Genomic DNA, 55,876 nt, shown 5'->3' on the forward strand with positions numbered 1-55,876 from the left:
CGGCATTCGGACGAACGAGAATCGACAGAAAGGACGACGGCCTTGCACTCACCCCCTTGACGGTCGAGCGATTAGACGACCCGCTCGCGCGAGAGGGCGCGGGTTTCGAGGGTCACGCTTCATCAGCAGCGGCGATGAGACTTTGATCAATCAGGGGTGACGGACGGCCATCGGCCTCCGAGCATGAAGTGTCAACCTTCAGCTTGAGAGGAGCATCCGATGACCGTCCCTACGCATCCATCCGGCAGCGCACTTCGCGAGCGCATGATCGAAGACATGTCCATGCGCGGCTTCACCGAGGATACGCGCCGTGACTATATTCGTTGCGTGAAGGCGTTTGCAGCCTTCATCGGGCGCTCGCCTGATACCGCGACGGCTGAGGATCTGCGGCGTTTCCAATTGCACCAGACCGAGAGCGGCATGCGGCCGCCGGGGATCAACAGCGCGGTCTCGGCGCTGCGCTTCTTCTTCACCGTGACGCTCGACCGGCCCGATCTGTCGCGCCGTCTCACCGTCATCCGCCAGCCGCGCAAGCTGCCGCTGGTGCTGAGCGTCGAGGAGGTGGCGCGGCTGCTCGAAGCCGCACCAGGTCCGAAGTACAAGGCCGCGCTCGGCACGGGCTACGGGGCGGGGTTGCGGGTGTCGGAGATCGTGGCGCTCAAGGTGAGCGACATCGATTCGACGCGCATGCTGATCCGCGTCGAGCAGGGCAAGGGGCGGAAGGACCGCCACGCCATGCTGTCGCCGCAACTGCTCGAACTCCTGCGCGCCTGGTGGCGCGAGGGCAAACGCGGCGGCGTGATGCTGCCGCGGGGCTGGCTGTTTCCGGGCCGCAACCCGATCACGCCGCTCTCCACGCGGCAGATGAACCGCGCCGTTCATGCGGCGGCGGAGGCCGCCGAGATCAAGAAGCGGGTAACGCCGCACACCCTGAGGCATTCCTTCGCCACACATCTCCTGGAGCAGGACGTCGACATTCGCGTCATCCAGGTCCTGCTCGGCCATGCCCGGCTCAATACGACCGCGCTCTATGCCCATGTCGCCACCAAGACGATCCACACCGTAATGAGTCCGCTCGACCGGATCAGCCAGCTCACAGAGGACGAGACACGACCGGACAGATGACGCGGCGGCGGTGCCCCGCCCGTCGCTGGAGGTCGCCGACATCTTCCATCGCCATGGCGCCGCCTGGCGCGCGGCGCATGCCGGCCATCTGACCCTCGGCCAGCTGAAGGTGATGGCGGCGATCGAGACCTGCCGCACCGCGGCGCTTGGCGGTCACGTCGAGGCGTGCGAGGACTGCGGCCACAGTCGCATTGCGTATAACAGCTGCAGGAATAGACACTGTCCAAGGTGCCAAGGCGCGACGGCAAGGGAATGGCTTGCCGCGCGCCAGGCCGATCTCTTGCCGGTCGGCTACTTCCACGTCGTCTTCACGCTGCCGGCCGAGATCGCCGGTATCGCCTATCCCAACAAGGCGGTGATCTACGACCTGTTGTTCCGCGCCGCCTCGGAAGCGATGCTTACCATCGCGGCCGATCCAAAACATCTCGGCGCCCGCATCGGCATCACCGCCGTGCTGCATAGCTGGGGCTCGACGATGACCCATCATCCGCATGTCCACATGATCGTGCCCGGTGGCGGCATCTCGCTCGATGGTGAGCGTTGGGTGTCCTGCCGGCCCGGCTTCCTCCCGCCCGTGCGCGTGCTCTCAAAACTGTTCCGGCGGCTCTTGCTGGCGAAGCTTACTGATGCCCATGCCGCCGGCCGGCTGAGGTTCTTCGGCGACAATGCTGGCCTCGGCGACAAGCGCGCCTTTGCTGCCTTCCTGGCACCGCTCAAGAAGAAGAACTGGTTCGTCTACGCCAAGCCGCCCTTCGCCGGACCCGAGGCCGTGCTGGCCTACCTGTCGCGCTATACCCATCGCGTCGCCATCTCCAACAGCCGCCTGATCGCGCTCGACGAGACCGGCGTGACGTTCCGCGTCAAGGACTACCGTCGCAACGGGAAGGAGCGCTACCGGACCATGACGCTGGAAGCGGGCGAGTTCATCCGCCGCTTCCTGCTCCATGTCCTGCCCAAGGGCTTCCACCGCATCCGCCACTACGGACTGCTTGCCAGCGCCAACCGCAAGGCCAACATCGCGCGCGCTCGCGAACTTCTCGCCGCGCCGCAGCCCAAGGCCGAATGCAACGGAACGGGCGCCGATGCCGCCACGCCATCGGATTGGCGGCCGCCATGTCCATGCTGCGGCGGCAGGATGATCGTCATCGAGACCTTCGAACGCGGCGGCGACCGCGCCCGCGCGCCGCCATGGACGAGGGCGCCATGACCACAAACCGCTCTTCATCGCTCCGCATACCCGCCGAGGGCTCTGGTCGTCGGCGGCCCGAGGCGATCGTGCGTCTCCGGCCGATCGCATGTCCCGCACCATCTGCAGCGCCGAAACCGCCCGCTCTTCAAGGGCCGCTTCGCAATGCGCACAGCCATCGCCAGCCCGTCGAGCTACGCCTGCCCACCCACCAAGCCCATCGGTGCGGTCACAACGGACCAAGCCGAACCGTCAAATCCCCATAGACTCGAAACCGAGATCTACACCCCGCGGGTTCCTTCCCTGGAGGCTTCCGGACGCCGGCCTCGGAGCCACGCCATCTCAGTAGAGGGCCGGCATCCGAAACCCATCACAGGTCACGACGATGTTCGCGACGACCTGAATGTCTGCTCTCTTGTATCCCAGCCTCGAGGCCGCCAGTCCGATTGCGGCCCCAAATGCGACACTTGGAGGTTGGCTCGGCGAGAACAGATCTTGGCGCAAAACCTCAAATCGCCACCTAAAGCGAGTTTCGGTATCGGTGGTTGCATGTCCGCGATTTGAACCTGCGGTATTTGCCATCAAGGCTGAACGGAGCGCAACCGATCAGGCTCGCGGATTTCCGAAACGCACGCCTTGCTATCCCTTTCTGCGACCGATCGATTTGATGGCTTCTCTCATCTCCCGCAATTGCACATCTTGGGAGACATGGACCAAGATCATGATCTCGGCAGGATTGAAGGAGGCCACGCATCCTGCGGACTGCTATTTTCCGCAGGGGCACAGCCGAGCCGTAGCGAGCGCTACCCGCAATGGTTGTGAAATCTCAAAAACCGGCCTTGCTCCGAGCGCCCGATCGGGCGATTCTGCGCCTTGCAAAAGCACTCGCGCGCCAAGCCGCCCGCGAAGACCACCAGCGTGAACAGGCCGAGAAAACTCATCATGAATCGAACCGCGATCTATGCACGCTTCTCAACCGACCTCCAGAATGAGCGATCCATAGACGATCAACTCGCTTTATGCCGGGCGTATGCAGCACGTGAGCGGTTGAACGTTGTCGCAACCTTTGATGATCGAGCGCGCTCCGGCGGCTCCGTCATGGGCCGTGACGGTTTGCTTCATCTCATGGACAGAGCTCGTGAGCACGAATTTGATGTTCTCGTTGTGGAGGCCCTTGATCGGCTCTCCCGCGACATGGAAGACCTTGCTGGCATTCACAAGCGCCTTTCATTTCTCGGTATCGAAATTCGTGCCGTCCACGAGGGCGTGGTGAACACGGTCTTGGTCGGACTTCGCGGTCTTGTTGGGCAACTCTATCGAGAGGACATCGCTCATAAAGTCCGTCGGGGCCAGGCCGGCCGAGTTAATAAGGGGCTCCATGCCGGTGGATTAACCTATGGCTACTCGTATGTGCTCGGCGACCCTGGAAAGCGGCTAATCGCCCAGGACGAAGCGGAGATCGTGCGTCGCATCTTCAGGGAGTATGTCGATGGACAGACCCCACGCGACATCGCCCACAATCTAAATAGAGACGGCATACCGCCGCCCCGTGGTCGAGCCTGGAATGCCTCTACCATCAATGGAAATGCGCAGAGAGGAACGGGGCTCCTTCATAATAAGCTTTATGCTGGCCGCTTGGTCTGGAACAGGGTCAGAATGATCAAGGATCCTGATACGGGGAAACGTGTCTCGCGTCCGAATCCCAAGGGGGAATGGCGAATAGTCGAAGTACCCGACCTCGCCATTGTTTCGTCGGACCTATTCGACGCAGCGAACGCGCGGAAGAAGGCGCGTGCAACCACTCATCCAAGCCACCAGCGCCGACCACGGCACATGTTGACGGGGCTCCTGAGGTGCGGTGCCTGTGGTGCGGGAATGTCGTCAAAAGGCATGGACAAGTCCAAGCGCATTCGCATCCGCTGTTCCGCCGCGACAGAAAGCGGAACATGCGCCGATCCCAAGACCTTTTATTTGGATACGGTCGAAACTGCAGTTCTGAACGGGCTTACCGCCGAATTGCGCCATCCTGAAGTGATTGCCCAGTACGTCCAGACGTACCACGAAGAACGGAAGCGCTTGGCAGCCGACACCGATGCCAGGCGCACTCGTTTGGGACGACGGCTTGGAGAATTATCTCGGGAGATCGATCGGCTGGTCAACGCCATTGCCAAGGGCCATGGCGACCCAGCCGTGCTGGGACCGCAATCAACAACGCTGAATGAAGAGCGTAAGTGCATCTTGGCCGAGTTGGATCGGGTGCCCGCCGCGACCGGAGTGATCGCGCTGCATCCTTCGGTGCTCGCACGCTACGAGGAACAACTGAACCAGCTTCAGACAGGGCTTGCGAAGGGCATTGCTACTGGCGATTCCGAATCTGCAGAGGCGATGCGGGACTTGATCGAAACCGTCACGGTGTTTCGAGATCCATCGAGGATTGGCGGGATCGAAGTCGAAATCGCTGGGCGGCTAACAGCACTCCTGGGCGAGGAGGCATTCCCCCACGGCGTCAGAGGAGTGGGGGGAATGGTGGTAGCGGGAGAGGGACTTGAACCCCCGACCCCAGGATTATGATTCCCGTGCTCTAACCAACTGAGCTACCCCGCCAGGGCGGCGAAGGCCCGAAATCCAGCTTAAATCGGCAGGCATATCGGCGCGTTCGCCAAGGTCGCGCGGATATAAGGTTGCGAGGCCAAGCCTGTCAAGCATCGAAGTGGCTGCCGCGCCGGCATATTGCTGGCGCCTAAAGCTTTGCCGGGCAGACATTTGGGCGCACAGGCCGGGGTTGAGTTCAGCGAGGCACGTCGCTATGTCTCGGCCACGAAAGCCATGGTCATGAATTGATGAAACCGCGCATTGCAGTCCTCGGTTGCGGATACTGGGGCAGCAACCACATCCGCACCCTAAAGGCGCTCGGCGCGCTGCATGCGGTTTCGGACGTCAACCCCGCGCGTGCGGAGGGTTTTGCCAGCGAGCAGGATTGCCTGGCGATAGAGCCGGAGGCGCTGTTTGCCCGCGACGATGTCGACGCCATCGTCATGGCGCTGCCGCCGCAGTTCCATGCCGACATGGCGGTGCGCGCCGTGCTCGGCGGCAAGGACGTGCTGGTGGAGAAGCCGATCGCGCTGACGGTGGCCGATGCCGAACGCTCGGTGCAGGCGGCCGCCGATAATGGCCGTGTCTTCATGGTCGGCCACGTGCTGCGCTTTCATCCCGCCTTCGAGACGCTGAAGGCGCTGATCGACAATGGCGAACTCGGCGAAGTCCGCTACATCCATTCGCATCGGCTCGGCCTCGGCAAGTTCCACACCGAAAACGACGCGCTATGGGATCTGGCGCCGCACGATCTGTCGATGATCCTGGCCATCACCGGCACCGAACCGGTCGAAGTGCGCGGCGAAGGCGCTGCTCTTCTCGACAATCTCAGCGACTTTGCGCATCTGCACATGCGCTTTCCCAACGGCCTGCGCGGCCATCTGTTCGCCTCGCGGCTCAACCCTTACCGCGAACGGCGGCTGACCGTTGTCGGCACCAAGGCAATGGCGGTGTTCGACGATGTCGAGTCGTGGGAGCGCAAGCTTGCCGTCTATCGCCACGCGGTGTGGCAGGACAGCGGCCAATGGGCGTTCACCGCCAACGAGCCGTCCTATGTCGCGGTCGGTGAGGGCATGCCGCTGACGCGCGAGCTGGAGCATTTCATCCATTGCATCGAGACGCGGGCCGAACCGCGCACCAGCGGCGAGGAGGCCATCCGCGTGCTGCGCATCCTGACCGCCGGCACCGTCGCCCATACAAGGCCCGCCCATACAAGGCCCTAAGAGAAAACGCCGTCTATTCGGCGGGAACGCGCGCCGGCTGGACGGCAAGCCGCGTCAGCATCGCCTCGGCCTCGGCGCCGCGCTCGGAGCGCTCGATGAAGCCGCCGCCGAACACGCGCGCCTCGTTGCCATCGTCGGAATAGAGCACGCAAGCCTGACCGGGCGCGATGCCGGATTCGCCGTCGACCAGTTCCACTGAAGTGACACCGGCGCGGTGATGCAGCACGGCCGGGCGCGGCGGCCGCGTCGAGCGCACCTTGGCGAAAAGCTCAAGCCCGGCCGCCGGGATAGCGGTCAGCGGGCCATCGCCCAGCCAGTTCATGTTGCGCAAGAAGATCTTGTGGGTCTCCAGCGCCTCGCGCGGGCCGACGACGACGCGGGCCCGGTCGGCGTCGAGATGAACGACGTAGAGCGGCTCGCCCGAGGCGATGCCGATGCCGCGGCGCTGACCGACGGTGTAGCGCAAAATGCCCTCGTGGCGGCCAAGCACGCGCCCGTCTATATGGACGATGTCGCCCGGATTGGCGGCAGCCGGCTTCAGCTTGGCGATGATGTCGGAATACTTGCCCTGCGGCACGAAGCAGATGTCCTGGCTGTCCTGCTTGGCCGCAACCGTCAGTCCCATCTCCTCGGCGATGGCGCGAACCTCAGGCTTCGACAGGCCGCCGAGCGGAAAACGCAGATAGTCGATCTGCGCCTGGGTGGTAGCGAACAGGAAGTAGCTCTGGTCGCGGTCGGCGTCGACCGGCCGGTAAAGCGCGCGGTGGGCGCCATTGGCGCCGGAACGGATGTAGTGGCCGGTCGCCAGCGCGTCGGCGCCGAGTTCCTTGGCGGTCGCAAGAAGGTCGGCGAATTTCACCGTCTGATTGCAGGAAACGCAAGGGATCGGAGTTTCGCCGGCGACATAGCTCTCGGCGAACGGGTCGATCACCGCCTTGCGGAAGCGCTCCTCGTAATCGAGGACGTAATGCGGGATGCCGAGCGTCTCGGAGACGCGGCGGGCATCGTCGATGTCCTGGCCGGCGCAGCATGAGCCGGCCCGGTGCGTTGCCGCGCCGTGGTCATAAAGCTGCAGCGTGACGCCGACGACGTCGTAGCCCTCGCGCTTCAGGAGGCCGGCAACGACCGACGAATCGACACCGCCCGACATGGCGACGACGACGCGGGTGTTTTCGGGGCGTCCGGGAAGATCGAGGCTGTTCATGGTTCTTTCGTTGTGCGCGGCGCTTCAATGCCAATGGCCGGAATATAGGTCAAGCGTCTCGGCTGCGCCAGCTTTGCCGGGCCGGCTCATTTTTCCTGCCGGGTTCAATGCGCTTGCCGGCAGATGTTTCAAATGCCGATGAAAAGGCTAACGCCGCGTTCATGATCCTTACCTAACCATTAGGGTCTGCTTAGGCAAATTTTAAAGCTGTGGTGGTAATGTGGTGGGGATTGGGTCTTTGAGTTTTTTGTAGAGAGTACGATGACCGATCTAATTAGACCGCGAGTCAAATATGTTATCGGGCCAGACGGCAGCCCACTTACCATCGCCGATCTGCCGCCGACAAACACACGTCGCTGGGTTATCCGGCGCAAGGCGGAAGTGGTGGCGGCGGTGCGTGGCGGGCTTTTGAGCCTCGAAGAGGCATGCCAGCGCTACAAGCTCACCACCGAGGAATTCCTGTCCTGGCAAGCGTCGATCGACGAATACGGCCTTGCCGGCCTGCGCACCACGCGCATCCAGCAATACCGGCATTAGGCCGATAAGGGCGCTGATCAGCGCCCTTACGTTTGCGAGGGGCGACGATCTGCAATTTCAGACCGTCAGCACCACCTTGCCGATCGGCCTGGTGGCGAGAAAGGCATGGGCGGCACCGGCCTGTTCGAGCGGAAACGCCTTTGCCACGTGGACGGCCAGCTTTTTCGCGTCGATCAATTTGCCGAGCTCCACCAGAGCGGCACGGTCGGGCACTACGGACATGCGCTCGACGCGGATGCCTCGCGTCCTGGCCTTTGCCTTGGTGGCATCGCTGACATCGAGCAGCGACACCAGAACGCCGCCGGCCGTGAGCACTTTCAGTGATTGCTCCGCATGCACGCCGCCGAACGGGTCCAGAACCAGATCGATGTCGCGGGCCTTCCCGGTGAAATCATCCCTTGTGTAGTCGATCACCTCGTCGGCGCCGAGCGAGCGGACGAAATCGAGCTTTTCCGGGCTGGCGGTCGCGACGACGTAAGCGCCGTGCGCCTTGGCGATCTGCACCGCCAGATGGCCGACGCCGCCGGCTCCGGCGTGGATCAGCACGCGCTTGCCAGAATCGAGCCGGCCATGGCGGACAAGGCCTTGCCAGGCCGTCAGGCCGGCCAGCGGCAGCGCGGCGGCTTGCGCGTGATCTATGCCTTCAGGTTTCGGCGCAAGCTCATCAGCCGGGACAGCGGCGAGTTCGGCGTAGGCTGCCGCCTGTTTGGGAAAGCGCGTCATGCCGAACACGGCATCGCCGACCTTGAGGCCGGAGACGCCGGAGCCCAGCGCCTCGACAACTCCCGAAACGTCCCAGCCAAGGACAAAAGGCGGCTCGCCGAGCAGCGGATAGTGGCCGCCGCGCACCGCACCATCGACCGGATTGATGCCGGCCGCCTCGATGCGGACGAGCACTTCGCCGGCCTCGGGTGATGGCGCGGGGCGATCGGCAATGACGAGGACGTCGGGTCCGCCGAAGGAATTCTGGATAATGGCACGCATGGAAGGCTCTCCTGCTGGTTTTGATGTACCACTATCATTTGGATAGTCACATTCTCTTGTCTAGTATGTACCTTTTTGATATATACGCACCTCATGGATAGTGAAGATGTTTCCCCTTTCGGCTATGACGCCTTTCGGCGGTCGTGCCCGTCACACGCCGTGCTCGAGACGCTCGCCAGCAAATGGGTCCACCTTGTGATCTGTGCGCTGCGCCGCGGCCGGCTTCGCAACGGCGAACTGGCGCGCAAGCTCGAAGGCGTCACGCCGAAAATGCTGACGCAGACCCTGCGCATCCTCGAACGCGACGGCCTTGTGCGGCGCGAAATCTTCCCGGTCATTCCACCGCGAGTCGAATACGAGCTGACCGAACTCGGCCAGAACCTGGCAGGACTGCTCGATCAGATCAGAGCCTGGTCGGAGCAGCATGTGCCCGACATCAAGGATGCCCGCGCGCGGGCGGCGGAACACCAAGAATATCTGGGTGCCTGAGGCCGGCACCGTTCGGTGCGCAGCAATGGCGCTCAAGCGCGGCGCGCGTTAAAGCCTTGTTTTAGCCGATCATGGCGCTGCGGCTGCCGGCTTCCGTGTCGCGCGTCTTGGTGTCCCGCGATTCCAGCATCTCGGCCTTGGAAAGCTCGGCTTCGGCCTCGCTCAGCAATGATTCGGCGACATTTCGCTGCTGGGCGAGGTCGCTTTGCGAATTCCTGAGGTTGTCGCGGCGCAGGCGTGCCGCCTTGGCGAAGGTCGGATAAGCAAAATGATTGATGTCGGTGATGCCGGCCTTCTTCTCTTCGGCGGCGATCTGAAGTTCCAGCTCGACGGCCATGCGCTCGAATTCGGCGATCATCATGTCGAGCTGCAGCAGCTGCCGCCGCTTCTCGCTCACCTGAAATTGCTTCAGCCGAACGAGGTTTTCACGTGACTTCATGATTCGGTACTCCCGGAAACGCACACCTGCACATATCGTCCAATTCACCCGGCAAGGCCCAGGCCTGACCCCGTTTCCACCGGCTTTCCCCGAACTATGGGAAACAAACTCCTAAAGTTTTTTGCCGGCGGTAACCATTCGTTTACGGGCATTGTTAATCATACGGCTCAGGACTTAAGGGCGGGTAAAAATTCTGCTTCTCGTCGCGAAACCTGGCCAACGAGTCCGAAGAGTCACTTAGTCTGGCTTATTAATGTGCCGCATTAACGGTTTGGGTCTGTGATTCGTTATTGGATTCAACAAGGTGTAGAAAGGGGTTAAAAAATCTGATACCGTCACGGACGGGGAATTAGGTTTTATTAACCATTCGATGGCAGCCTCTGCTCAGGGCAATCACTGCTCCGGTCCTGGACGGGTCGTGAAATGGTCCGGCAGCAGAAAAGGGGAATGAAATGCGCGTTCTGCTGATAGAAGACGACAGTGCAACCGCACAAAGCATCGAGCTGATGCTGAAATCAGAAAGTTTCAATGTCTATACGACCGACCTTGGCGAAGAGGGTGTCGATCTAGGCAAGCTTTATGATTACGACATCATTCTCCTCGACCTCAACCTCCCCGACATGTCGGGCTACGAAGTGTTGAGAACACTCCGCCTTTCCAAGGTGAAGACGCCGATCCTCATCCTCTCCGGCATGGCCGGCATCGAGGACAAGGTGCGCGGCCTCGGCTTCGGCGCCGACGATTACATGACCAAGCCCTTCCACAAGGACGAACTGGTCGCCCGCATCCATGCCATCGTGCGGCGTTCCAAGGGCCATGCCCAGTCGGTCATCACCACCGGCGACCTGGTGGTCAATCTCGATGCCAAGACCGTTGAAGTCGGTGGCCAGCGCGTCCATCTGACCGGCAAGGAATATCAGATGCTGGAACTGCTCTCGCTGCGCAAGGGCACCACGCTGACCAAGGAAATGTTCCTCAACCATCTCTATGGCGGCATGGATGAGCCGGAGCTGAAGATCATCGACGTCTTCATCTGCAAGCTGCGCAAGAAGCTCGACGCCGCGTCTGGCGGGCAGAATTACATCGAGACCGTCTGGGGCCGCGGCTATGTGCTGCGTGAGCCTGAAGATATCCGGGTCAGCGCCTGAAGCAAGGGCATGATCCCAAAATGGGCGCCGGCTTTCGGAAAAGAACCTGGTAAAACAACGAGATAGAGCTCATCCCGATTTCATCGAGATGGAACAGGCTCTGATCAGGCGGCAATCTTCAAGGCGCGGAAGCACTCGAGCAGTTGCGGCCGGTTGAACGGCTTCAGCAGGTAGCCCTGGGCGCCGGCGCGCTTTGCCCGCATGATCGCCCCGACGTCGACCTCGACCAGCGAAATCAAAACTTGCGGCACTACCGGGCTTTCCATGGCGCGCACGCGGCGGATGAGGTCCTGCGCCTGCATGTCCGGCAAGGCGCCGTCGACGACGATGATATCAGGCATGTCGACCGCGCACATCTCGATCGCCTCATGGCCGCTGGCGGCTTCGATCACCATCATGCCGGAACCGCCCAGGATACGCCTTGCAACCTTCCTGATGACGCTCGAATTGTCGACGAACATGCAGCGTTTCATTCCCGGACCCTCTTTGCCATGCGGCAAACCGACAGCGTCGTGGCATCTGCCGGGGAACATAGGCCGATCTGGTAAAGAAGCCGAAAAGCCGTTAGGTAAAATTTTCCTGAAGGTGTTTTAAGCGAAATCTTCTTTCGCAATGCTTCACGCAATTAATCTGCAAGCCGGTCTCACAGATGTTAAGACGACGCCGCAAATATGATTTGGAGAAAATACTTTTCCGGCTCTTAGCAGAACTTCAGACTGCAGAAAGGACGATCTCGTCGGCGGTCGCATGGATTGAAATCGTCATGTTGGCTTCGCGGGCCAGGAGCAGCGTGTAATAGGGCTGCACCGAATGCGCGTCGATCGGCTCTTCCGGCCTGTGGCCGGAATGCAATTCCAGGAATTTGGGCGGCACGCGGAGCATCGGGCCGCTCGCCGCGAGCGCAAAGCGCGGCTCGGTCTCCAGGTTCTCCAGCGTGACCACCAGCCTGCCGCCGCGCGGAATGGCGGCGTTAGCGACGAGGATGAGATTGAGCAGCAGCTTGACCTTGTTCTTGGGCAACAGTGCGCGGGTTCCGTTCCAGATCAGTTCCGGCTTCTCGTTCTTCAGGAAGGCGATGGCCACGGCCTCGGCGTCCCCGGTGTCGATCAGCATGCCGGCGGAACCGGCAGCGCCGAAGGCGATGCGGGCGAATTGCAGGCGGGCGGAGGCGTTTTTGGCGCTTTGGCGGATCAGCTTCATGGCGTCTTCGTCGGCGCCGCCTTCGTCGAGCAGCTCAAGCCCGTTGTTTATGGCGCCGACCGGCGAAATGATGTCGTGGCAGACCCGGCTGCACAGCAGCGCGGCCAGATCGGGTGCGGAAAGGGTGAAAAGCTCGGCCATCGGCAAAAATCCCTGCAAATTTCACAACACAATGACCGGGCGATCATGATCACGCCTGTCCACACGAATCACGCTCTCTCCCAAGCATTCTGAATACACAGCGCTTGTGCGTGCAGCAACAAATCCGAAATCATGATTGTCGAAAATGGCGTGTTCACGCAGCAGGGTGCTGCGCGGGCGATGTGAAACAGCCTTCGAACCGCCATCTTCATGTGGGAGTTTAATGGTTGAAAAAGGATTACGGCATAGTTTGCCCCTAACAGTCATCCTTAACGGCCGCCAAAGAGCCGTACGGGTGCGAGGCGTCGGCGAAAGTGCTCCCTGACGGAGATTGGAAGCATGGTTTCCCGATTCTACGACCGGACTTTTTTCCGTGTCATCTCAATGACGATCGCCCTCATCGGCCTTGTCGCCTTTTCGGCATCGGCCGCGCGGGCGCAGGAATACACCGCGCAGGAGATCGTCGATTCCGGTCATAAATTCTTCGGCGCTACATCGGGCGGGCTCGCCACCGTCGTCGAGAAGATTTTCGCCACCTATGGCCTGCCGAACGGCTATCTGCTCGGCGAAGAGGGGTCCGGGGCGCTGATCGGTGGCCTGACCTATGGCGAAGGCACGCTCTACACCAAGAATGCCGGCGACCACAAAGTGTTCTGGCAAGGCCCGTCGCTCGGCTGGGATTTCGGCGGCGAGGGCTCGCGCGTCATGATGCTGGTCTACAATCTCGACGATGTGAGCAGCCTCTATAATCGTTTTGGCGGCGTCGCCGGCTCCGCCTATGTCGTCGCCGGCGTCGGCTTCAACGTGCTGAAGAACAACAATGTGCTGCTCGTGCCGATCCGTACCGGCGTCGGCGCTCGTCTCGGCGTCAATCTCGGCTACCTCAAGCTCACCCAGCGCGCGACCTGGAATCCGTTCTGACCTGCATGATGGCGCCACTGCGATTGGCCCTGTGATCCCACGGTCTAAGCTTTGCCGCGGCATACTCTTGCCGTGGCGCCGGATTTCCGTCATGCGAAGATGGCAAAGTCGACCTTTGGCGGTTGCCATGCACAACGGATAGTCATCTTGGTCCAGTCGATCCTGTTCTTTGTCCTCGGCTTTCTCTGCGCGGGCTTTCTGGCGCTGATGATTGCTCCGGCCGTGTGGCGGCGGGCGGTGGCGCTGACGCGCAAGCGCGTCGAGGGCTCGATGCCGTTGACGCTGGCCGAGATCCAGGCGGACAAGGATCGCATTCGCGCCGAGTTCGCCGTTTCGGTGCGCCGGCTTGAAATGACCGTCAAATCATTGCGCGAGAAAGCCGCCGAACAGCTGGTCGAGATCGGCCGCGACCGCGAAGCCCTGAAGGAATTGGCGGCCGAGCGACAGGACAAGAACCGGGTCGTCGCCGATCTTACAGCCAGCGGCGAGGAGCTTCGCAAGCGCGATGAGCAGCTGCAGCAGCTGTCGGAACGGCTTGCGGAGACCGAGCGCGCCCTCGAAAAGCGCGGGCTCGAACTGCGGAAACTGGAGCACATGTATGACGACGCCAGTTTTTCATCCAGCAGCAGGCAGATCGAGCTGGTGGCGCGCGAATCCGAGCTGCAGAAGCTGGCAAGCGACATTTCGCTGCTGCGCGGCCAGCGCAAGGAGGCGGACAGGCGCAGCCAGGAATTGGCAGCCGAAAGCAAGGTTTTGCGGGACGCGCTGAAGGCCGAGAAGAAAAGAACCGGCGACCTGGAAAAGAAGGTCGAACGCCTGCTCGCCTCGCTGGCCGATCGCGAGGACAGGCTGGAGCGCCGCGAGAAGGAACTGGTGCGCCTTCGCGAAAAGCCGAAAGGCGCTGAAAGGGCGCCTGCGGTGGGTCTTGCCGGCGTGCCAGGCAGTCAGGTCAATGTGGCCGTCAACGGCGACGTCGAACAGACAACCGCCAAGCTCGACGCCGACCGCGAGCGGCTGGAGGCCAGGCTGACGTCGCTGGCACGCGAGAACAGGCGGCTGAAGACAGATCTTGCTGCCGTCGAAACGTCGAAATCACAGGCCGGAGACGATACCGGCAGCGCCAGCGCGGCGTTGCGCGAAGAGATGAACGATCTGGCGGCGCAAGTCGTGGCCTTGACGGCAAAGCTCGACGGGCCGGATTCACCGATCGCCCGGGCGCTTGCAGCGCCTGAGGATACGCGGCCGGGGAGCGGCGGACGCAGCCTTGCCGATCGGGTGCGGGCGCTGCAGAAGGCCGCTTCGACCGACTGAGATTCCGCAAGCGCGAGCGGGACGCCCCGGCTCTAAATTAGGCTCCGGAAAAATGATGCAGCGCGATAGCTGACGCGGCGGCGACGTTCAGGCTGTCGAAACCTTGCGCCATACCGATCCGCAGCGTCTGCAGGCGGGCAAGCAGGCTTTCCGGCAGGCCTTCGCCCTCAGTGCCGAGATAGAGCGCCAGCCGTTCGTTTGTCTTGGCATCGCGAATGTCGGTCTGCCCGCGCGGCGACAAGGCGAATTGGCTGAAGCCTTGCCGGTCGAGCATGGCGGTGCAGGCGGCGGCGTCGGCAAAGGAGGCGAAGGGAATTTTCAAGGCGGCGCCGACCGAGACGCGGATTGCCTTGCGGTACAGCGGATCGCAGCAGGTCGGATCGAGAAGCACGGCATCCGCGCCAAAGGCGGCGGCATTGCGGAAGATTGAGCCGATATTGTCATGATTGGCGATGCCGACCAGCACCACGATCAGCGCGCGGGCGGGCAGTGCGCCGAGCAAAGCTTCAGCGGAGACGGCCGCGCCCTTGCGGCCGATCGCCAATATGCCGCGATGCATGTGGAATCCGGCAATCCTGTCGATGACTTCGCCGGATGCGACATAGATCGGAAGCCCGGCAGGCGCCTTGCGCAGGACGTCATCGAGGCCGGCCAGCCGGTTCTCGAGCACCAGCACCGATTCTGCCTCGAAGCGACGGGCGGCAAGCAGCGCGTCGAGCACCACCTTGCCTTCGGCGACGAAACGGCCCTGCCGGCCGGCAAGATCGCGTTCCCGGATGTCGAGATAGGCGGCGACGCGAGGATCCTGCGGGTCGTCTATGCGGATCGGATTCATGGCTTCCTCGGCGGACCATGCGTCGGCCGCGAATCGGGATTCGGTTTCGGAAGGCACGATGCCCGATCCGAAGGAGTTCAGACCGTATCTCAGCGTCCAAATGGATGCACGCCGTTCTAACGGTCAAATCCAATCACTAGGCGCCGGGCGGAGACGCCCTGCCTGGCCTCCTGGCGGCACGGCGATATTTGATTTCCGCGGCACGGCTCTTCGGCCAAGCCGCTTCAATGCAGAATTTCGATGGGCGAAGGAACCACACAGGGCCATGCCGCGTCATAGAGGCGGGCTCCTGCTGCGGTCCTGGGAGGACATCGATGATCAGGCTCCTCCTCGTCTTTGCCGCCACGCTTGCCCTCGCATGCGGCGTGGCTCGCGCGGCCAAGCTCGATCCAACCACCGTCAATCAGGCCCAATTCACTATCGGCGAACCGACGGGTGTCGATCCGATGCTGCTGAAGGCGCAGATCCTTCTGGATCGCGCCCGCTTCTCGCCGGGCCTCATCGACGGTCGCCTTTCCCAGAACTTCGCCAAAGCCGTCGCCGCGTTTCAGGTGGCAAACGGACTTCCGCCCGATGGCAAGCTCAGTCCACAGACCTGGAGCAAACTTATCGCAACCTCCGCCAAGCCGGTGCTGGTGACCTATGAGGTGATGCGCAAGGATGTGCGCGGACCTTTCACCAGGCGTATTCCGGCTCGCTTGGAGAGGATGGCCCGCTTGCGGCGGCTCGGCTACCGCAATGCGGTGGAGAGGTTGGCTGAGCGCTTCCACGTCAGCGAACAATTGCTGCGAATGCTCAATCCGGGCACCAGCCTCAGGAAACCAGGCAGGATGTTGGTGGTGCCTGATGTCAGCAGGGGCGACCCTCCCGCCGGCGTTGCCGCCGTCGAGGTCGACAAGGGCGCCCGCCTGGTGCGTGTGCTCGACCGTGCCGGCAAATGGCTGGCGGTCTACCCCGCCTCGATTGGGAGCGACGAGAAGCCGGCGCCAAGCGGCATGGCAGAGGTCAGGCGCGTGGTGCACAACCCTACCTATCACTACGATCCGGACTTCGCTTTCAAGGGGGTCAAGACCAAGCGGCCCTTCACCATCGCTGCCGGGCCGAACAATCCCGTGGGATCGGTCTGGATCGATCTCTCCATCGAAAGCTACGGCATCCACGGCGCGCCCGAACCGGGCAAGATCGGCACGAGCTTTTCGCATGGCTGCATCCGGTTGACCAATTGGGATGCCGAAGACCTTGCCTCCATGGTGCAGCCGGGCACGAATGTCGAGTTCAAGGACGAGATTGCGCAGGCCGCGGACGAGCGCGTTCAATAGCAAGGCTGACTTGGCAGCAAGGCAGACTTGGCAGCAAGGCGGACTTGGCAGCAAAGCGGATTTGGCGGGGCGTTCTCCGCCCGGCCGCTCAGGTCCCGGCGCGACGCAGCCGGTGAGCCATCTGCGACAGTTCACCTTCGCCGAAAATGCCGTCCAGCATGTGCAGCAATTCGCGCACCGCCGCGGACTTGCAGGAATAATAGATCATTTGCCGGTCGCGGCGGGTCTCGACAAGGTCGGAAGCCCTGAGCTTGGCCAGATGCTGTGACAGGGCGGATTGGCTGAGCGACACCTTCTCGGCTATGGCGCCGACCGACATCTCGCCCTCGGCCAGATAGCTCATGATCAACAAACGTTTTTCGTTGCCCATCAGCGTCAGAAACGCAGCCGCGGTTCCGGCGTTGGCGACTAGTTTGTTCGAGACCATAGATCCCCCATGCCTTCTTGCTCATCCGCCGCTATGGGGGCAATAGCGTCGGATTCCATAGACTTTCCCTATAGATGCACGCCAGCGATTCAGCGTCACTCGCAAAGGTAGAACATTTCGCTCAAATCTCAAGGCTTGCTTTCCATGCAAGCCGATTAACCGTGCGGCTGTGATTAATTTGCCGATCGGGCAGCCTTGGCCATGTCAACCAGGACAGGCCGGAGGTCGCGCGCCGCTCTCAGCGGCTCGGGGAAGAAAACCCGACAGACATTGTCGCCCGATACGAGATCCATCCCGTCGGCGTCGAACCCGGTGACGATCCAGCCGTCACTCTCTGCCCCGCCGAAATGACTTGCGTAGAGGGCAATCGCATCGCGATGGTCGGCGTTCATGTGGTCGAGCGCCGATTGCTCTCCGGCGGCAAGCTCTTCGACGATCGCTCCCGTCGCGACCAGATCGGTGCGGTCGAGCAGATAGGCCTTGCCGAAGCCGCCGTTCAGGCTGGCGCGCTCCGGTTCGAGCCGGAAAATCGAGAAGTCGCCGAGCCCGGCATAGAGTTTTGCCTTGGGGTTGCGGTTGAGGTAGCGCCGCTCGGCGCGGGCGTGTTCGTTCGATCCGCGTTCGAGCCGCACGGCGCGACAGACGAGCGTCAATCGCGGATGCGCCAGCGGATCGCCCTTGCCGGGTTCGCCGACGAGCAACGAGCAGCGCGGGTCGGCAAGGATGGCGCCGGTATGGGCGGACAGCATCGATACCAGGATCAATGGCGTGCCGTCGATGTCTGTGGCGACGCCGACCCGGCTGGCCAGCGGCGAACCGGTTCCTGGTTCGAGCACTGCCATCGCGCCGAAACGGGCGCTGCGGATCAGCGTCTTTGCCAGCCTGATCGCCTCGGGATCGGTCGCGCGGATCACGTCCTTTTTTGGTTTGTCCAAAGCACCACCGTCGCGTTTATTTCGGCGCCATGCGGATAGCGCCATCGAGGCGAATTGTCTCGCCGTTGAGCATCTGGTTCTCGATGATGTGCAAAGCAAGTGCCGCGTATTCCGAAGGCTCGCCCAAACGGGAAGGGAAGGGCACAGCGGCGCCGAGCGAATCCTGCACCTCCTGCGGCATGCCGGCCATCATCGGCGTCCTGAAGATGCCGGGTGCGATGGTGCAGACGCGAATGCCGGAGCGGGCGAGATCGCGCGCCACCGGCAGCGTCATGCCGACGACGCCGGCCTTGGACGCGGAATAGGCGGCCTGGCCGATCTGGCCGTCATAGGCTGCGACCGATGCGGTGTTGATAATGACGCCGCGCTCGCCGCCCTGCAGCGGTTCGAGCCTGGCGGTCCGGTCGGCGACCAGGCGGATCATGTTGAAGGTGCCAATCAGATTGACCTCGATCACCTTGCGGTATTGATCGAGCGGATGCGGTCCGTCCTTGCCGATCGTCTTCATGCCGATAACGATGCCAGCGCAATTGACCAGGATGCGCGGTGCGCCGAGCGTCTCTGCCGCTTCCGCGACTGCGGCGGCACCGTTCTCGGCGTCGCTCACATCGCATCGGACGGCGATGCCGCCGATGTCGGCCGCCACCTTGGCCGCACGCTCGATACCGAGATCGAGGACGGCAACCCTGGCGCCGCCGGCGGCAAGAGCGCGCGCCGTCGCCTCGCCAAGGCCGGAGCCGCCACCGGTGACGATCGCAATCTGGCCGTTCGGGTTCATCTCGACGTCCTCCTCCGTTCCCAGACTATGCCGCCAAGCCACCGTGCGACAGCACCGGCACGGTCATGCCATCGCGGCGATGTGCGCGGCAATCCTTGCCTGGTCGGCGTGGCAAACCTCGCCCGCCAGCCTTGCCACCGCGCCCGGCACGATCTCGTGCGCCAAAAGCCGGTCGGGGTCGACCGGACGCGGCATCGAGATCTGCCCGCGCGGCAGCCTCCTGAAGCCGAGCGGGCCGTAGTAGGGTTCGTCGCCGACCAGCATCACCGCCGGTGCGCCGGCCTTGGCGGCGGCTTCCAGCGCGATTGCCACTAGCTTGCGGCCAATGCCGAGATTTTTGAAGGCCGGCTGCACGGCGAGCGGCCCGAGCATCAGCGCGCGGCCGGCACCGGCGGCGATGCGCGTCATCCGTACCGAGGCGACGACGATTGCGCCGTCGACGGCCACGAATGACAAAGCGCGTTCGTGCGGGCCAGCTTGGCGGATCTTGTAGGCGGCGAGCACGAAACGGCCCGGCCCGAAGGCCTCGTCATTGATGGCTTCGATTTCAGGATCGTGCGCCGGAGTTTCCGGCAGGTATTTCACGTCGGCCAGGTATTTCAAGTCGGCAAGGCTCATGGTCTTTGCGTTCCGGTATGCGAGGAAAGGTTTGCTGCAAGCGGCAGCATTCGCCAGTCAGCGCTTCATCAAGCGCGGGCGCTCTTTCGTCGTCGGTCGAACCGGATCACGGCAAAGTCGAACATGCGGATTGTCCGCTAGCACCAATTTTCAGCCGCCGCAATCGGCCCGCGCAGCCGACCGCACTCGACAACGCAGCCGTTGACGATCTGTTCAGCATCGGGGATTTCCGCGGCGCCGCTTGGTGCCCTACATCGGACAGGAACGCGAAAGGATATTGCATGGGATTGCTAGTCGAAGGCCAATGGCAGGACCGCCGGTACGATAGCGGGGAGAGCGGCGGCAAATTCGTGCGCGCGCAGTCGCAGTGGCGCGACTGGGTGACCCGCGACGGCGCGCCGGCCGAAGGGCGAAAACGCGGCTTCAAGGCCGAGCCCGGCCGCTACCACCTCTATGTCTCGCTCGCCTGCCCGTGGGCGCATCGGACGTTGATCTTTCGCGTGCTCAAAAAACTCGAGGACGTGATTTCCGTCTCGGTCGTCCATCATTTCATGGGCGACGACGGCTGGACGTTCCTGGCCGAGGACGGCGCCACCGGCGACACGCTCTACGGCCTCGATTTCCTGCACCAGATCTACACCAGGGCCGATCCCGGCTATTCGGGCCGGGTCACCGTTCCCGTGCTGTGGGACAAACGCGAGCAGACCATCGCTTCCAACGAATCCTCCGAGATCATCCGCATGCTCAATTCGGCCTTCGACGAATGGGGCGATGCCAGGCTCGATTTTTATCCGCAACCGTTGCGCGGCGAGATCGATGCGATCAATGCGCTGGTCTATCCCGCGGTCAACAACGGCGTCTACCGTGCCGGCTTCGCCACCACGCAGGCAGCCTACGAGGAGGCATTCGGCGAATTGTTCTCGGCGCTCGACATGCTGGAGGACCGTCTGTCAAGGCAGCGCTATCTCGTCGGCGGCCGCATTACCGAGGCCGACTGGCGGCTGTTCACGACACTGGTCCGCTTCGACCCGGTCTATGTCGGCCATTTCAAGTGCAATCTGCGCCGCATCGCCGACTATCCGAACCTGTCGAATTACCTACGCGACCTCTACCAGGTGCCAGGCGTCGCCGGCACGGTGAATTTGCACCACATCAAGGCGCATTATTACAGCAGCCACGAGACGATCAACCCGACGCGCGTCGTGCCGGTCGGGCCGGAGCTGGACTACGCCGCGCCGCATGACCGGGCGCGATTCAGGAAGGCGGCGTGAGACCGGTGACCTAGCGGAAGGTTTCGGTGTTGATACGGGCCTGCCTGACAAGCTCAGCTTTCAGAAAACTCTTGCCCATCCGACTGGAGTAGCCTGCGGCATTGATGCCGAAGACTACAAGTCCGGCAAACAGCAGGATCAGAACCCAGATGAAGAGAGGGATGGCATCGCTCCCTGGGACGACTCCAGCCGCAACGGCAAGGCCTCCCAGTATGAGCGAAAGCAGACAGGAGGCTAAAGACGAAAACAGCGTTAGTTTCCAATATTCGTCGCGATTAAAAAGCCGAAGGTTTTTCCTGATGAATTTGTAAGAGACGAAGGAGGTCGACCCAAACGCGATGGCAATGCCGCTGGCGTTGCCGAAGCTGTCCGGTAATGAAGGGAACATGACCGATATGCCCATAAACACGACGGTCAGGCCCACCATCATGAGAGTATAAAGCCCCACATAAGGCCAGACGTTCACCGATCTTGCTTGTCCGATATCCATGGTTTCGCCCCCGTTTGGTGAGCGATAGCTTGGAATTTTTCAAACAGCAAGCAAGCCTACCAATAGGGCGATACCGCCGCGCCCCCAAAAATCTCCGCGATCCGCCGCAGCGTCGCCGGCGTCGTTCCCTGGGGCAAGCGGTCGAGCGGGAAGAAGCCGGCTTCGGCGATCTCGCGGTCGGGCAGCTTAGGGCTTGGCTGGTCGAACTCTTCGACCAGATAGAGGCCGACATGGTCGCGGCGGCTGGCGCGGCGGTTGAAATGCAGGGATTTCAGCACCGGCGGTCCGGTCAGCGCGATGTTGCCTTCCTCGAAGACTTCGCGAGTCAGCGCTTCGATCATCGTCTCGCCCAACTCGACGCCACCGCCGGGCAGGTGCCAGCCCGGGACATAGGTGTGGCGGATGAGGAAGACGGAATTGGAGCGGCGGTCGTGGATCAAGCCGCGCACGCCGAGCGTCATCGGCCGCCGCAGTACGAAATACAGGTGAAACAGCCTTGCCCTGAAGCCCGGCCAGCCGATCTGGCGCAGGGCTTGCTCCGGATCCGGCGTCATCGTCCGCGAAACCGTGAGTGGAAAGCCGCGCGCGGCTCGCCTATGAAGAAAAGATGTTCAGGCTCGCGCATATTTCCGATGTCCATCTGGGGCCGCTTCCCGATGTAACCTATCGCGATCTCGCCTCCAAGCGCGTGGTCGGTTACGTCAACTGGCAGCGCAACCGCCGCCGCTACATGCACGATGCCGTCATCGACACGATCGTCGCCGACATGAAGGCCAGCGGGCCGGACCATCTCGCCATCACCGGTGATCTGGTCAATCTGGCGCTCGACGGTGAGATCGAGATGACCAAGCACTGGCTGGAGACGCTGGGCTCGCCCAATGACGTGTCGGTCGTGCCGGGCAACCATGACGCCTATGTACCGGGCGCCTTCGACAAGACCTGCCGGTCGTGGGCGGCGTGGATGACCGGCGACGGCGTCAATACGCCGGTCGACCGCAACACCTTTCCCTATTTGCGCGTACGCGGCAATGTTGCGCTGGTCGGCGTCACGACGGCGCGCGCCACGGCTCCATTCATGGCCAACGGCTTCTTTCTGGAGGGCCAGGCGGAACGGCTGCGCGACATGCTCGACGCCACAGGCAAGCGCGGCCTGTTCCGGGTGATCATGATCCACCACCCGCCGGTGCGCGGCGCCGTTTCGCAGAACAAGCGGCTGTTCGGCATCTCCCGCTTCCACAAGGTTCTTCACCGGCACGGCGCCGAGCTTGTGCTGCACGGCCATTCGCATGTGCCGTCGCTCTTCTTCATCGGCGCCCGCAAGATCAAAATCCCGGTGGTCGGGGTCGCCGCTGCCGGGCAGGCGCCCGGCAGTCCGCATGCGCCGGCGCAATACAATCTGCTCGACATCGACGGTGAAAAGGACAATTGGCGGATCAGGCTGACGCGCCGCGGCCTGACCGGGCCGGCATTGCCGCCCAGCGACCTGCAGACAATGGAGCTTGGCGTGGGGGCCGAGGCGTCGATGGCTAGAGCAATTCCAGGAAAAGTGTGAAACGGTTTTCCGTCCGGAATTGCGTCAAAACAAAGAGATAGTGCGGTTCAGCGTTTCCGTGAAACGCTGAACCGCACTAGAAGCTGATTTTCATTGCAACGATGCGGTCCCAGAACAACACGAGCGAAATCGCCAGGCCGACCAGGGCGCCGGCGGCGATCAGGCCGAGGCCCGAGAAGAACGCCGACCAGCCGTTGCTGCGCCCAGGGACATGCAGCGGCGGCTCAGCCTCCGCCACCAGGGCGCGTTTAAGGCCGGCGACGGCTTGCTCGATGCCGCCTTCCATCATCCTCTGGCGTTCGACGACGCGCTCGGCGACATAGCGCGTCACCTGGTCGGCAACGACCTTCATCTCTGTCGACTCGGCGAGCACGACGCGGCCGATGCGCGTGTCCTTGAGAAAGCGATAGGTGCGGCGGTCGCGTCCCATGGCGACATGGCTGATCGCGTCGATCCACAGCCGTGGCTGCAGGCCGGACGAGACGGCGAAGTCGAAACTGTCCATATCGGTGGGTACGTCGCCGAAGACCGGCGCGAGTTCGGCGGCAAGCAGATCGAGCCGCATGCGATGCGCTTCGCGCATCTCGACGACGACGTCGTCGCGGTCGGCGAAGGCGTTCTTGACGTCGCGAATGGCATCGGACAGTTTTCGCGACTGATCGATCTGGGTGATGTTCTCGCCTGCGTCCTTCATCGGCGTTGCCTCGCGGGGTTTGGTTAACACCGAATTAACACAGCGGCCGGCAAATTGCACTTGCGAGATCGATGAGCGGGCAAGGATTCGCTGGAGCAGCACCAGTGCCGCCGCCGTGCCTGCGCGAAGACCGATCAGCTCGCCGCAGCGGCGAATCCCGGACGAAGCCGCCTGCTGCGGCGTCGCATATTGCGACGGACGGCCTCGACGATCAGGCCGGGCGCTTCCTCGACCAGCATATGGCCGGCTTCCAGCACGTGGTGCAGATGAAAATGCTTCGGCACGCCGTCCGCCTGGCTGACGGGCAGCATCGCGTCGTCGGTTCCCCAAACCACCATGATTGGCATATTCAGCGTTTCCAGCCCCTCGTTCGGGATGACGCCTTGCCGATCATCCCTGGTCATGGCGGCTGCGAGCTCGACAAGTGTCCGCAACTGGCCGGGACGCTGGCGCATCTCGTTGACGAGTTCGACCCTATGCTGCGGCAGCCGGCTTTGCGGTCCCGACATGGCGGCAAGACAGGCGCGGATTTCATCCGTGCCGGCAGCGGCGGCGTAGCGACGCAGCAGCGGACCATTGATCTCAGGACCGAAACCGCCCGGCGCCAGCAGCGTCAGCGACGCCATTCTTTCGGGCTCGCTCAATGCCATCAGGGCGGCCACGGCGCCACCCATCGAATGACCGACGAGATGAGCCCGCTTTATCCCGCGAGCGGAAAGATCGGCAAGGACGGCACTGGCTGCAATCCTGGCCGGACCGCCGCCCGGAAAATCGAGCGACAGCCCATGTCCCGGCAGATCATAGGCCAGGGTCCGCGCGCCGGGCGCCAGAGACTCGGCCACATCGCGCCAGTCGTCGTGGCAGCCACCGAAACCATGCAGGAAGGCAATCGTTGTCGGGCCGGTGCCCCGTTCGGCAGCGTAAAGGGATGGGGTCATGCAAACTTTATGGCTTGGTGCCGGGATCAGTCAGGATGCCGGGGGCGGTCTTATGCGGATCAGTCTTGCGGGAGGTCAGACTTATGCGGAGATCAGTCTTATGCGGGATCAGACCTATATGGGATCAGATTGGCCGGTTCAAATTGTGTCTGAATTGCGCTTTGGCCGTCCGGATGGCCAGTAAAATCTTCGCGATCACCTGACGTCGTGCACGCGCCGGGAGACGTCAGCTGGCGCCGCCAAGGCCGGCGGCGCGCAGGGCTTCCACCAGCCGGTTGGTCAGATCGGCGGGATATCTTCGTTCGACGAAAGTTGCGCGCGGATCGGCTGCGAATTTCGGGAATTTGGCGGTCAGTTCCTGCAGCAGCCTGCTCGCCAGCTTCTCGCGGCCGGCAGCCTTGGCGCCGATCAGCCGCGCCGCCAGATAATGCGATTTCATTTCCGTCGTTCGCAAGCCGTCGCTGGCGAGCGTGGCCTTGTTCATGTCGCCCATCATGAACTCTCCGGCGAACAGCCCGTAATCCCACCATGTCGGATGGGCGCTGGCGATGTCCACCGCGTGAGCGATGATCGGGGTGCCCTCGCTGTACCTGCCGGCGAAAACCAGCCCGTAGCCATAGGCGGCGGCCATTGCGAGATCGTAGGGATTGAGCTCATAGGCCTTGCGCATCCAGCGGATCGATTCCGCGGAATCGCCCATGCGCGAATTGAGATAACCAAGGGCGCGGTGCGCATAGGGGCTGGTCGGGCCCATCTGGATGGCGCGATGGGCAAACGTCATCGCTTTGTCGATCGTCGCGTCGGCGGGGTAGGGATAGTGGTCGGTGACCGCTTCGAGATGCAAGGAAGCGAGTTCCGAATAGACGAGCGACGACTTCGCCTCCCGGTTGGCAAGATCTTCGAGGCAGCGGTAAGCGGCTTCGTGCGTCTGGGCGTTCTGGTCGAGATAATATTTGCCGTTGAGCACCAGACACGCCGTCAGCCCGGTCTGGATGCCGCTCTGCTCGATGTAGTTGTAGATCGTGCCCGAGGCGGGAAGAGCCGAGCTCAAAATGCCGGAGATCTGGTCCTCGATGGCGGTGTTCGCGCTGTCGCCGGCGGTCAGGTTGCGTGAGAGCAGCACGCGGCCGGTCGCCACGCTTTGCAGCTCGAGCATGATATCACCGCTACGCGGCCCGGGCAGGACATCGAATACGAAGCTGGCGGCGTCGGTCACTGGATCGGGCGGGCTGTCGGCATCACGGCCGATGAAATTGATGGTATCGAAGCCGCTAAGGCCGGCGCGCAGCGATGCGGCGACACGGCGAGCCAGGTCGCTGTCGGCCTTGATGGCGATGTAGACCTGGGGGAGGGTTTCAACCGGAGGCGCTGCTATGCTGCCGGTCGCCACCGCGGTCTCGACCGCCGTGTCGCCGCCGGTCAGCAATACCACGCTGCCCTGGCGAAGGATCAGCACACCCAGCATGAGAATGACCAGCGCGATCGCCAGCCAGAAGAACTGCAAATGCCGCTGCAGCGAAGGTGCAGCAGGGGCCACGGCTGGAACGCTCAGCAATGCAGCCGGATGTGCCCGGTTGCGGGCATCTTCCGGCGATCCGGGCGGGGCGTTTGTCGCCTCCTCTGTCGCCGGCTGCGGCTTGCTCTCTGCCTCAGCCTCTGCCGGCAAGCGAATGGCGTTGAGTTCGTAGGACGGAACATAGCCGCCGCGCGGAATGGCGATGCGGACCGGTTCGGCAACGCCCTCATTGGCGAAATACTGCTGCAGAAGCTCGCGCAGCCTGCCGGCCTGCACCCGCACCACCGCATCGGTCGACGGATCGAAATCGCCGTCCTTGCCGAACACGTCCATCGCGATGGAGAAGCCCTTGAGCCTGTCGGCTTCGCCTGCCTGCTCGCGCTCGACCAGGTAGCGGAGCAGCTTGCGCGCGCGCTCGGATCGTCCGAACGTTTCGCTGGCAAGCAATCGCTCCAACGTTTCGCGCACTGCGGGGGCGGCAGGCGTGGTATGCTGCAAGTGTCGATCCCTTCGAATTCGGCACAGGTTGAGGTACGATCATATCGCGCTGGCGGCGCCTTACAAGCATGTGCTTATGGTGCGATAGCGTACCCACCGGATAAATTCCGGTGGGCCGATGGCGGGAGCCTGACCGTTTCGGCTAGCCGCGCTTTCGGCCGACGATGCGGTTGGCAGCCGAAACCACGGCTTCTAACGAGGCGGCGACGATGTTGGTGTTGATGCCGGCGCCGAACAGCTTGCCGCCCGGATGTTCCATCTCGACATAGGAAATGGCCGAGGCATTCGAGCCGCGCTGCATGGAATGCTCGGAATAATCCAGCACCGACATCGGCACCCCGACATGGCGCGACAGCGCATCGACGAAGCCGTCGATCGGGCCGGTGCCGGTGCCTGATATGGTCACCTCCTTGCCTTTGTCGAGGATCACCGCCTCGACCACGCGCCGGCCCTTGACCTCGGTGTCGGGATAGGTGTGGTGGTCGAGGAACTTCAGCCGCGCGCCGGGCTGGTCGACATAGGTGTCGAGAAAGCGCTCGTAGATGCGCTTGACCGGCACCTCCTTGCCTTCGGCGTCGGTGATCGCCTGGATAGCCTGGCTGAACTCGATCTGCAGGTTGCGCGGCAGGTTGAGGCCGTAATCCGCATGCAGCACATAGGCGATGCCGCCCTTACCGGACTGCGAGTTGATGCGGATGATGGCTTCGTAGCTGCGGCCGACATCGGCCGGGTCGATCGGCAGATAGGGCACCTCCCAGTGCGGCGTGTTGGCCTTGCGCAGCGCCTTCATGCCCTTGTTGATGGCGTCCTGGTGCGAGCCGGAAAAGGCGGTGTAGACGAGCTCGCCGACATAAGGGTGGCGCTCCGGGATCTTCAGCTGGTTGGAGTATTCGTAGACGTCCTTCATGCGGTTGATGTCGGAGCAGTCGAGCCCGGGATCGACGCCTTGCGTGTACATGTTGAGCGCCAGCGTGACGATGTCGACATTGCCGGTGCGCTCGCCATTGCCGAACAGCGTGCCTTCGACGCGGTCGGCGCCCGCCATCAGGCCGAGTTCGGTGGTGGCGATACCGGTGCCGCGATCATTGTGCGGATGCAGCGAGATCAACAGGTTCTCGCGATCGTCGAGATTGCGGCACATCCATTCGATGCGGTCGGCGTAGATGTTGGGCGTCGACATCTCGACCGTAGAGGGCAGGTTGATGATCAGCTTGTTTTCCGCCGTCGGCTTGACGATCTCGGTGACGGCGTTGCAGATCTCCAGCGCCACTTCGAGCTCGGTGCCGGTAAAGCTCTCCGGCGAATATTCGAAACGGTAGCCGCCGCCGGCCTTCGCCGCCATGTCGGTGATCATCTTGGCCGCATCGGTAGCGATGCGCTTGATCCCGGCGACGTCCTTCTCGAAGACGACGCGGCGCTGCAGCTCGCTGGTCGAGTTGTAGAAATGGACGATCGGGTTGGTGGCGCCCTTCAGCGCCTCGAAAGTGCGGGTGATCAGTTCCGGCCGGCACTGCACCAGCACCTGCAGCGAGACGTCGGCGGGCACGTTGCCTTGTTCGATGCACCAGCGGGCGAAATCGAAGTCGGTCTGCGAGGCCGACGGGAAGCCGATCTCGATCTCCTTGAAGCCCATGTCGAGCAGCAGGGCGAACATGCGCGCCTTGCGTTCCTGGCCCATCGGATCGATCAGCGCCTGGTTGCCGTCGCGCAGGTCGACCGAGCACCAGATCGGCGCCTTGTCGATCACTTTCGAAGGCCAGGTGCGATCGGCAAGACCGACGGTCGGATAGGGCTGGTATTTGCGGGCAGCATCCGGCATGCCCCTCGCGGGCTTGGCGGTTTCCTCTACATTCAGACGGATATCTTCTCGTGCGTTCATCGTCTTTTCTCCCGGCGGCTCGCGGATCCAGCTTCAGGCGGATTGGTGGCGAGCGGCGCCTTTACCAGAATTTCGTTCGCTTGATGTGACGTGCCAATTTGTGAATGGCCAAGGAGCGTGCGCGTGAGCGGCGAATTCGACCGCCGGGCGCTCCTTCAGCGAACCCGGCGATCGCCGATAAGGCCGAGAAGCAGCAGGGTGGAGGCAAGCGCGCGAACGGTCTGGCCGGCAATACCGGTCGGACGGGACGCAAAAGAGGTGGCGCGCGGGCTCATGGCGGATTTCATACAGGAGCGGGCAAAGCGAGGCAAGTGGGAGCCTCGCTGTCGCAGAAGCTGCCGATCCAGCCTCAAGACCTGGGTTCCTCGCCGTCGCGAAACGGGGGAGAGGTGGCCGCCCACGGGTCTTGCCTTCGGCAAGCCCGAGGACAGGCTCCGCGGCCGGAGAGGGGGCCTTCGTAGGGCGCAGTCCCCCCTCCGTCTCGGCTTCGCCGAGCCACCTCTCCCCACTTTCGTGGGGCGAGGAACCCAAGCTGCAATGAAGGCGCGGCGCCGACATGAAGCGATTTTTCCTGATTACAGCAACTTTGTTCTTGCTTTGTGCCGGCAGCTATGCTACTAATTTGGGTATGGTGCCGATTGGCGCCGAGGACCCGCCGTCGAGGCGGGTTTTTTATTTCACGGTTTTGGCGTCACCTTTCGCGGACCCAGCCGCTCACCTGATCCAGTTGCTCTTCCCCGAGCCCGGCAAATGCGCCAGAGTCGATTGTCGGCGGGGGTGCAATGGCTCGCCGCCGGGAGGGATCGTCCATGAACTTCGTGTTCTTCTCGCCGCATTTTCCAGCCAATGGCGCCGATTTCTGCGACCGGCTGAAGAAGGCCGGCGCCACCGTGCTCGGCATTGGCGACGCGCCGTTCGATGCGCTGGACGGCAAATTGAAGGCAGCCCTTTCGGAATATTACCGCATCGACGACATGGAGGAGTACGAGCCGGTGTTCCGGGCGATCGGCCATTTCATCCACAAATGGGGCCGCGTCGACCGGTTCGAATCGCTCAACGAGCATTGGCTGGAGCTGGAAGCCAATATCCGCACCGACTTCAACATCTTCGGCACCAAGCTCGACTTCGTGAAGAATTTGAAACGCAAGAGCCGCATGCGGGCGTTCTTCCGCAAGAGCGGCGTCGAAACCATCCCGCAACGCAAGTGCTCCGACCGCGCCGGCGCCATGACCTTCATCCGCCGCGTCGGCTATCCCGTGGTGGTGAAGCCGGATTCCGGCTCCGGCGCCTCGAACACTTTCAAAATCTCCAACGCCGGCGAACTCGACAGGTTCTTCAGGGACAAGCCGGAAGGCGTCAGCTTCGTCATGGAGCAATTCATCGAAGGACTGGTGGTGACCTATGACGGGCTTGTCAACCGCGACGGCGAGGTGGTGCTGGCCGCCAGCCACCGCTACGACCAGAGCGTCATGGAGGTGGTCAACCGCGACCGCCATATGAGCTATGTCTGTTTTCCCGAGATCAGCCGGGCGGTCGAGGAGGCCGGCAGGAAAATCCTCAAGGCGTTCGACGTGCGCGAGCGCTTCTTCCACATCGAGCTGTTCGAAACCAGGGACGACAGGGTCATCGCGCTGGAGGTCAACATGCGGCCGCCTGGCGCCTGGATGACCGATGCCATCAATTACACCTTCGATATCGATGTCTATGCCGCCTGGGCCGACATGGTGGTCAAGGATGCCGCCGGCGGCCCTTACAGGGGCAAGTATTTCACCGCCTATGCCAGCCGCAAGCGGCACCTCAACTATATGCACAGCCATGCCGACGTGCTGGCCGCCCATGGCGGCATGATCGTCCATCATCACGCCATCGAGGAGGTTTTCAGCCGCGCCATGGGAAACTACGCCTATCAGCTGCGCTCCACGGACCCGAAGGCGCTGCGCCGGGCGGTCGACTACATCCATGCGGAAAAGGCGTGAGGCGATGGACGTTTCCTACCACAAGGGTTTTGGCCGCAACCTCGGCCGCGACATGGAATACAAGCGCTACGGCCATGCCGGCCGACCCGTGGTTGTGTTCCCGACTTCGCAAGGGCGGTTCTATCAGTTCGAGGATTCCGGCGCGGTTTCGGCTCTCGCCGAGTTCGTCGACACCGGCCGCATCCAGTTGTTCACGCTGGACGGCATCGATGCGGAATCCTTCTTCGACCGCCATGCCGAGCCGGCCCATCGCATCGCCCGGCATGAAGCGTATTTCCGCTATGTGCGCGAAGAGGCGCTGCCGGAACTCCTGTCTGTCGCGGCCGAGGCCAATGGCGGGCGTACGCTGAAGCCGCTGTTTTGCGGCTGCTCGATGGGCGGCTATCATTCGTCGAATTTCGTCTTCCGCTTTCCGGAGCTGGCCAGCGGCGTCATCGCGCTGTCGGGGGTTTACTCGACCCACGATTTCTTCGGCAGCGCGCTCGACGGACAGATTTTCTTCAACTCGCCGCTCGACTACCTGCCGGGTATCGTCGATCCGGGGCTGCTCGTCAGGCTGAAGGCGCTGCGGCTGATCTTCTGCTGCGGGCAGGGTGCCTGGGAGGAACGGATGCTGGCCGATACGCAGGCGCTGGAACAGATCCTGCGTGACAAGTCGATTCCGGCCTGGGTCGACTATTGGGGCGGCGATGTCGCGCATGACTGGCCGTGGTGGCACAAGCAACTGGTCTATTTCTTCGCTCGCTGGCTGGACGACGATCTGATGCACCGGCTGGATTAGGCCACCGACTCATAAGCGCAGCCACAGTCGCCTTGAGAAGATGTCGTTCAGCACGCGGCGGTCATCCACACGCGGCACGCCTGGCGGCTTGTTGGGCAGGAGCGGCTCGATCACGCGCCACTCGAAGTCGGGCAGGTCGTATCGGCTCATGCCGACGCTGAATCGGCTCGGACGCCACAAGAGAAGCCTCGAATGGCGATCCGCGCAAATTTGCGCTACGAGGCAGGTGCCAGCGTGACGGAATTGGTAAAAGTATCACCACAGTGATCCTGAGCCTCTTGGCTCAGGTGCGGGTTCGATCCCTGCCGCTGGCGACGCCCCGCTTTACGAGTTCACGACCTAGAGCATGTCGATATTTAGGTGATGCGGCCTGCAAATGGACTTCCCTTAAGCCTGATTTCAAAACATGACTATACTTATCATCTTTTAGTGGAAACAGCGGGCCGGCTGTGGCATTCCGGCGTGGCGAGGACGCCGTATGGCGAGCTCGGGTTCAAATGGCACCGAAAGGCTGAGCGATGGAGCAATTGAGTGCGCAAACCCGGATCAGCGGTTCCGCCATCCGGTCGGTGATGGACAGGCTGCGCGCCGAGCACGGCGAATCCGAGATCGATACCGGCCTTGCCGATCATTGGGAATTTCGCACGCATTACGGTTCGTTGAAGGCGACGCTCGGTGATAACAGCGTGCTGATTAGCGTCGCGGCCGAGGACCAGACCTGCCTGTCCTACATGAAAATGGCGGTCGCCGGCCATTTTTCGCAACATCTCGGCACGACCAGGGGCATCGCCTGGCAGGGCGACGGCAGCGATGCCGGTACGCCGGTGTTCTTCCGCGAGATCACGGTGCTGTCCTCGACGCGGATTTCTCCGCATATGCAGCGCGTCCGCTTCACCGGCAACGATCTCGGCCGCTTTGGCCGTGGCGGCCTGCATGTGCGGCTGCTGCTGCCGCCGCGCGGCAGGCTGCCGGTGTGGCCGTCGATGGGCGCCGACGGCCTGATGGTCTGGCCGTCGGGCGAGGACGCGCTTGTCGTTCGCGTCTACACGATCCGGGCGCTGGACGCCGCAAGTGGCTGGCTGGATGTCGATTTCGTCCTCCACCCCGGTATGGATACGCCGGCGGCCGCTTTCGCCGAAAAGGCAGTTGCCGGCGAGATCATCGGCATGATCGGACCGGGCGGAGGTGGCGTGCCCGAGGCGCAAAACCTGCTGCTGCTCGGCGACGACACCGCGCTTCCGGCGATCGGCAGGATCCTGGAGCAGCTTTCGCCGTCAACCCGCGCCGAAGCGTTCATCGAGGTCGATGGTCCCGACGACCGGATGCCGCTGGCCGCGGGCGAGGCCGTTGCCGTCACCTGGCTCTATCGGCATGGGCGCGAGGCCGGCACAGCCAGGCTGTTACCGGGGGTGCTGCAGCAGCGGAACCGCACCGCCCTTATCGACAATCTCTATGTCTGGGCCGGATGCGAGTTCGGCGATTTCCGCGAGATCCGCAGGATCGTCCGCAAGGAATGGGGTGTGCCGCGCGACCGGCATCTGGTCACCGCCTACTGGCGCCGCGGGACGCAAGCGGCGGACGGCGGCGAAGAATAGTGCGCGACGATGCTCCGCGGTCAGCGGCGGTCGGATACGAAGGCGATCGCCGGGGCGGCCAGAAGCGCGACGAGGCCGGCGCCTGCGAAGAACGCGCCATAGCCGAAATACTGCGCGGCGTAGCCGGCCGCGATCCCGCCGGCCATGCTCATCAGCGCGTCCATGCACTGGAACAGCGTGAAGTCGACGCCCGCCTGTCTTGGATCTGACCAGCGCATGAACTGCGCGTAAAGCGCGACGAAACCGAGAGCCATGAAGCCGGACGAGCTAAGCACCGCGATGGCCATCAAAGCGGTGGTCGAGAAGCCACCAAGAAAATCGAAGACCGAAAAGAAGAACAGCGATCCGGCCTGCAGGAAAAGCGTCAGGACGAGCACGTTGCGCGGGCCGAACCATTTGACGAGAGCGCCGCCGGCGAGTGCGGCAGCCAGGCCGACGAACATGCTGCCGACGCCGTTGACAAGTCCGACCATCGAGAGGTCGAGCCCGGCGTCGATCAGGAATGGTCCGAGCATGGCGAGTGCCGCCTTCTGGGCCAGGACATAGATGGCCGACGCTGCCAGGCCGCGCCGAATTTCGGGACGCTTCAACGCGTCGAGGAGGCTGGGAACATGCTCGCGCGTCTCCTCGCGCGCGCGGCTGGCCGCGCCGAGCAGGAAGGGCAGACCGAGCGGCAGGAGCAGCAAGGCCATCGCCCAAACGGCGATGCGCCAGCCATAAGCGTCGACCAGAAGCAGAAACAGGCCGGCGCCGATGGCCGAGCCGAGATAGGCGCCGCCGACCTGCGCGGCATTGCCCCAACCGTGGTTTTCCTTAGCCAGGCTCTGCACGGCGAAACCATCGCAGGCAATGTCGACCGTCGAGGCGGCGAAGGCGACGATGGTCAGGCAGGCCAGAACCGGCCACCAGGCCTCCGGGCCGAGCGCGCCGACGGCCCACAGCCCGGCGATGGACGCAAGCCCACCGGCGGCGACGATCGTGCCGGTGCGGTTCTTGCCGACCGGCGGCAGGCGATAGCGCTCGACGGCCGGCGCCCATAGAAACTTGAGCGCCCATGGCAGCGTGATCAGCGAAACCAGGCCGATCCGGTCGAGCGGCAGGCCCTGGTCGCGCATCACCGCCGGCAGGCCCGCCCAGGTGATGCCGCCGATCACACTCTGCGCGACGTAGAGCCCGCCGATCGCCAGGACGATCGCGACAGGCGTCGATGCCCGGCTGGAAACGGCGATCGACATCAGAAGCGGTAGCGCAGGCTGGCGAACAGCGAGCGGCCCTCGTCGCGGTAGCAATAGCCGGCCGAGCAGATGGATTTTTGAGTCTCGAACACATTCTTGGCGTTGACCTGCAGCTTCACGCCCTCGAGCTTGGGGTTGCGGTAGCCGAAATCATAGGAGAGCGAGGCGTCGACGAAGGCGCGCGCATCGTTCTTGAAGGTGTTGGTGTCATCGCCATAGCTCGAGCCGGCGACGCGAACGCCGCTGCCCAGCCCGAGCCCCTGCAGCGTGCCGTCCTCGAACTGGTACTGCCCCCAGAGCGACAGGATGTGATTTGGCGTCGCCGACAGTTCCTTGCCTGCGGTTCCCGTGGCGCCGCGTTCGATTTTCACGCGCAGATAGGTGTAGGAGGCGAGTATGCTGAGACCGTTGTCGAGCGAAGCGCTGGCTTCCAGCTCGACGCCGCGCGAGTTCAGGTCGAGCTGGCGCTGCTTGTTGATGCCGGTCGAGGCGTCGAAGACGACGCCATCCTTCTGGTCGATGTCGAACAGAGCGGCGCTGACGGCGGCGTTGTAATCGGCAAATTCGTATTTGACGCCGATTTCCTTCTGCGTCGCAATGGTCGGACGGGCGACGCGACCGACAGGGCTGCTGACATCGTCATAGACGAAGCCGATATTGGGCGAGAACGACGTCGAATAGTTGATATAGGGCGTGATGCCCCATTCGGTCTGGTAAGACAGGCCGAGCCGCCCGGAAAGGGCACTGTCGTCCTGCTTGGACTTGGTGAAGTCGGCGGCGGTCAAGGTGGTGTCGGCCCAGTCGTAGCGACCGCTGGCGAACAGGGTGAAATCGTTCCACTCCATCTGGTCATGCAGATAGGCGCCGAGCTGGTTCATCTCCTGCCCGCCATAGTAAGGAACCGGAGCAGCCTTGATGTCGTCGACGGAGACATAGGAGATACCGCTGCCGGCGTCATAATTAGACCAGGCGTAGTCGATGCCGGCTACCGCCGTGTGCCTGACCTGGCCGGTATCGAATTCGAACTGCGCCATGTTGTCGACGACGAAGTTCTTCATGGTCTCGGTGTAGTGGCCCCAATAGCGTTTCAGATCCACTCCGTCCGGGTAATGGCCGCTATATTCGATGTCGCTGTCGACGGCGCTGTAGCGAAGGTTCTGCCGGACCGTCAGCACGTCGCTGAAACGGTGCTCGAACTCGTAGCCGATGCGGCCCTGGGTCTGGTCGAAGTCGTTCCAGGCGGGATCGCTCTCGTAGAGGTTCGTCAGAGCGCCGCCCGAATTGTAGAAGGCAGCGGTGCCGCCGGTGACGGATTTCGAATATTCGCCGAGGATGGTCAGCCTGGTGTCCTCGTCCGGCTTGAAGGTGACGGCCGGCGCCAGATAGATCTTGTCGTCGGGATAACCGGGCAGGTCGGTGTCGCTGGTGCGGCCGAGGCTGGTGAAGCGGTAGAGAATGCTGCCGTCTTCGTTCACCGGGCCGGAAGCGTCGAGTGCGGCCTGGAAGCGATTGTGTTCGCCTAGCAGCATTTCGATTTCGCGGAACTGTTCTTCCTTGGGGCGCTTGGTGACGAGATTGACGATGCCGCCCGGACCGCTGATGCCGTAAAGCGAGGAGGCCGGACCCTTCAGTATGGTGACGCCCTCGATGCCGTAGGGCTCGGTCTTGAACCAGGCCGAGGGGCCGTTGTACTGGCGCAGCCCGTCGCGGAACATGCCGTTGTAAAAGGCCTGGAAGCCGCGCAGGAAGAAGGCATCATAGCGGGTGTCGAAGCCGAAGCTGTTCGGATTGGCGCTGGCGACATAGCCGAGCGATTCGTTCAGCGTGCGTGGCTTCTGGTCCTCGATCTGCTTTTGCGTCACAACCGAAACCGCTTGCGGAATCTTGACTATCGGCGTGTCGGTCTTGGTGCCGATACGGTCCTTCTTGGCGACGTAGCCGTCTTGCACGAGGATCTCGTCGCTCTCGGCATCGACCTCGATCTTGTTGAGAACGGTGACGCCGCCCTGGTCCTGGGCGTGAGCCGGCGCGGACAGGCCGAGCAGGGCCATGCTGCCCGGCAATGATATCCCCAGGAGCCATGTCATCGTCCGTATCCGCATCAACTCGTCTCCACTCTTCCGTACATTGACGAAAGGGGCTCTCAAATCTGAGTATTTGAGTCAAGTTATTTTTTGAGCTCGTGCGCGTGCTGGCCCGATACGGTCGGCGGCAGCAAAGTGCGACCCGGTTTCAGGAAAACCGGCTGCGAAGCAGGCAGAGGCAAGCTGCTATGGTTTGAGGCTTCTCGCCACCAGCCGCGCCACGCTTGGGCCGACCAGAAGCACGATCAGGAAGCGTGCCGATTGCAGCGCCATGACGAAGGAGATGTCGACATGCTGCGCGGCGGCGGCGATGATGGCGACGCTGTCCATGCCGCCGGGGCTGGTTGCCAGATAGGCGGTCAGCGGATCGATGCCGAGCAGGCGGCTGATCAGGAAGGCGAGGCCGCCGCAAAAGACGATCAGGGCAATGATCGAGCCGACGATCTGCGGCAGCGCGCGGGCCGCGTGGCGCAAAATGGCCCTGGTGAAATTCAGGCCGATGCTCCAGCCGATCATCGTATAGCTCAAGGCAAGCAGCCAGGGCGGCAACTGCATGGTCACGCCGAGCCCAAGATGGATCACGGTGCCGAAAATGAAGGTGCCGAGGAAAAACGGCGACGGCAGCCGGAAAAGCTTTCCGGCGAGGCCGCCGACCAGCGCCACGCCGAACGTTGCGGCCAAGCCTTGCGGGTCGACCGGTGGGAACCAGACGATGGCCGGCACCTCGATGCCCGAGGTGTCGACCCAAAGCTTGGCCACCAGGGCTGCCGTCATCGAGACGCAGATGACGCGCAGATAAAGCATGAAGGCGACGAGGCGCTGGTCGGCGCCGAAGGCACCGGCCATCAGCACCATGGCGGTGGCGGCGCCCGGCGACGAGCCCCAGACCGCGGTGGTGCCGGGCAGGATGCGCCAGCGGCTGATCAGCCAGCCGAGCAGGCTGGATGCCGCGACCGTCGCCATCACGACGCCAAGGAACAGCGGCCATTCCTTGTAGAAGACGGGAAAGATATCGGCCGAGATGGAACTGGCGACCAGGCAGCCGACGACCGCCTGGGCTGAGCCGAACAGAACCCGCGGCACGCGCACCGTGGCGCCGTTGGTGCCGGCGACGATGGCCGCCAGCATCGGTCCGATCAAGAGCGCGGCGGGCAGGGCAGCGACTTCCAGCGCGCCGGCAAACAGCACCGAGACCACCACCAGGACCGGCCACTGCCAAGCCTTGTGGATCCGCGCCAGATGCTCGATGGCCGGCGGGTTCGGGGAAGAATCCATAGATGGGCTCTTAGACCGGTCGCGAAAAAATGCGAACCCTTTTTGCGCGGAAAAGGGCTTGGGTGGTAATGGCACCAACCATCCGTGGCGATCCTTCGCGCCCCCCTCTGTCCTGCCGGACATCTCCCCCTCTAGTGGGGAGATGGATGTCACGTCGGCCTTCGCCAATCTCCAAAAAAGAGCGCTGTCGGCGAAGCTGCCAATCTCCCCACTTGAGGGGGAGATGGCCGGCAGGCCAGAGGGGGGCGCTGTCCCATAGGCCTCTCCCTCTATCCCGCCTTCACCGCCGGTAAGCCGAACCCGCCAACAGGATGCGTCTCCACCTGGAACTCGAAGCCGGCGATGATCGGCCGTGCCTTGGCGATTGCCGCCTGGACTTCGGGCAGCTGCAGCGAAGCCTTGTGGCTTTCGGCGTCGGTCCACACTTCGGTCACCCAGATCGCGTCGGCATCGGCCGGGTCGGTGGCGATGATGTAGTTCAGGCAGCCGGGCATGGCGCCGGTGCTGGCGAGCAGGATATCCATCATTGCGTCACGCTGGCCGCGCATCGCCCGCATCTTGCCGATCAGTCCGTACATTCGCTTTGCTCCGTTGAGATGACGCAACCAGGAGTATGCAGTTCGTCGCCTACGGCATCAACTGGCCGCCATTGACCTCGATCACCTGGCCGATGATGTAGCCGCTCAACAGATCGGAGGAGAGGAACAGATAGGCGCCGACGCAGTCCTCGGCGGTGCCGGCGCGGCCCTGCGGGATGGTGGCGATCATGCCTTTCATCTGGTCGTCGGTCGAGTAGCGCTCGTGGAAAGGTGTCGCGATCGTGCCGGGCGCCACCGCGTTGACGCGGATGTTGAAACCGATCAGCTCCTTGGCCATGCCGCGCGTGACGTTGGAGACGAAGGCCTTGGCCGAGCCGTAAAGGCCGGCGCCGCCACCGGCGCCGTTGCGCGCGGCGATCGAGGAGGTGTTGACGATGAAGCCACCCTGCCGCTTCAGCCATGGGATTGCCTTGCGCGAAGCTGTCAGCACGGAACGCGCGTTGAGGTCCATCACCGCGTCGTAATGCGCCTCAGTCTGCTCGGCATAGGGCACGCGGCCGAGCATGCCGCCGGCATTATTGACGAGGCCGTCGAGCCGGCCGAAATGTTGCGCACTGTCCTCGACGACGCGCTCGACATCGGCGGGGATCGAGAAATCGCCCTGGGCGAGGAACACGTCGCCGCCGCCGTTGCGAATGGTCGCGGCCAGGTTTTCGGCAGCCGCGCGGCTCGAATTGTAATGCAGCGCGACGCGGCATTTCTGCGCGGCATAGGCGAGTGCGAGCGCCGCGCCTATGCCGGTCGAGGCGCCGGTGACCAGGACCGCCTTTCCGGCAAGGTCGGGGATGACCAGAGAGGGGCTGACAAGGGTGGTGGTGGCTGGCACGTCTATTCCTCCGGGGACTCTGCCTGCTCTTCGTAGGCCCTCGCAGTCCTCGCGTTCAAGTCCGTAAAAGTTTAGAGCGGTTCACCGTTTCACGGAAACGGCGAACCGCTCCCTCTTTGTCTTGACGCAATTCCGGACGGCAAACCGTTTCACACTTTTCCTGGAATTGCCCTATGGCCTGAGATAGGCGTAGCCCTGGCGTTGCAATTCGGCGAGCTTGACGACGCCGCCCCTGTCGGCTGCATGGAAGCCGTCGAGCAGGTCGGCCAGGCCGATATCCATGCCGTGCATGGTGTTGGCGCAAGCGTGCGGACTGAGCCCATCCTGGACAAGGCCGGCGAACCGCCCGGAAATGGCGGCCGATATACCCTTCGACTTGAAGGCGGCAAGTGCCGGGCCGTGCACGACAAGCGCGATGTCGACTTTGCCGTCGGTGCCTTCGAAATGGTTCTTGATGTTGCCGAGCACGAAATTGACCTTGTCGAGATCGCTGAGGTGATAGGCGACCTTTTGCCTTTCCTCTTCGACGGCCTTGACTTCAATGGCTGCCGCCTTGGTGGGGCGCAGCCCGAAAAGCCCGGCGGCCCCGGCAAGACCGACGCGGAAAATATCGCGGCGTCGCATGGCTTCATCTCCCATTTGGCCGGCGCGCGCAATTTGCGTGGCCTCGACCTCGATCCTAACATAAATTGAAGCCACGTCTTGTCGGGGCAGGGGGAGCCAGCATGATATCAAGGACCGTGATGGGCGCCGGAGTTGGGGTTGCCTTGCTCGCCGCCGTCGCCGGCTCTGCTTTCGCCGACGACACGCTCAAACTCACCGAGATCAGCCCCGACGGCAAGGACGCTTGCTTCGGCCGCGTCTACGACGCCGCGCATCTCAAGTCGCATCCGCAGCAGAAGGTGGCGCGCATCTTCTTCTATTACGGCCGCGATCCGGTCAGCCGGCCAAACGAGGAGTCAAGCGCCGGCATCGATTCCTCCTACAATGGCTTCATGGCGACGACGGTGCGCGGCGCCGAGGCGCCTGAATGGCTTGGCGGCTGGTGCAGTCATGAGTCGGAGGACGGCAAGACCGGCCCGATCCGTTGCGGCATGGACTGCGACCGCACCATGGCTTCGCTGAAGGTCGACGACAAAGGCCGGCTGATCGTCTCGGACGTGCAGCCCGATCTCTATCTCGACGCCGGATCGGAAGACGAGCTCGGCAAGGCGGAGTACGAAAGGCAGGCGCTGGGCAAGGACGACAACGGCTTCAGGCTCGACCCGATGCCGGCCGCCACCTGCAAGGCCGAGTTCGCGCGCATCGACCCGATCGACCCGGCCCTTGGCCCGCCATTGCGCGAGCGGCTGAAGCCGGACCAGGCCTTCTGCTACGGACGCGACTACGACGACGAGCATCTCGGCTCGCATCTCGACCAGCTGACCCAGTCGATCAGGGTGTTCCGCGGACCGGTCGAGCTGGCGTCTTTCGCCAAGGAGGGCGATCCGGCCAATTGGCCAAGCGGCGCCGATATCGCCGTTTCGGTTACCACGCGGCAGAAATCGGCCAAGGTCACGCAGGTCTATAACTGCCAGGGCGAGGGCGACCAGTGGCGCTGCGCGGCGAGCGCGAAGACGGGTGGTGCCTCCTGCGATATCGCGCAACAGGAGGTCTTCCTTCGCCGCGGCGCCAACGGCACGATGATGCTGGCCAACCCGAACAGCGGCCTGCCGATCATCGATCTGTGTTCGGCGGAGGGCGACACAATGTCCGACGACAAGGTCTACCGGCTGGAGCCGATGCCGCAGGCTGCCTGCGGGCTGTAGCAGTTCAGAGACGCGATGCCGGCGAGACAGCACCCCCCTCTGTCCTGCCGGACATCTCCCCCTCAAGGGGGGAGATCGGCAGCTTCACCGACAGCGTTCTTCTTTGAAGATTGGCGAAAGCCAAAGCGACATCCAATCTCCCCCCTTGAGGGGGAGATGTCCGGCAGGACAGAGGGGGGCGCGAAGGATCACCACTGAGCGATTTTTCTCCGCGACGCCACCTCACGCGAACGGCACGGCCGTCGTGCCTTTGGGCAGTTTCGCTTCGTCGTCGGGTTCGACATGGATGATGACCCGCACGGAAGGGATTTCGGCCTGCAGCGCGTCCTCGATGCGGTCGCAGATGACGTGGCTGGCGCCGACCGACATGTCGGCGTCGACGACCAGGTGGAACTCGATGAAGGTGGCGCGGCCGGCGATGCGCGTCTTCAGGTCGTGGACCTCGAGCGCGCCCTTGCAATTGGCCGAGATGATGTCGCGTATGCGGATATGTTCCTGGGTGTCGACGGCGCGGTCCATCAGCCCATTCATCGACGAGCCGATGACGTGCCAGCCCTGCCACAGAATGTTCAGCGCCACGATCACCGCAAGAGCCGGATCGAGAACCTGCCAGCCGGTCAGTACGGCGCCGACCAGGCCGATGAACACACCGACCGAGGTCGCCACGTCGGTCATGATGTGCCTGCCGTCGGCAACGAGAGCCGGCGATTTTTCGCGTCGGCCGGTGCGGATCAGCGTCAAGGCCCAGACAGCGTTGATGACCGTTGCGACGCCATTGACGGCAAGGCCGGTCCATGGCTGTTCCAGCAGGGCGGGATGCTGCCAGGACCACCAGACCTCATTGAGGATCAGCAAGGCGGCAAGCACGATCAGCACGCCTTCGAGGACGGCCGAGAAATACTCGGCCTTATGGTGGCCGAACGGATGGTCCTGGTCGGCCGGCTTGTAGCTGACCTGGATCGCCCAATAGGCGGCGGCCGAGGCAATGACGTTGACGATCGATTCCAGCGCGTCCGAATAAAGCGCGACCGAACCGGTGACGTACCAGGCCACCAGCTTCAGGCCGAGCACGACGCAGGCGACGACGATCGACCAGAAGGCGAGGCTGGCGACCTTCTGCCTGGCGGCGGCTTTGATTTCCGCCGCGGTCACTGGGGAAAAGATCCCAACGCTGAGCCCTCGAATTAAGCGGCCTTTTCCTTGGCCTTGCGCGGCAGGTGCGCGACAATGTTCTCGATGATGCGCATGCCGGCATTGTGGCCGAGCGTCATGATCGACTCCGGGTGGAACTGCACTGCGGCGATCGGCTCCTTGCGGTGCTCGAAGGCCATGATGATGCCGTCCTCGGTCTCGGCGGTGACGACAAAACCATCGGGCAGCCGCACCGGATCTGCAAAGATCGAATGATAGCGGCCGACCGTCACCTCCTTGGGCAGGCCGGAGAAGATGATGCCCGGCTTCGACACGCGGATGCGCGACGGCTTGCCATGCATCGGGATGTGCAGTTGGCGCAGCTCGCCGCCATAGGCCTCGGCCAGCGCCTGCAGCCCGAGGCAGACGCCGAAGATCGGCAGGTCGCGCGCACGGGCCCGCTTGATGGTGGCGGCGCAGTCGAAGTCCTTCGGCGTGCCGGGGCCGGGCGACAGCACGACCAGGTTTGGCTTCAGCCGGTCGAAGATCTCGTCCGGCACCGGCGTGCGCACCGTCGAGACGTTGGCGCCGGTCTGGCGGAAATAGTTGGCGAGCGTATGGACGAAACTGTCCTCGTGGTCGACCAGCAGGATGTTGACGCCGTCGCCGACACGCGCGGTGCTGCGTTCGGTGCTGGCGGCATTGCCTGATTTGGCGTCGCGGATGGCGGAGAGCATGGCGGATGCCTTCAGTTCGGTTTCGGCTTCTTCTTCCTCGGGAATGCTGTCGAAGAGCAGCGTGGCGCCGGCGCGTACCTCGGCGATGCCGTCCTTGATGCGAATGGTGCGAAGCGTCAGGCCGGTATTCATGTCACCGTTGAAATTGACCATGCCGATCGCCCCGCCATACCAGGCGCGCGGGCTCTTCTCGTTCTGCTCGATGAAGCGCATGGCCCATAATTTCGGCGCGCCGGTGACGGTGACCGCCCAGGCATGCGACAGAAAGGCGTCGAAGGCGTCCATGCCTTCGCGCAGCCGCCCCTCGATGTGGTCGACGGTGTGGATCAGGCGGGAGTACATTTCGATCTGGCGGCGGCCGATGACGCGCACCGAGCCCGGCTCGCAGACCCTCGACTTGTCGTTGCGGTCGACGTCCGAGCACATGGTGAGTTCGGATTCGTCCTTCTTCGAATTGAGCAGCTTCAGGATCTGCTCGCTGTCGGAGATGGCGTCGTCGCCGCGCTTGATGGTACCGGAGATCGGGCAGGTCTCGACGCGGCGGCCGTTGACGCGCACGAACATTTCCGGCGAGGCGCCGATCAGATATTCGCCCTCGCCGAGATTGATGAAGAAGGAATAGGGCGAAGGGTTGATGCTCTTCAGCTTGCGGGAAATCTCGGAGGGCTGGGTTTCGCAGCGTTCGTAGAACATCTGCCCCGGCACCACTTCGAACAGGTCGCCGCGCTCGAAGCTCTTCATCGCCTTGCGCACCAGCTTGGCATATTCGCCGGGCTCGTGGTCGCCGCGCGGCGGGATGCGGTCGGCGGTCCTGAACGGCTCGACGATTTCGTCGCGCGGCAGGCCTTCGGTCGAGAAGCCATCGCCGGAATAGTCGTAGCGGTCGGTCCAGGCCTTGGTCGAATAGTGGTCGACGACGAGGATCTCGTCGGGCAGGAACAGCACGAGATCGCGCTGGCTTGACTTGCGCTCGAGCTTGTAGTCGACCGGATCGAACTGGAAGGCGAGGTCGTAGCCGAAGGCGCCATAGAGGCCGAGATTGGCGTCTTCCTCGGTCTTGAACAAAGCCGTGATGGCGCGCAGCACGGTGAAGACGGAGGGAACGCGGCTGCGTTCCTCTTCGGTAAAGATACGATCGGGCTTGGCGACCTCGAGGCGGATGAGTTTGTTGGACGTCTCGGCGATCGTGACATCGTCAAGGCCGGCAAGCACCGTGCCGATCACCGGCAAAAGCACGTCGCCGCGGCGGTTCAGCGCCTCGATGCGCATGGCGCGGCCGCGTGCCGAGATCACCACCGGCGGATCGATGATGGCGGTGTCCCAGCGCGTATAGCGGCCGGGATATTCGTAATTCGAGGAAAACACGGCGCCGCGGCGCGAATTCAGGCCATCGACATAGCCGTCGATCGCCCCCTCGTAAGGCCGGTCATGGCGCTGGCGGGTAATCGCCACGCCACCTGCTGTGACGAAGCGCTCGGCGCCATTCTCCAGAATTTTCGTCGTCATTGCCGTCTCCATCAGCGTCTTTGGGGCAACGGACCCGGGAATGGCTTGAAAAAACAAATGGCCGCCCGGACATTCCGCTGCGGCCACCCTCTATTGTCACGCGAACGCGTTCGAACAGGCCGCTGTCAGCGAGCCCACCACCAAATGGTCTTGATCGAACGCATATTCATGGCGAAATCCATAGCCGCGAAAAGCGGTATGCGCAACAGGTTTGAAAGTCTGTGGGGTGGCTGCCGCTTTCGCAACCCATGGCACATGGCCAAGACCGGCAGTCCTGCCTAGACTCTGCATCAAACAGCAGGAAGACGGGAAAACATCAAATGACCCAGCAGTTCGACCGCGCACGGACGTTCCATTCCCTCCATGTCAAGGGAAACCCGATTGTCCTCTACAATGCCTGGGACCCAGGCTCCGCCAAGATCATCGAGAAAGCAGGGGCCAAGGCCATCGCCACCGGAAGCTGGCCGGTCGCGGCCGCTTTCGGATTCGCCGATGGCGAGAAAATCCCGTTTGAACTGGCGCTCGAAAACATCAAACGCATCGTTGCGGTGGTGGATGTGCCGGTAACCATGGACCTTGAGGGGGGTTACGGGGTCGCTCCGGAGGTTGTCGCCCGCAGCGTGACGCTCGCCGTGCAGGCTGGAGCCGTCGGCTTTAATTTCGAGGATCAGATCGTCGGCGGCAGTGGGCTGCACGACATCGCCATACAGGTGAGGCGGATCGAAGCGGCTGCAGCGGCGGTGAAGACGTCGGGTATTCCGGCCTTCATTAATACCCGAACCGACATTTTCCTGAAGACTAAACCGAATGCGCACGACAAGGCTCTTCTCGATCAGGCGATCGAGCGGGCGCACGCCTACGAAAGGGCCGGAGCGCATGGCTTCTTTGCGCCGGGGCTTGCCGATGAAGGCCTGATCGAGGCGCTCTGCGAGGCAACGGCATTGCCGGTCAACATCATTGCCCTGGCGCATGTGCCGCCGCGCCAGAGGCTTGCCGAACTCGGCGTCGCCCGCGTGAGCCATGGTCCGGTGCCGTACCGGCAGATGGCCGAATGGCTGGAGGCCAAGGCGCGACAGGCGATTTCGGGGTAGCCTGGCGGGGTGCGTCAGTCCTCCAGCGTTCCCGACCTTGCATCGGCGCTCGTCCCGTCGCCGACCAGCTTCAAGAGGTCTTCGCCGGCGCGGATGATGCGGCGGGAACGCCGCGTCAGGATGAGGCCAGCCTGCGGCGCCAACACTTCCGTGCGGCCGTCGGGCTCGCCGGGCGCGTGGACGATGGTGGCAAGGCGCGCACCCTTGGCGACCCGGTCGCCCGGCTTCACGTCGTAAAGGATCGCGCCCGAGCGGGGCGCCGGCATCATCTCGATGTTTTCGAGCGGCGCGACGAGCCCAACGAAGCTGCCAGGCGCGGGCAGCGCCTGGTCCTGGATGACGCCGCGCGCCACCAGCAGCCGGTAGAGCCCTTCGGCATCGGCGCCGGCGTGGGCGCCGTCGACATCGAGTATGCCGCGATATTCGACGGTGGTGGCGACGCGCCGGTCGAGGCACGCGACGTCGGCGGGAACGTTCTGATACGGCATGATCGAGGCGCCTTCGAAGGTGCCGTCGGGGTCTTCGTCCCACAGCATCACCGCATCGACGCCCATGGCCGCTGCACAATCCGCCATGGCCGGCCACAGGCTGGTGTGGACGTAAAGATAGGCGAGGCCCTCATCGTCGCAATGCAGGTCGAGCACGATGTCGTGGCCGATGGAGAGCTGCAGCAGCCGCGTTTTCAGCCGCTGGTCGACCGTGCCGTGCGTCGGCAGCAGCGTGAGGTCGGGCGCGGCGAGCCGCGGAAAGCCGCGATTGAAATTGGTGCGCGTGCCCAGATGAAAGCGGCCCTGATGGTCGCCGTAAAGATATTGCGCGCGACCGATCGGATTAGCCCAGGGCACGATGGTCATATTGCCGGTGATGCGGCCTTCGGCTTCCGCCTTGCTGAGCATCGGCATCAGCGTGTCGATGGCGACGACGCCCGGCAATTCGCCGGCATGAAGTGCCGCCTGCAGATAGACGGAAGGCGCCGTCTTGTCCGTTCCGGCGAAGCGGAAGACGGGGAATTCGTAGGAAACGCCTTCGCTGTCGCCGGCGACGCGTTCGATGGACTTCTGCATGGGATGCCTCCGGGAGAAGAGGCGGAACACATGCCCTTTTGCCGCTGGGCTGTCGATTGGTCCAGCCGGCGCCGCCATGGGCGCACGATTCTACCCGGCCGTCACACCAGCGGCTTGAGTTCCTGGGCGATGGTCGGCAGAAGCTCCGAGACATTCGGGTGGATGTGCACGGCGCGCGCCAGCGTGCTGACCGGCGCTTTGGCATACATCAGGTCGAGCACGCAGTGCACCGCCTCGTCGCCGCCCGGGCCGAGCACCGAACAGCCGAGGATCTCCTTGGTGTCGGCATCGACCAGGATCTTCATGAAGCCTTGCGTCTCACCTTTTTCGACTGCACGGCTGACGCGGGTCATTGGCCGCTGGCCAACCAGGGCGCGGCGGCCGGATTTCCTTACCGCGGCTTCGGTCATGCCGCAGCGGCCGAGTGGTGGGTCGATATAGAGCGCATAGGCCTCGATGCGGTCGCTGACCTTGCGCGGATCGTTGTCGAGCAGGTTGGCGGCGACGATCTCGTAATCGTTGTACGAGGTGTGGGTGAAGGCGCCCTTGCCGTTGCAGTCGCCCATCGCCCAGATGCCGGGCACGCTGGTGCGCAACTGGTCGTCGACGACGATGAAGCCGCGTTTGTCGACCTCGACGCCGGCTTTGTCGAGGCCGAGATCGTCGGTGTTTGGCGTGCGGCCGAGCGCCAGCAGCACATGCGAGCCGACCGCAGCCGCCTTGCCTGGCGAGAAGGTCACGGCGATTTCGTTGCCTCGCCTGGCGAAGCGGATGTCGTCGGCGCCGAGATGGACGGCAATGGCTTCGTTTTCGAGGATCGACAAAATGGCGTCCGAGACATCCTCGTCCTCGCGACCGATCAGACGCGGGCTTTTTTCGATGACCGTGACTTCGGAACCGAAGCGGCGGAACATCTGCGCGAATTCGAGCGAGACATAGCTGCCGCCGACAACGATGAGATGGCGCGGCAGCACGTCGAGATCCATCATCGAGGAATTGGTCAGGTAAGAAATGCCGTCGATGCCGGGCAGGCCGGGCACCGAGGCGCGCCCGCCGGTGTTGAGGAATATCTTTTCGGCGCTCAGCAGATCGTCGCCGACGCGCACCGTGTTGGCGCTTACGAAGCGCGCATGGCCGCGATAGAGCGTGCATTTGTCCATGCCGGCAATCCAGTCTTCGAGATTGCCGCGGGCGTCGTTGGAGACCTTGTCCTTGCGCGCCTTGATCGCCTTGTAGTTTACGCCGACGGGACCGGATAGCGTCACCCCGTAATCCGCGGCGGAGCGGGCGAGATGCGCGGCATAGGCGCTTGCCACCATCGTTTTGGTCGGCGTGCAGCCGGTGTTGACGCAAGTGCCGCCGACCAGCTTTCGCTCGATCAGCGCCACGCTCATGCCGGCCGCATTCAGCCTGCCGGCGAGCGGTGGGCCGGCCTGCCCGGCACCGACGATAATGGCGTCGAATGTCTTTGCCGTCATGCCACCGCCGCCACGATCAGAAGCCCGCCGACGATCGCCACAGCGTCCTCGATGAAGGCGGCCGGCGGGTCCTTGCCGAAGGCGGCGGCCAGGCGTTTACGCGCCTCGGCGCCGCCCAGCGTGCCGATCACCGCGCCAACGGCGCCGGCGATCAGGCCGCCGATGATGGCGCCACCGGTGGCGCCGATCACCGCGCCGGTGAAAGCGCCCAAGACGATACGCGTGCCGAATTGCTGCGGCACCTTGCGGCTCGGCGCCGAGGGCAGCTGGTCGGTGACCAGTTCGGCGATGGCCAGGATGGTGAAGATGCCGACGGCGATCCAGTGGCCCATGAAGCTCGCCCAGGTGTCCGCGACCGGCAACCAGCCAAGCCAGGCGCCCCAGGCGACGGCGGCGGGCGCGGTCATGGCGCGAAGCCCGGCAACGATGCCAATCAGGAGTGCAAAAATGTACAGCATGATTGATCCCCTCGATGGCCGGCTTGGGACAGGTCCGAGAGGGCAAGCTACCATAGGTCCGGTATTTGACCAGAGGTGGTGTCGCCGCCGGCGCTTCCGTTTTTTCACCACTTGTGCTTTGGCAAAGTTGAAACTGGAGTTGCAGCCATGGCCGGAAGCGAACGCATGAAAATGGCGGCGGGCGAGTGGTATTGCTGCCTCGATCCGGAACTGGAGGCGTTGCGCATCACGGCGCGAGACGCGGTGTTCGAGCACAACAGCCTGCCACCCCGGCAGCGTGGCGATATCGGGCCTGGATTGCGGACGCTGCTCGGCGCTGCGGGCGAGGGCGCCCGGATCGAGGCGCAGTTCCACTGCGCCTATGGCTTCAACATCTTTCTCGGCGACCGTGTTTTTCTCAATGCCGGCTGCATCATTCTCGACACGGCGCCAGTGCGCATCGGTAAGGGAACGCTGCTCGGCCCGAATGTGCAGATCTATTGCGCCGAGCACCACAAGGAGGCTGCCGGGCGACGGACAGGGCTGGAGATCGCCAAGCCGGTCGAGATCGGCGACAATGCCTGGATCGGCGGCAGTGCCGTCATCCTCGGCGGAGTCAGGATCGGCGATGGCGCCATCGTCGGCGCCGGTGCTGTGGTGACGCGCGACGTGGCGGCGAACACCACGGTGGTCGGCAATCCGGCACGGGTAATCAGCAACAACTGAGCACCGTGCTTCTGTTGCCGGTCACGTCCTCGTTCTGATGGACATGGGGGCGGCTATGTCACTTGGCCGGAGGTGGATGCAACCGTGTGTCGAGCGCAAACGCCTCCTGGGTCTTCATGGCGTATGCCCCTCTGGCGAGGCTCGCGTCGAAGATCAGGTTCCAGCTACGCTGCGATACCGCGCTCGGAATCACCACGAACCGGTGCCGTTGCAGAAGATCGTCGCCAAACGCCTGTTGCCCGGAGCTCGGAATGCCCGGGCGCAACCAGTTGGGGTTGGGCACGGCGGCGGGGTCGACGATATGCACATCCGCGACATCGCTGACGATCGCTGCCGTCATGACATGCGCTATCGTGTCGAGCGCCCTGAAGCCCTTATGAACCGCAACCTCGAGGATCGCAGTCGACGGATCGATCGAGCAGTAGACGGCGCGCACGCCCTTGCTGTTCCAGCGTCCGCCCACCCTGTATGCGCCCTCGCCACTATCCCATGTAGGCGCAAACGCGGCTTGATCGAGGCGCCATCCGATGAGGTCGGAGCCACCAAGCGCCGCCGGCAGCGGCGTCATGCATAAACGCCATATTCAAGCCGTTCCAGATAGTCTTCTACAAGCTCGATCCCCGCCGGCGTCGCCAGAAGGTCGATTGGACGACGCTGGTCGAGCCCAATCGCCGGGCGCTCCAGCCATTGCTCTGCCTCCGCCTGCGAACCGAACACGTCGGTCGCTTTCGACAGGATCTCCGCGAACTTCCAGGTGCGTCCGCTCTGGTCCTGACTGAGAGGCTTGGACGGAGCATCCTTGCGGCGCTGGTAGGTGCGCAGGCTCATGCCGACGGCCTTCTCCAGCGAATCGGTCTTCTGGATGTAGACGAGTTGCCCGATAAGATGGTCCAGCGCTGAAGCCGGCAGGCCGTGCAGAAGCAACTCGTGGGCATCCAAAGCGCTGCTGAGGCGCCTTGCCAGAATGCGGCTGCCGCCTAGCAATTTCGCCACCTTCTGAAGTTCATTGTTTTTTGCTGCTGGCGCAGCCTTTTCCAATGCCATCGCCACGGCGAGCCCTCTTCGCGTCATCTGTCGCTTTAATATATGACAGATGACGCAGAGCCTTTCAAGCACGACAGGATCGAGAGCAGGGCAATCGCTTCGAGAGAAAAGATAGCCTACTCGGGCCAGATGGCAGTCCAACGTCGGCACTGAAGCGATTGCCCTGGAATCGAGCGCGAGCCGAATTTCACCTCGGCATGTGCGCCACGCGCTCCTCCTGAGCACTCTTCGAGAATTCGCGCCGGTATTGCGCCGGCGAGGTTCTGAGGCGCGCTGCGAAATGCTGGCGCAGCGAGGTAGCGCTGCCGAAGCCGGCCTCGAAGGCAACCGTGTCCATCGATTTTTCCGTTGCTTCCAGCAGCCGTTGCGCCAGCTGGACGCGCTGGTCGGTCAGCCAGTCGCCGAAACTGGTGCCGATCGTTTTCTGGAAACGGCGCGTGAACGTCCGGCGGGTGAGGCCGGCGTGACCGGCAACGCTGTCCAGACAGTGCGGCTCACCCAGGGTTTTGCGCACCGCTTCGAGAGCCTGGGTGAAGCGGTCCGCATTGCCGGTCCTGGCGATGGGACGTTCGATGAATTGCGCCTGCCCGCCCTGCCTGTGCGGAGAAAGCACGATCTGCCGGGCAAGGCGAAGTGCCGCCTCCGCGCCGTAACGAGCCCGTACGACGTGCAGGCAGCAGTCGAGCCCGGCGGCGACGCCGGCGGATGTCACGACATCGCCATTGTCGATGTAGAGCACTTCCGGTTCGACGAGAATGTCGGGATAGAGTTCCTGCAGCTGATCCGCGTAGGCCCAGTGCGTCGCCGCTCGCCGCCCCGAAAGCAGTCCGGTCGCCGCAACAGCGAACGTTCCCAAGCACAGTCCGACGATCAGCGCGCCGCGCTCGTGCGCGCCAAGCAACGCGTCGATCAATGCCGCTGGAGGCGAGCTCCCGAGATCTTTCCAGCTTGGCACGATGACGATGTCGGCGTCATCGAGCGCGGAAAGCCCGTGCGGGACGCTGATGGTCAGCCCGGCATCGGTGCGGATCGGCCCGTCCTCAATCGCGCAGACCCGGAAGTCGAAGCGCGGCAGGCCGAGCTCCGTGCGATCCGCGCCGAACACGAGACACGGCACGGAGAGATGAAACGGGCTGATGCCATCGAAGGCGATGGCGGCAACGGCAGGATCGGTCATGGGAGCTCCAGCAACGGGTGAGGCCGATTGTCCCAATTCTTTCGAATAATGTCAATCGGGACACTTTCTGCAATCCGGTGCCGAGCTTATCGTCCACCCATCATGTCCAACGGGAAAGGAAAACCCCATGTCGCAACCAGCCAAAGGCAAAGCTCCACGCCGCGCCCTCATCGTCATCGATGTTCAGAACGACTATGACGGCGGCAACCTCGCCATCCAGCATCCGCCGTTCCGCGACAGCGTCGTCAACGTGGCGCGAGCGATGGATGCGGCCACCGAGGCAGGCGTCAAGGTGGTGGTCATCAAACAGTTGGCGCCGGAAACCTCACCGGTCTTCGCCAAGGGCAGCCATGGCGCCGAGTTGCACCCGGAAATCGCCAGGCGAAACCGCGACCACTACATCGAAAAGAACTTGCCCAGCGCCTTCACCGGCACGGACCTCGAGGAGTGGCTGCGCGCCAACTCTATCGATACGATCACGGTCATCGGCTACATGACGCATAATTGCGACCTGTCGACGGTCATCCACGCCGTGCATATGGGTTTTGAGGTCGAGTTCCTGTCGGACGCAACGGGGTCATTGCCGTACGCCAACAGCGCCGGCTACGCTTCGGGGGAGGAAATCCATCGCGTGGTGACGATCGTCCTGCAGTCGCGCTTCGCGGCCGTTCTCAAGACCGCCGAGTGGATCGATTGTCTGAAGACCGGCGTGGTACCCCAGCACGACACACCCTATGCCTCCAACCAGCGCGCGCTGGCGCGAAGCGCGGCTTAGGGACGAGCTCGTCGCGAAGTCGCCAAAAGGGCGCCGCAGCGTTGCGGCGCCCTTTGCCGTTCAAGCGTTGATTATCCCTAAAACAGGCCTTCGATCTGGCCCATTTCGTTCAGGAAAATCTTTTCCGAGGATGGCGCTTTGGGCAGGCCGGGCATGGTCATCACCTCGCCGCAGATGATGACGACGAAGCCGGCGCCGGCAGACAGCCTGACCTCGCGCACCGGTACGGTGTGGCCGGTCGGCGCGCCGCGCAGATTCGGATCGGTGGAGAAGGAATATTGCGTCTTGGCCATGCAGACCGGCAAATGACCGTAGCCGGCGTGCTCCCAGGCGTGGAGTTGGTCGCGCACCGATTTGTCGGCGATCGCTTCGGAACCGCGATAGATGCGCTGGACGATGGTGTTGATCTTCTCGAACAGCGGCATGGCGTCGGGATAGAGCGGGGCGAATTGCGACGCGCCGGATTCGGCCAACGCCACGACTCTTTTGGCCAGTTCCTCGATGCCGGCCGATCCCTGAGCCCAGTGCTTGCACAGGATCGCCTCTTCGCCCATCGAGGCAACGTAGTCCTTCATCGCCTGGATCTCGGCCTCTGTGTCGGAGTAGAAATGGTTGATGGCGACCACAGCCGGCACACCGAACTGACGGATGTTCTCGATGTGGCGGCCGAGATTGGCGCAGCCCTTCTTGACCGCCTCGACGTTCTCCTTGCCGAGGTCCTCCTTCTTGACGCCGCCATTCATCTTCATGGCGCGAACCGTGGCGACGATGACCGCCGCGGCGGGCCTCAGGCCGGCCTTGCGGCATTTGATGTCGAAGAACTTTTCGGCACCGAGATCGGCGCCGAAACCGGCTTCGGTGACGACGTAGTCGGCAAGCTTCAGCGCCGTCGTCGTGGCAACGACGGAGTTGCAGCCATGCGCGATGTTGGCGAAGGGGCCGCCATGCACGAACGCCGGGTTGTTCTCCAGCGTCTGCACGAGATTGGGCTGCATGGCATCCTTCAAGAGTACGGCCATGGCGCCGTCGGCCTTGAGGTCGCGCGCATAGACGGCCGACTTGTCGCGACGATAGGCGACGATGATGTCGCCGAGGCGCTTTTCCAGGTCCTTCAGGTCGGTCGACAGGCACAGGATGGCCATGACTTCCGAGGCGACTGTGATGTCGAAACCGGCCTCGCGCGGGAAACCGTTGGCGACGCCGCCGAGCGAACAGATGATCTCGCGCAGCGACCGGTCGTTCATGTCCATAACGCGGCGCCAGACGACACGGCGGGTGTCGATGCCGAGCTCGTTGCCCCAATAGATGTGGTTGTCGATCAGCGCCGACAGCAGATTATGCGCGGTGGTGATGGCGTGGAAATCGCCGGTGAAGTGGAGGTTCATGTCCTCCATCGGCACGACCTGCGCGTAGCCACCGCCGGCGGCACCGCCCTTGACGCCGAAATTCGGTCCGAGCGAAGCCTCACGGATGCAGACGATGGCCTTCTTGCCGAGGCGGTTGAGGCCATCGCCCAAGCCCACCGTCGTCGTCGTCTTGCCTTCGCCGGCCGGTGTCGGGTTGATGGCGGTGACGAGGATCAGCTTGCCATCCTTGTTGCCCTTCACCGACTTGATGAACTCGGCCGAGATCTTCGCCTTGTCGTGGCCGTAGGGCAGAAGATGTTCGCTCGGAATGCCGATCTTCTGGCCGATCTCCTGGATCTGCTTCTTCCTGGCGCCGCGCGCGATCTCGATGTCGGACTTCACTTCGGCCATGGACGACTTCCCTCTGAATTGGACGGATTTGACTAGTGTGGTCGCAAGAATAGCCCGGCATTGCAGGCGCGGGCATGTTCTACCCCTGTCGCTGCCGCGGCGTCAACTTTCATGCAACTATGTTTCCTACGAAGAAAATGCCTCTGCGGCCGGCTGCCCTGCTACAGGTTCTTTTCGCGCCGGTTGCCGCGCCGTATAGAAGCCAGAGCAGGCGCGGTTCCGCCGTCTCAAAACAGCCGCGTAATACGCGAAAAGCGACAGAAGCAACGGCGCAAATTCACCAGCGCCGGCTGTGCGGGACGATCCGCTACTGCGTCAGCACGTTGCTGATCTCGACCATGTTCGAGCGCACCCTGAGTATGTAAAACCCCATCGTCGTCAGATGTGTCGGCAACAGCCAGCCGTCCTCGCGGCCATTGGCGATGATGAAGGGCTGGATGCGCAGCGCCGAGACGAATTGCGCGTCCATCGTATCCCACAGGTTCTGCAGGTGCTTTTCCTTGATGACGTCCTCGAAGTCGGCCTGTGCGCCCTTCATCAGCCCGTAATAGGCATAGAGCTGGCCATAGGCGAACCAGAAGCGGTCGTCGGCGCGTGTGTCGAACCAGCCATTATTGTGGTTTTCGGCACGCTCCTTGAGGATCGCCGAGGTGGAACCGATATCGGACGAAATGCGGTCGATATACTGCTTGAGATTGTCGGCGCGGGCATCGAATGTCGCCTGGCAGGCTGCGAGGCGGGCGTTGAAGGAACGCAGCTTGCGCACCGCGTCGCGATAGTAGCTCGGCGTCGGCGTCTTGGGCCCGAACGGGTTCAAGCCGAAATACCAGGTTTCCTCATCGAACTGCAGATTGCCGCGGGCGTCCTGCAGGTCGGCGTCGATCTGCGAGGTGGTGCGGACGCGGCCGAGATTGTCGGCAAGCTCGGTCGCCGTGCGCCGCACCGCCTGGTTGATGCCGCGCTGGAACGACGCCTTGTTGTCCATGAACGGCGTGTGGTCCCAGTCGATGCCGAACAGGCCGAGCTTGTAGAGGATCATCGACGACACCCAGGCATTCTGGTTGACGTTGAAGTCGGTCAGGTCGGCAGCGACCTGGGCAATGGCTGAATTTCCGCAGGTCTTGGCCGTGTCGGTGCCGGCGCCGGCGGAAACCTGTTCACCGGCGGAGCTGTTGCGTTTTTCGAACGTGTATTTGTCGACGTAATTCGGGTCGAAATTGTTCCACCACTGGGTGGCGTAGAAGAAGTTGACATAGAGACCGATCAGCACGAGCACAGCCAGGCCGAGCACCGCCTTCAGGATCCAGCCGCGTTGCGTGTACCAGCGCCCCGCCCACAGGAACGGCCACAGGATCGCGCCGATGAGCAGGCCGATGCCGCGGCCAATCCACTGGAAAATCCGGGTGAAGAAATTCACGATCGGATCAAGCATGGCGATGTCACCCCCTCAGTCAGTCAAGCCGTAGAGGCGTGTGCGAAACGCCACCTTGTCCTTCAGATATGTGGTTTTCAGAACGTCCACAACATGCGATCGCCAGGCGTCGCTGAAGCCTTCATAGTCCCTGTAGAAGCCCGGCTTGTTGAAGACGTAACGCGAAACGAAGTCCTGCGGCACGAAGTCCGAGATCAGCTGGTTGGTCAGCCAGGCGTCGGGATGGTCCGGCTTGGCGCGGATGACCAGGAAGCGCTGCTGCGGGAACACGTCCTCGATCTTGAGATGGCCGAGCTGGGCGATCTCGCGCTTGGCGGCGTTGAGGAAGGGAAAATTGCCGTCCCTGGTGATCAGATCGGTATGGCCGTGGATCCAGGTCTGCAGCCAGACCTTGTCGACGTCGGTCAGATTGCGGTCGGGATCGGCGTCGCGGATCAGCGCGCGCACCACCATTTCGGCGCGATGCTCGAGATAACCGGAGGTTTCGATCCATGAGGCGCGCGGCAACTCGAGGCGGCCGGTCGAGGCGAGGAACTTGAATACCTTGTCGGCGTCGTGGATCGAAAGGTAGCTCACCTGCCATGGCCGCGAGCGGCGGAAGCCCGGCGCTGCCGGGTCGCTGATCACCGTCGTCACGTCGGGATCGACGAACACATAAAGTCCGCCGAAATGGCTGGTCCAATAGGCATTGTGGCGGAAGATCACCTGGTCCGGCACCAGCGCATTCTCGCGGATGTCGCCGCAGATCTTCGCCAGCTCGACCATGTGGGCAAGCATGGCGTTGTCGCGCCAGGCATCCGGTTCCTGCTTCAGCCGGTCGACCAGCTTGCCGAGTTCAGCGGCCTTGCCGAGCACATCCTCGGCCGACAGCACCTTGAATTCGACCTGATTGATCGACAGCAGGTCCTCGATGTCGTCGACCTTGGGGACCGAATCCTCGATCTCGCCGTAGATGACGTCCTTGATCGTCAGCGCATCGATGGCGCGCTGGTTCTTGGACATGAACTCGTACATCAGCAGCGAAGTGTTGGAGAACGCCGTGTGCACCACCGGCAGGTCGATCTGCGACGGCGTCAGGATGATGAAGCGACG

Annotated in this window: 52 protein-coding genes, 2 tRNA genes and 1 pseudogene (1 of these 55 cut by a window edge); 20 read left to right on the forward strand and 35 right to left on the reverse strand. The window is 63.1% G+C overall.

All coding sequences use genetic code 11. The annotated features are described in order from the left end of the window. Positions 1-219 precede the first annotated feature (219 nt). The 3 genes from NKI16_RS19940 (at position 220) to NKI16_RS19950 (ending at position 4,882) form a co-directional block, all read left to right on the forward strand. Complete coding sequence (locus NKI16_RS19940) at positions 220-1,125, forward strand: tyrosine-type recombinase/integrase (protein ID WP_352923623.1); 906 nt, start codon at positions 220-222, stop codon at positions 1,123-1,125. 10 nt (positions 1,126-1,135) lie between these two features. Next, on the forward strand, positions 1,136-2,332 hold the full coding sequence (locus NKI16_RS19945; RefSeq protein ID WP_352923626.1) for an IS91 family transposase: 1,197 nt from the start codon (positions 1,136-1,138) through the stop codon (positions 2,330-2,332). A 921-nt stretch (positions 2,333-3,253) separates the two neighbouring features. Then, positions 3,254-4,882, forward strand: a complete 1,629-nt coding sequence (locus NKI16_RS19950; RefSeq protein ID WP_352923639.1) for a recombinase family protein — start codon at positions 3,254-3,256, stop codon at positions 4,880-4,882. Here the strand turns inward: NKI16_RS19950 and NKI16_RS19955 are convergent. Beyond that, positions 4,839-4,915: transfer RNA gene (locus tag NKI16_RS19955), tRNA-Met, on the reverse strand. The two genes, NKI16_RS19950 and NKI16_RS19955, sit on opposite strands and share 44 nt — an antisense overlap. A 236-nt stretch (positions 4,916-5,151) precedes the next feature. Here NKI16_RS19955 and NKI16_RS19960 point away from each other — a divergent pair. Continuing rightward, the gene (locus tag NKI16_RS19960) at positions 5,152-6,126 is read left to right on the forward strand and encodes a Gfo/Idh/MocA family protein (protein ID WP_023679565.1); all 975 of its coding nucleotides are present in this window, start codon (positions 5,152-5,154) and stop codon (positions 6,124-6,126) included. Between the two features lie 13 nt (positions 6,127-6,139). Here NKI16_RS19960 and mnmA read toward each other — a convergent pair whose 3' ends face one another. Then, the gene (gene mnmA / locus NKI16_RS19965) at positions 6,140-7,330 is read right to left on the reverse strand and encodes a tRNA 2-thiouridine(34) synthase MnmA (RefSeq protein WP_023679564.1); all 1,191 of its coding nucleotides are present in this window, start codon (positions 7,328-7,330) and stop codon (positions 6,140-6,142) included. A gap of 261 nt (positions 7,331-7,591) precedes the next feature. Here mnmA and sciP point away from each other — a divergent pair, with 261 nt between their 5' ends. Continuing rightward, on the forward strand, positions 7,592-7,867 hold the full coding sequence (gene sciP, locus NKI16_RS19970) for a CtrA inhibitor SciP (RefSeq protein ID WP_023679563.1): 276 nt from the start codon (positions 7,592-7,594) through the stop codon (positions 7,865-7,867). A gap of 57 nt (positions 7,868-7,924) precedes the next feature. On the opposite strand, the gene NKI16_RS19975 is transcribed toward sciP, so the two are convergent. Continuing rightward, positions 7,925-8,851 carry an NADP-dependent oxidoreductase gene (locus NKI16_RS19975; protein WP_023679562.1) on the reverse strand — a complete coding sequence of 309 codons (927 nt, stop codon included), beginning with the start codon at positions 8,849-8,851 and terminating at the stop codon, positions 7,925-7,927. Between the two features lie 93 nt (positions 8,852-8,944). Here NKI16_RS19975 and NKI16_RS19980 point away from each other — a divergent pair, with 93 nt between their 5' ends. Beyond that, the gene (locus tag NKI16_RS19980; RefSeq protein ID WP_023679561.1) at positions 8,945-9,340 is read left to right on the forward strand and encodes a winged helix-turn-helix transcriptional regulator; all 396 of its coding nucleotides are present in this window, start codon (positions 8,945-8,947) and stop codon (positions 9,338-9,340) included. 61 nt (positions 9,341-9,401) lie between these two features. Here the strand turns inward: NKI16_RS19980 and NKI16_RS19985 are convergent, their stop codons facing one another. After that, positions 9,402-9,779, reverse strand: coding sequence for a flagellar export protein FliJ (locus NKI16_RS19985; protein WP_023679560.1), 378 nt, complete (start codon positions 9,777-9,779; stop codon positions 9,402-9,404). Positions 9,780-10,231: 452 nt separating this feature from the next. On the opposite strand from NKI16_RS19985, the gene ctrA reads away from it, so the two are divergent. After that, positions 10,232-10,927: a response regulator transcription factor CtrA gene (ctrA, locus tag NKI16_RS19990; protein ID WP_006203583.1), complete on the forward strand. Its 696-nt coding sequence runs from the start codon at positions 10,232-10,234 to the stop codon at positions 10,925-10,927. Positions 10,928-11,031: 104 nt separating this feature from the next. Here the strand turns inward: ctrA and NKI16_RS19995 are convergent, their stop codons facing one another. Both NKI16_RS19995 and chpT read right to left on the reverse strand, forming a co-directional pair. After that, positions 11,032-11,400, reverse strand: a complete 369-nt coding sequence (locus tag NKI16_RS19995; RefSeq protein ID WP_023679559.1) for a response regulator — start codon at positions 11,398-11,400, stop codon at positions 11,032-11,034. Between the two features lie 238 nt (positions 11,401-11,638). Next, the gene (gene chpT, locus NKI16_RS20000) at positions 11,639-12,268 is read right to left on the reverse strand and encodes a histidine phosphotransferase ChpT (RefSeq protein ID WP_023679558.1); all 630 of its coding nucleotides are present in this window, start codon (positions 12,266-12,268) and stop codon (positions 11,639-11,641) included. 339 nt (positions 12,269-12,607) lie between these two features. Here chpT and NKI16_RS20005 point away from each other — a divergent pair, with 339 nt between their 5' ends. Further along, positions 12,608-13,189: a DUF1134 domain-containing protein gene (locus tag NKI16_RS20005; protein WP_023679557.1), complete on the forward strand. Its 582-nt coding sequence runs from the start codon at positions 12,608-12,610 to the stop codon at positions 13,187-13,189. Between the two features lie 147 nt (positions 13,190-13,336). Continuing rightward, a complete protein-coding gene (locus tag NKI16_RS20010; protein WP_352620470.1) occupies positions 13,337-14,500 on the forward strand; it encodes a coiled-coil domain-containing protein in 1,164 nt (387 codons plus the stop codon). Positions 14,501-14,537: 37 nt separating this feature from the next. On the opposite strand, the gene NKI16_RS20015 is transcribed toward NKI16_RS20010, so the two are convergent. Then, a complete protein-coding gene (locus NKI16_RS20015; RefSeq protein ID WP_023679555.1) occupies positions 14,538-15,335 on the reverse strand; it encodes a TrmH family RNA methyltransferase in 798 nt (265 codons plus the stop codon). Between the two features lie 314 nt (positions 15,336-15,649). Here NKI16_RS20015 and NKI16_RS20020 point away from each other — a divergent pair, with 314 nt between their 5' ends. Next, positions 15,650-16,654 (forward strand): L,D-transpeptidase family protein, encoded by a 1,005-nt coding sequence (locus NKI16_RS20020; protein WP_352620472.1) that lies wholly within the window; start codon positions 15,650-15,652, stop codon positions 16,652-16,654. Between the two features lie 88 nt (positions 16,655-16,742). Here the strand turns inward: NKI16_RS20020 and NKI16_RS20025 are convergent, their stop codons facing one another. From NKI16_RS20025 to NKI16_RS20040, 4 genes are all read right to left on the reverse strand, one after another. Then, positions 16,743-17,081, reverse strand: a complete 339-nt coding sequence (locus tag NKI16_RS20025; protein WP_023679553.1) for an ArsR/SmtB family transcription factor — start codon at positions 17,079-17,081, stop codon at positions 16,743-16,745. Positions 17,082-17,254: 173 nt separating this feature from the next. Further along, positions 17,255-18,016: a HugZ family pyridoxamine 5'-phosphate oxidase gene (locus NKI16_RS20030; protein ID WP_352620474.1), complete on the reverse strand. Its 762-nt coding sequence runs from the start codon at positions 18,014-18,016 to the stop codon at positions 17,255-17,257. Between the two features lie 16 nt (positions 18,017-18,032). Next, on the reverse strand, positions 18,033-18,794 hold the full coding sequence (locus NKI16_RS20035; protein ID WP_352620476.1) for a 3-hydroxyacyl-CoA dehydrogenase: 762 nt from the start codon (positions 18,792-18,794) through the stop codon (positions 18,033-18,035). A gap of 63 nt (positions 18,795-18,857) precedes the next feature. Then, positions 18,858-19,412 (reverse strand): GNAT family N-acetyltransferase, encoded by a 555-nt coding sequence (locus NKI16_RS20040; RefSeq protein WP_031212608.1) that lies wholly within the window; start codon positions 19,410-19,412, stop codon positions 18,858-18,860. Positions 19,413-19,693: 281 nt separating this feature from the next. Here NKI16_RS20040 and NKI16_RS20045 point away from each other — a divergent pair, with 281 nt between their 5' ends. Beyond that, on the forward strand, positions 19,694-20,683 hold the full coding sequence (locus tag NKI16_RS20045) for a glutathione S-transferase family protein (RefSeq protein WP_352620478.1): 990 nt from the start codon (positions 19,694-19,696) through the stop codon (positions 20,681-20,683). Positions 20,684-20,693: 10 nt separating this feature from the next. Here the strand turns inward: NKI16_RS20045 and NKI16_RS20050 are convergent, their stop codons facing one another. Together NKI16_RS20050 and NKI16_RS20055 are read right to left on the reverse strand one after the other, a co-directional pair. After that, positions 20,694-21,173 carry an ABZJ_00895 family protein gene (locus NKI16_RS20050; protein WP_352620480.1) on the reverse strand — a complete coding sequence of 160 codons (480 nt, stop codon included), beginning with the start codon at positions 21,171-21,173 and terminating at the stop codon, positions 20,694-20,696. Between the two features lie 56 nt (positions 21,174-21,229). Next, complete coding sequence (locus tag NKI16_RS20055) at positions 21,230-21,727, reverse strand: NUDIX domain-containing protein (RefSeq protein ID WP_352620482.1); 498 nt, start codon at positions 21,725-21,727, stop codon at positions 21,230-21,232. 53 nt (positions 21,728-21,780) lie between these two features. Here NKI16_RS20055 and NKI16_RS20060 point away from each other — a divergent pair, with 53 nt between their 5' ends. Beyond that, on the forward strand, positions 21,781-22,725 hold the full coding sequence (locus tag NKI16_RS20060) for a metallophosphoesterase family protein (RefSeq protein WP_352568307.1): 945 nt from the start codon (positions 21,781-21,783) through the stop codon (positions 22,723-22,725). A 76-nt stretch (positions 22,726-22,801) separates the two neighbouring features. Here NKI16_RS20060 and NKI16_RS20065 read toward each other — a convergent pair whose 3' ends face one another. From NKI16_RS20065 to leuA, 4 genes are all read right to left on the reverse strand, one after another. After that, entirely contained in the window at positions 22,802-23,419 is a 618-nt protein-coding gene (locus NKI16_RS20065) for a hypothetical protein (protein WP_352620484.1), read from the reverse strand. Positions 23,420-23,553: 134 nt separating this feature from the next. Further along, positions 23,554-24,357 carry an alpha/beta fold hydrolase gene (locus tag NKI16_RS20070; RefSeq protein WP_352620486.1) on the reverse strand — a complete coding sequence of 268 codons (804 nt, stop codon included), beginning with the start codon at positions 24,355-24,357 and terminating at the stop codon, positions 23,554-23,556. Positions 24,358-24,583: 226 nt separating this feature from the next. Further along, positions 24,584-26,371, reverse strand: coding sequence for a tetratricopeptide repeat protein (locus tag NKI16_RS20075; protein ID WP_352620488.1), 1,788 nt, complete (start codon positions 26,369-26,371; stop codon positions 24,584-24,586). A 142-nt stretch (positions 26,372-26,513) separates the two neighbouring features. Next, positions 26,514-28,250, reverse strand: coding sequence for a 2-isopropylmalate synthase (leuA, locus tag NKI16_RS20080; protein WP_352620490.1), 1,737 nt, complete (start codon positions 28,248-28,250; stop codon positions 26,514-26,516). A gap of 809 nt (positions 28,251-29,059) precedes the next feature. Here leuA and NKI16_RS20085 point away from each other — a divergent pair. Together NKI16_RS20085 and NKI16_RS20090 are read left to right on the forward strand one after the other, a co-directional pair. Beyond that, positions 29,060-30,226, forward strand: coding sequence for an ATP-grasp domain-containing protein (locus NKI16_RS20085; RefSeq protein ID WP_352620492.1), 1,167 nt, complete (start codon positions 29,060-29,062; stop codon positions 30,224-30,226). Positions 30,227-30,230: 4 nt separating this feature from the next. Continuing rightward, positions 30,231-31,007: an esterase family protein gene (locus NKI16_RS20090; RefSeq protein WP_352620494.1), complete on the forward strand. Its 777-nt coding sequence runs from the start codon at positions 30,231-30,233 to the stop codon at positions 31,005-31,007. A 30-nt stretch (positions 31,008-31,037) separates the two neighbouring features. Here NKI16_RS20090 and NKI16_RS20095 read toward each other — a convergent pair. Continuing rightward, positions 31,038-31,157 (reverse strand): annotated as a pseudogene (locus NKI16_RS20095) (IS5/IS1182 family transposase); the annotation flags it as partial. A 78-nt stretch (positions 31,158-31,235) separates the two neighbouring features. Between NKI16_RS20095 and NKI16_RS20100 the strand changes: the two are divergent. Next, a tRNA-OTHER gene (locus tag NKI16_RS20100) sits at positions 31,236-31,321 on the forward strand. Positions 31,322-31,525: 204 nt separating this feature from the next. Further along, entirely contained in the window at positions 31,526-32,602 is a 1,077-nt protein-coding gene (locus NKI16_RS20105) for a siderophore-interacting protein (RefSeq protein WP_352620496.1), read from the forward strand. Positions 32,603-32,622: 20 nt separating this feature from the next. Here NKI16_RS20105 and NKI16_RS20110 read toward each other — a convergent pair whose 3' ends face one another. From NKI16_RS20110 to NKI16_RS20135, 6 genes are all read right to left on the reverse strand, one after another. Continuing rightward, positions 32,623-33,837, reverse strand: a complete 1,215-nt coding sequence (locus NKI16_RS20110; protein WP_352620498.1) for an MFS transporter — start codon at positions 33,835-33,837, stop codon at positions 32,623-32,625. Further along, a complete protein-coding gene (locus NKI16_RS20115; RefSeq protein WP_352620500.1) occupies positions 33,837-35,924 on the reverse strand; it encodes a TonB-dependent siderophore receptor in 2,088 nt (695 codons plus the stop codon). Before NKI16_RS20115 ends, NKI16_RS20110 begins: the two co-directional genes overlap by 1 nt. Positions 35,925-36,107: 183 nt before the next feature. Further along, the gene (locus NKI16_RS20120; RefSeq protein ID WP_352620502.1) at positions 36,108-37,196 is read right to left on the reverse strand and encodes an AbrB family transcriptional regulator; all 1,089 of its coding nucleotides are present in this window, start codon (positions 37,194-37,196) and stop codon (positions 36,108-36,110) included. Between the two features lie 269 nt (positions 37,197-37,465). Further along, positions 37,466-37,774, reverse strand: a complete 309-nt coding sequence (locus NKI16_RS20125; RefSeq protein WP_352450553.1) for a putative quinol monooxygenase — start codon at positions 37,772-37,774, stop codon at positions 37,466-37,468. Between the two features lie 49 nt (positions 37,775-37,823). Next, complete coding sequence (locus tag NKI16_RS20130) at positions 37,824-38,621, reverse strand: SDR family NAD(P)-dependent oxidoreductase (RefSeq protein WP_352478045.1); 798 nt, start codon at positions 38,619-38,621, stop codon at positions 37,824-37,826. 171 nt (positions 38,622-38,792) lie between these two features. After that, positions 38,793-39,245: a DsrE family protein gene (locus NKI16_RS20135; protein ID WP_352450551.1), complete on the reverse strand. Its 453-nt coding sequence runs from the start codon at positions 39,243-39,245 to the stop codon at positions 38,793-38,795. 101 nt (positions 39,246-39,346) lie between these two features. Between NKI16_RS20135 and NKI16_RS20140 the strand changes: the two genes are divergently transcribed. Then, entirely contained in the window at positions 39,347-40,429 is a 1,083-nt protein-coding gene (locus NKI16_RS20140) for a hypothetical protein (RefSeq protein WP_352620503.1), read from the forward strand. Between the two features lie 222 nt (positions 40,430-40,651). Here the strand turns inward: NKI16_RS20140 and NKI16_RS20145 are convergent, their stop codons facing one another. Together NKI16_RS20145 and NKI16_RS20150 are read right to left on the reverse strand one after the other, a co-directional pair. Continuing rightward, positions 40,652-41,581, reverse strand: a complete 930-nt coding sequence (locus NKI16_RS20145; RefSeq protein ID WP_023679526.1) for a cation diffusion facilitator family transporter — start codon at positions 41,579-41,581, stop codon at positions 40,652-40,654. Positions 41,582-41,613: 32 nt separating this feature from the next. After that, on the reverse strand, positions 41,614-43,803 hold the full coding sequence (locus tag NKI16_RS20150; RefSeq protein WP_023679525.1) for an anthranilate synthase: 2,190 nt from the start codon (positions 43,801-43,803) through the stop codon (positions 41,614-41,616). Between the two features lie 320 nt (positions 43,804-44,123). Here NKI16_RS20150 and NKI16_RS20155 point away from each other — a divergent pair, with 320 nt between their 5' ends. Beyond that, positions 44,124-44,894 (forward strand): isocitrate lyase/PEP mutase family protein, encoded by a 771-nt coding sequence (locus tag NKI16_RS20155; protein WP_023679523.1) that lies wholly within the window; start codon positions 44,124-44,126, stop codon positions 44,892-44,894. Between the two features lie 14 nt (positions 44,895-44,908). Here NKI16_RS20155 and NKI16_RS20160 read toward each other — a convergent pair whose 3' ends face one another. From NKI16_RS20160 to NKI16_RS20170, 3 genes are all read right to left on the reverse strand, one after another. Then, a complete protein-coding gene (locus NKI16_RS20160; RefSeq protein WP_023679522.1) occupies positions 44,909-45,958 on the reverse strand; it encodes a M14 family metallopeptidase in 1,050 nt (349 codons plus the stop codon). Between the two features lie 101 nt (positions 45,959-46,059). After that, on the reverse strand, positions 46,060-47,436 hold the full coding sequence (locus NKI16_RS20165) for an FAD-containing oxidoreductase (RefSeq protein WP_023679521.1): 1,377 nt from the start codon (positions 47,434-47,436) through the stop codon (positions 46,060-46,062). After that, positions 47,433-47,894 (reverse strand): membrane protein, encoded by a 462-nt coding sequence (locus NKI16_RS20170; RefSeq protein WP_023679520.1) that lies wholly within the window; start codon positions 47,892-47,894, stop codon positions 47,433-47,435. Before NKI16_RS20170 ends, NKI16_RS20165 begins: the two co-directional genes overlap by 4 nt. Positions 47,895-48,041: 147 nt before the next feature. On the opposite strand from NKI16_RS20170, the gene NKI16_RS20175 reads away from it, so the two are divergent. After that, complete coding sequence (locus NKI16_RS20175; RefSeq protein ID WP_023679519.1) at positions 48,042-48,599, forward strand: sugar O-acetyltransferase; 558 nt, start codon at positions 48,042-48,044, stop codon at positions 48,597-48,599. 58 nt (positions 48,600-48,657) lie between these two features. Here the strand turns inward: NKI16_RS20175 and NKI16_RS20180 are convergent, their stop codons facing one another. The 3 genes from NKI16_RS20180 to NKI16_RS20190 form a co-directional block, all read right to left on the reverse strand. Next, on the reverse strand, positions 48,658-49,167 hold the full coding sequence (locus NKI16_RS20180) for an RES family NAD+ phosphorylase (protein ID WP_023679518.1): 510 nt from the start codon (positions 49,165-49,167) through the stop codon (positions 48,658-48,660). Then, a complete protein-coding gene (parS, locus tag NKI16_RS20185) occupies positions 49,164-49,643 on the reverse strand; it encodes a type II RES/Xre toxin-antitoxin system antitoxin (protein WP_023679517.1) in 480 nt (159 codons plus the stop codon). The genes NKI16_RS20180 and parS overlap by 4 nt, the downstream gene beginning before the upstream one ends. Positions 49,644-49,830: 187 nt before the next feature. Next, positions 49,831-50,820: a helix-turn-helix domain-containing protein gene (locus NKI16_RS20190; RefSeq protein WP_023679516.1), complete on the reverse strand. Its 990-nt coding sequence runs from the start codon at positions 50,818-50,820 to the stop codon at positions 49,831-49,833. 127 nt (positions 50,821-50,947) lie between these two features. Between NKI16_RS20190 and NKI16_RS20195 the strand changes: the two genes are divergently transcribed. Beyond that, complete coding sequence (locus NKI16_RS20195; protein ID WP_023679515.1) at positions 50,948-51,595, forward strand: cysteine hydrolase family protein; 648 nt, start codon at positions 50,948-50,950, stop codon at positions 51,593-51,595. Between the two features lie 77 nt (positions 51,596-51,672). Here NKI16_RS20195 and NKI16_RS20200 read toward each other — a convergent pair whose 3' ends face one another. The 3 genes from NKI16_RS20200 to NKI16_RS20210 form a co-directional block, all read right to left on the reverse strand. Further along, positions 51,673-53,352: a formate--tetrahydrofolate ligase gene (locus NKI16_RS20200; protein WP_023679514.1), complete on the reverse strand. Its 1,680-nt coding sequence runs from the start codon at positions 53,350-53,352 to the stop codon at positions 51,673-51,675. 307 nt (positions 53,353-53,659) lie between these two features. Next, on the reverse strand, positions 53,660-54,784 hold the full coding sequence (locus NKI16_RS20205) for a DUF2333 family protein (protein ID WP_023679513.1): 1,125 nt from the start codon (positions 54,782-54,784) through the stop codon (positions 53,660-53,662). 15 nt (positions 54,785-54,799) lie between these two features. Next, positions 54,800-55,876 carry the 3' portion of a DUF6638 family protein gene (locus NKI16_RS20210; RefSeq protein WP_031212593.1) on the reverse strand. It continues 222 nt past the right edge of the window, so 1,077 of the gene's 1,299 nt are visible here — the last part of the coding sequence; its start codon lies beyond the right edge, outside the window; the stop codon is at positions 54,800-54,802.

The sequence above is a fragment of the Mesorhizobium sp. M0698 genome, from assembly GCF_040320455.1.
In the GTDB taxonomy this organism is placed as follows: Bacteria; Pseudomonadota; Alphaproteobacteria; order Rhizobiales; family Rhizobiaceae; genus Mesorhizobium.

Excerpts from the sequence above, each read along its gene's own strand:
- NKI16_RS20065 (WP_352620484.1), bottom strand. The coding sequence starts at position 23,419 with ATGAAGGACGCAGGCGAGAACATCACCCAGATCGATCAGTCGCGAAAA.
- NKI16_RS20160 (WP_023679522.1), bottom strand. The coding sequence starts at position 45,958 with ATGCAGAAGTCCATCGAACGCGTCGCCGGCGACAGCGAAGGCGTTTCC.
- NKI16_RS19950 (WP_352923639.1), top strand. The coding sequence starts at position 3,254 with ATGAATCGAACCGCGATCTATGCACGCTTCTCAACCGACCTCCAGAAT.
- mnmA (WP_023679564.1), bottom strand. The coding sequence starts at position 7,330 with ATGAACAGCCTCGATCTTCCCGGACGCCCCGAAAACACCCGCGTCGTC.
- NKI16_RS20150 (WP_023679525.1), bottom strand. The coding sequence starts at position 43,803 with ATGACGACGAAAATTCTGGAGAATGGCGCCGAGCGCTTCGTCACAGCA.
- NKI16_RS19985 (WP_023679560.1), bottom strand. The coding sequence starts at position 9,779 with ATGAAGTCACGTGAAAACCTCGTTCGGCTGAAGCAATTTCAGGTGAGC.
- NKI16_RS20190 (WP_023679516.1), bottom strand. The coding sequence starts at position 50,820 with ATGACCGATCCTGCCGTTGCCGCCATCGCCTTCGATGGCATCAGCCCG.
- NKI16_RS20035 (WP_352620476.1), bottom strand. The coding sequence starts at position 18,794 with ATGAACCCGAACGGCCAGATTGCGATCGTCACCGGTGGCGGCTCCGGC.
- NKI16_RS19975 (WP_023679562.1), bottom strand. The coding sequence starts at position 8,851 with ATGCGTGCCATTATCCAGAATTCCTTCGGCGGACCCGACGTCCTCGTC.
- NKI16_RS20055 (WP_352620482.1), bottom strand. The coding sequence starts at position 21,727 with ATGACGCCGGATCCGGAGCAAGCCCTGCGCCAGATCGGCTGGCCGGGC.
- leuA (WP_352620490.1), bottom strand. The coding sequence starts at position 28,250 with ATGAACGCACGAGAAGATATCCGTCTGAATGTAGAGGAAACCGCCAAG.
- sciP (WP_023679563.1), top strand. The coding sequence starts at position 7,592 with ATGACCGATCTAATTAGACCGCGAGTCAAATATGTTATCGGGCCAGAC.
- NKI16_RS20015 (WP_023679555.1), bottom strand. The coding sequence starts at position 15,335 with ATGAATCCGATCCGCATAGACGACCCGCAGGATCCTCGCGTCGCCGCC.
- NKI16_RS20105 (WP_352620496.1), top strand. The coding sequence starts at position 31,526 with ATGGAGCAATTGAGTGCGCAAACCCGGATCAGCGGTTCCGCCATCCGG.
- NKI16_RS20085 (WP_352620492.1), top strand. The coding sequence starts at position 29,060 with ATGAACTTCGTGTTCTTCTCGCCGCATTTTCCAGCCAATGGCGCCGAT.
- NKI16_RS20070 (WP_352620486.1), bottom strand. The coding sequence starts at position 24,357 with ATGACCCCATCCCTTTACGCTGCCGAACGGGGCACCGGCCCGACAACG.
- NKI16_RS20115 (WP_352620500.1), bottom strand. The coding sequence starts at position 35,924 with ATGACATGGCTCCTGGGGATATCATTGCCGGGCAGCATGGCCCTGCTC.
- NKI16_RS20175 (WP_023679519.1), top strand. The coding sequence starts at position 48,042 with ATGGCCGGAAGCGAACGCATGAAAATGGCGGCGGGCGAGTGGTATTGC.
- NKI16_RS19995 (WP_023679559.1), bottom strand. The coding sequence starts at position 11,400 with ATGAAACGCTGCATGTTCGTCGACAATTCGAGCGTCATCAGGAAGGTT.
- NKI16_RS20045 (WP_352620478.1), top strand. The coding sequence starts at position 19,694 with ATGGGATTGCTAGTCGAAGGCCAATGGCAGGACCGCCGGTACGATAGC.
- NKI16_RS20195 (WP_023679515.1), top strand. The coding sequence starts at position 50,948 with ATGTCGCAACCAGCCAAAGGCAAAGCTCCACGCCGCGCCCTCATCGTC.
- NKI16_RS20050 (WP_352620480.1), bottom strand. The coding sequence starts at position 21,173 with ATGGATATCGGACAAGCAAGATCGGTGAACGTCTGGCCTTATGTGGGG.
- NKI16_RS20060 (WP_352568307.1), top strand. The coding sequence starts at position 21,781 with ATGTTCAGGCTCGCGCATATTTCCGATGTCCATCTGGGGCCGCTTCCC.
- parS (WP_023679517.1), bottom strand. The coding sequence starts at position 49,643 with ATGGCATTGGAAAAGGCTGCGCCAGCAGCAAAAAACAATGAACTTCAG.
- NKI16_RS20135 (WP_352450551.1), bottom strand. The coding sequence starts at position 39,245 with ATGCGACGCCGCGATATTTTCCGCGTCGGTCTTGCCGGGGCCGCCGGG.
- NKI16_RS20020 (WP_352620472.1), top strand. The coding sequence starts at position 15,650 with ATGATCAGGCTCCTCCTCGTCTTTGCCGCCACGCTTGCCCTCGCATGC.
- NKI16_RS20110 (WP_352620498.1), bottom strand. The coding sequence starts at position 33,837 with ATGTCGATCGCCGTTTCCAGCCGGGCATCGACGCCTGTCGCGATCGTC.
- NKI16_RS20005 (WP_023679557.1), top strand. The coding sequence starts at position 12,608 with ATGGTTTCCCGATTCTACGACCGGACTTTTTTCCGTGTCATCTCAATG.
- NKI16_RS20170 (WP_023679520.1), bottom strand. The coding sequence starts at position 47,894 with ATGCTGTACATTTTTGCACTCCTGATTGGCATCGTTGCCGGGCTTCGC.
- NKI16_RS20090 (WP_352620494.1), top strand. The coding sequence starts at position 30,231 with ATGGACGTTTCCTACCACAAGGGTTTTGGCCGCAACCTCGGCCGCGAC.
- NKI16_RS19980 (WP_023679561.1), top strand. The coding sequence starts at position 8,945 with ATGGATAGTGAAGATGTTTCCCCTTTCGGCTATGACGCCTTTCGGCGG.
- NKI16_RS20040 (WP_031212608.1), bottom strand. The coding sequence starts at position 19,412 with ATGAGCCTTGCCGACTTGAAATACCTGGCCGACGTGAAATACCTGCCG.
- NKI16_RS20200 (WP_023679514.1), bottom strand. The coding sequence starts at position 53,352 with ATGGCCGAAGTGAAGTCCGACATCGAGATCGCGCGCGGCGCCAGGAAG.
- chpT (WP_023679558.1), bottom strand. The coding sequence starts at position 12,268 with ATGGCCGAGCTTTTCACCCTTTCCGCACCCGATCTGGCCGCGCTGCTG.
- NKI16_RS20155 (WP_023679523.1), top strand. The coding sequence starts at position 44,124 with ATGACCCAGCAGTTCGACCGCGCACGGACGTTCCATTCCCTCCATGTC.
- NKI16_RS20125 (WP_352450553.1), bottom strand. The coding sequence starts at position 37,774 with ATGTACGGACTGATCGGCAAGATGCGGGCGATGCGCGGCCAGCGTGAC.
- NKI16_RS19940 (WP_352923623.1), top strand. The coding sequence starts at position 220 with ATGACCGTCCCTACGCATCCATCCGGCAGCGCACTTCGCGAGCGCATG.
- NKI16_RS20165 (WP_023679521.1), bottom strand. The coding sequence starts at position 47,436 with ATGACGGCAAAGACATTCGACGCCATTATCGTCGGTGCCGGGCAGGCC.
- NKI16_RS20180 (WP_023679518.1), bottom strand. The coding sequence starts at position 49,167 with ATGACGCCGCTGCCGGCGGCGCTTGGTGGCTCCGACCTCATCGGATGG.
- NKI16_RS20120 (WP_352620502.1), bottom strand. The coding sequence starts at position 37,196 with ATGGATTCTTCCCCGAACCCGCCGGCCATCGAGCATCTGGCGCGGATC.
- NKI16_RS20205 (WP_023679513.1), bottom strand. The coding sequence starts at position 54,784 with ATGCTTGATCCGATCGTGAATTTCTTCACCCGGATTTTCCAGTGGATT.
- NKI16_RS20025 (WP_023679553.1), bottom strand. The coding sequence starts at position 17,081 with ATGGTCTCGAACAAACTAGTCGCCAACGCCGGAACCGCGGCTGCGTTT.
- NKI16_RS20140 (WP_352620503.1), top strand. The coding sequence starts at position 39,347 with ATGATATCAAGGACCGTGATGGGCGCCGGAGTTGGGGTTGCCTTGCTC.
- NKI16_RS19960 (WP_023679565.1), top strand. The coding sequence starts at position 5,152 with ATGAAACCGCGCATTGCAGTCCTCGGTTGCGGATACTGGGGCAGCAAC.
- ctrA (WP_006203583.1), top strand. The coding sequence starts at position 10,232 with ATGCGCGTTCTGCTGATAGAAGACGACAGTGCAACCGCACAAAGCATC.